Consider the following 57,671-nt stretch of genomic DNA (forward strand, 5'->3'; position numbering starts at 1 on the left):
TTCTTTTGAGTTAGGGATAAACCTTGCTAATCACCATTTATGGGGAGACCAACTCGAATACGGTTTTGATTGTGACAACTATCTTGGAAATATTTTACAGGTCAACACATGGCATCGAAAATGGGCCTGTTTTTTTGCAGAGCAACGCATTGGTTGGCAATTGCAGTTACTGCATGAAAAAGGCATTGCACTTGGTGATATAGATACCCTTGTAAAAAATACGAAACGTATTCTACATAACCATCAACCTAAACCAGCTTTGCTTCATGGGGACTTTTGGCACGGTAATATTGCTCTTAGTGTACAAGGCCCTATTAGTTACGATCCCGCGTCTTACTGGGGTGATCCGGAGTGTGATCTTGCAATGGCTAAGTTATTCGGTGGTTTTCAAGACAGCTTTTTTGAAGGTTATCAATCTATAATCCCTATTTCTGAAGGGTTTGAAATACGTCAGCATTTATATAGCCTTTATCATGTACTTAATCATTGCACCATGTTTGGTGGTGAATACATGTTTCATGCACAGCAGTTAATAGAACAATTAAAATTAAATCAAGAGTAAAGTATCAATAAGATAATGGGATGGAACTTACCATCTCATTTTTTATCAAATAAACAAAAAAACCTCGAAACTATCAATGTTTTCACTTAATTCACTACAAAAACCAACTCTTTTTTCTACTATGAATAAACAAAAGAGTCAGAGTTATGTTATTGACTCAGTAATTGCAGAACAATAATAAGGAGTTTGTTGTGAATAATTACATAAAGCAAAATATGCAATGCCCTAACTGTCACCATTCAATTAATATGGTTGTAGCCCAAAATCAACCTAGTCAGCAGATTTATGATGATTGTCCATCATGTCATCGTGCTATTGAAATGAAAATGGTGGTAAACCCACAGACTCAATCAGTTAACTTTTCGATTGATAGTAGTGAAGACGGACTTTTCTAGTTTACTCTATTTGTTCTTTATTTTGATTCGCTAACACTCGCTCTACGGTATCTACGATTGCTTGTGTTTGCGGATCAATTTCTAAATTAATTTTATCGCCAATATCACGACCACTTAAATTAGTTCTTTCCAGAGTTTCAGGGATCAAATTAACGTTAAAGCCTTTTTCATCAACATCACCAATGGTTAAACTAATACCATCAACGCCAATATAGCCTTTATGTAAAATATACTTTGTCCACTGCGGCGCAACATCAATCCAGATCTGACAGTTTTCTGTCGTTTTATTAATCTCTCGTACTGTCATAACATCGACAATATGACCAGACATTGAATGACCACCAATCTCATCACCAAAACGGGCTGCACGTTCAATATTAATGAATTGCCCTACTTCTAATAAACCAAGATTGGTTAAACGTAGGGTTTCTTCAATTAAATCAAAAGAAATAAGATGTCCATCGATTTTGGTTACGGTTAAACAGCACCCATTATGAGCAACAGACGCACCTATTTCTAATCCTTGATGATATGGTGCAAGTATTTCTATTACATGAGTCTGAAAATTCTCTTTCTTTGTAATTTCAATTACTTTTGCAGTTGTCGCAACGATCCCAGTAAACATCAGTTTCTCCAATCTATACAGCCGAATTAATTCAAGAGTTTTATCTTACTCTATCCATTTTAAAAAATATCCACGATACGTTGAATATTTCATTTTGTGAAGTGTAGCTTAATCTATATACTGTCCGATTCTGCTTACCTTTAACAGTTTCCTCTGTTTAAAGCACTCAATCAGACCTTTTTCCTTTGATTACGATAATCGTGATAAAGAACCGACAGTGATAGTCCTTAATTTACATATTTATAGATATGGTGACGCAGTGCACAGATACCAAAAAGAAATCGTTCGATTAATTAAACTCTCTACACCTGTATTAATTGCAAGTGTGGCACAAACCGGCATGGGCTTTGTTGATACCGTTATGGCTGGTGGAGTCAGTGCTACCGACATGGCAGCAGTAGCAATTGCAGCAAGTGTTTGGCTTCCATCTGTATTATTTGGTGTTGGCTTGCTAATGGCGCTTGTGCCTGTTGTTGCTCAATTGAACGGTTCAGGAAAATCTAAAAAAGTTCCATTTGAAATCCATCAAGGTATTTACTTAGCGTTAATCGTTTCTGTACCGATTATGCTTATCCTCTATAACGCTGGCTTTATTATTGCGGCTATGGATGTGGAACCTGAGTTATTTGAAAAGACTCAAGGGTATTTACATGCGGTGTTATGGGCTGCTCCTGCGTTTTTATTATTCCAAGCGCTACGTAGCTTCTGCGAAGGTTTATCTTTAACCACGCCAGCAATGATCATCGGTTTTATCGGTCTTGCCGCTAATATTCCTTTGAACTGGATGTTTGTCTATGGCGAAATGGGCGCACCAGCTCTTGGTGGTGTTGGCTGTGGTGTAGCAACGGCTATCGTTTATTGGCTGATGTTTGTGACCATGGTTATTTATACGTTTATCGCGCCGAAACTACGTCGTGTAAACTTGTATGAAAACTGGAATAAGCCACAAGCGAAAGAGATTTACCGTTTATTCAAATTAGGTTTACCTGTTGCTTTATCTATCTTCTTTGAAGTGACGTTATTTGCAGCGGTTGCACTATTAGTATCGCCATTGGGTTCAATCGTTGTCGCCGCTCACCAAGTCGCGATTAACTTCTCATCGTTGATCTTTATGGTACCGATGAGTATCGCGATTGCCGTTAGTATTCGCGTTGGTCATAAACTGGGTGAAAACGATCTAGAGGGCGCAAAGATTGCAAGCTTCTGTGGTCTGGCTTTTGGTTTGATGATGGCATGTTGCACCGCAGTATTGACCTTCATATTCCGTGAAAATATTGCGTATTTATACTCTGACAATAAAGAAGTGGTTGAGCTAGCTGTAAGCCTGATGCTTTTAGCGGTAATTTACCAATGTACTGATGCAGTTCAAGTTGTGGCTGCTGGCGCTTTACGTGGTTATAAAGACATGACAGCCATCTTTAAATGTACGTTTGTCTCTTATTGGATTGTAGGGCTACCAGCAGGTTATATCCTTGGTATGACAGATTGGATTATTGAACCTATGGGTGTATATGGCTTCTGGATTGGTTTCATTGGTGGTTTAACTACCGCAGCCATTTTACTTAGCCTTCGTCTACGTTGGCTACAGAAAAACCCATCTCAAATTGATATGGAAGTTGATGAATTACAAATAATGCATTAATTCAGATAATCATAAACAACAAAGCCCGAGGTACTAAATGCCTTGGGCTTTTTTATGCGATTAAAATTCTTCACGCAATTATTAAGTGATTCAACCAATAATAATTAGATAATTACTAGAATTGGTATTAATCATTTTTGTTTCTCTTTCAGTTGAGCAATCACATAGTCAGGGGCAACTTTGGCAAGCTCTTCTAAACATGCCTCCGCTTTGACATTTCCATAACGTACGTAAATGTCACATACCGCATAAAGTTGCTCAGGAGATCCTGAAATAAGATACGCCTGCTCAAACGATTCAGTCGCTATTTTTAAGTCAATATCTTCATGCAGAACGCCATTTAAATACCAGTAATAACTATTATTTTCTGCTAAATCAGCAGCAGCCTGTATTGATTGTGCTGCTTGTGTTTTATGACTTAAACGTACCTGAGTTAACGCTTTTGAGTAATATAGACTCGCCTCTTTTGGTAATTGAACAATCGCTTTATCTAATATTAATAGAGCCTGTTCATCTTGGTTCTGCGCTCGGTAGTTATCCGATAAGTTTAACCATATTTGCGAGTTATCAGGGTCTATTTTCACAAGCTCTTGATAAATTGCATCGGCATTACTCCACTCACCATGCCAACGATACACATCGGCTAATAGTAATTGAGAACCAGAGTCCTGTTGCTTTGATAAATATGCCGTTACTTCCTGATATGGCGCTTCAATTTGAGCTTGCTGAGCTGCAGACATCAGGCTGTACTCGCGAAGCAGATTTGCGGTCGCTGCCATACGAACGTTCAACTCGGAATCAGTTAATAAAGGCGATACTATCTGCCAGCGGTGTTTAAATTGGTATAAATCAGAGCCTACCACTGCCGCTTCGCGGATCATGGGTTCTGGATCTTTTAATCCTCTTGCTACGGCAACTAAACTGTTTTGATTAGGGTAACGAGCTAATTGACGTAACGCCTCTGCGCGCTTCTCTGTACTCTCATTTTTATTTTGTGCCGTATAAGCCAATTGTTGCTCTGGTGTCATGCTCTGCAATGAATCCGTCGCATATACTGGCGTAGCAATGGCAAATATACTAGCAAGCCCTAGTGCCGCGCATTTTTTCAGTAATGGTTTCATTCTCTCCCCCATTAAAACTTAGTTGGAAACGCAGAAGATTGCGCTTGCTGTCGAGCCGCATCACTAAATTTTCCATGTTGAACTGGATTACCTAGCATTCTTAAAATATACGCAATTGATTTATCCGCATGGGCAAAAAACTTCTTCCACCCAGCGCACAGGTAATTTAACCCCGGCTCGCCATCACGTGTTTTAATGAAGCGGTTTTTAGGACACTCGCCATGACAGGCAAATTTATAGTCACATTGTTGGCATTGGGTGGTTAATGTTTTCGCTTTAGCAAAACCAAACTCTTGTTGTTTTTTGCTATATGCCAATTCATCTAATTTTTGATGGTGAATGTTCCCAATCTTATATTCAGGATAGACATAATGGTCACAAGCAAACACATCGCCATTGTGTTCCATCGCTAGGCCTTGTTCCGCAAATTTCACCCAAGGTACACAATGGGTTCTTACGTCCCATCCAAGTTTCGACACTGGCTTCAAAATATTGGACGAATACTTTACCTAGATCATTTTGTGCCCATTCATCAAAAACGGCGATTAAGAAGTTACCCCAGGCTTCATCTGAAACACACCAAGGCTCCATTATTGATTCTTTGTTTCCCGGAATAAGGCGCTTATCACCTTGACGTAATTGCGCCGTCACTTGCTCTGTTTGCGGTGCTACTGTTCTAAAACTTTTTTGTTCTACAATCGGGATAAACTGCATTTGAGGCGATTTCACCACATCTCGTAAGAATCGATAGACTTCTAATGGATTTCGACTCGTTAAGTTATTAATACACGTTAAGGTAGCAAATTTCACCTGATGTTTATGAAGTAGATCAACCGCCTTCATTACTTGGTTAAATGTCCCTCGACCAGCTTTGTTAGTTCGATAGGCATTATGTAATAACTCAGGGCCATCAATACTTAAACCAACTAAAAAGTTATTTCCAGCAAGAAACTCACACCATTTATCCGTTAATAACGTACCGTTAGTTTGTAAATCGTTAGAAATTAAAATCCCTGCTGGTTGATATTTTTTTTGAAACTCTACAATTTTCTTAAAGTAATCTAAACCTAGTAATGTTGGCTCTCCACCTTGCCAAGAGAAGATGATTTCAGGGGTGTTTTGACCTTCAATGTATTGACGAATATACGTTTCTAACGTCTCATCATCCATTTGTGGAGAACAGTCTTTTTTATATTCAAGTAAGTCCTCTTTACTCAAATAATAGCAATATGTGCAATCAATATTACACACAGCACCAATTGGTTTTGCCATAACATGTAATCGCTTTGAAGCCTTACCCTGAAATTGAGGACCTTGAGTAATGATCATATTGATTCCTATTGATAATGAGTCTTTGATTTGAAAAAAGAACTTACCTAACAAGCCTATTAGCCACCCTTTATAGCCAGCTGTTAAGCAAGTTCTATCTCCATAATAAACAAAAAGAACATCGGTATTAGTTATACACGTTATTCCATTTTGGAAAGTGCTTTCACTGTATGATAATTACTCAATCATTACTGTTGAGAATGTCATGTTTAGAATCTCTTTTTTAACCAATTTTAAAACATTATTTACCGCCTTATTTCTTAGTTCAGTGCTAGCTGGATGTGCAACCGCACCACCACACCCTGTAACTCAAAAAATAGAAGAGACCATGGTCCATGTAGAGGGCGGTGAATATCTTATGGGTTCAGATTCTCCATATGCAAAGAAAGCAGAAAAGCCCGCTCACCTTGTTTCAGTAGATGATTTTTATATTTCAAAATTTGAAGTCACTCAGTCGTTATTTGAATCAGTAATGGGTTCCTCTCTCAGTTATTTCCAATCCCCTGATATCCCTGTAAATAACCTAAGTTGGCAGCAAGCCAATTACTTTATTGAAAAACTCAATGAACTGACAGGTGAAACGTACCGCCTTCCAACAGAAGCAGAATGGGAATATGCCGCTCGTGGAGGAAAACTAAGCCAAAATTACACTTATAGTGGATCGAACAACATTGATGATGTCGCATGGTTTGCCGATAACGCCAATAATCGAGCTCATGCCGTTGGAATGAAGCAACCCAATGAACTAGGCTTATATGATATGACAGGCAATGTTGGCGAGTTTGTTAGTGATGCGTATGACGATACTTTTTATCGATTTTCACCAACTGATAATCCAAACAATGCACGTGACGAAGCAAGTGGCTTAGCGCATAAATCAGTTCGAGGTAGCAGTTTTTCTTATAAGGCAAATGAATCAGAAAACTATCGTCGAGATTTCGCTAGCCAATCCATCATCATGGCAGATATGGGTTTGCGTTTAGTAAGAGATACAAAGTAATCAATAATTAAGATTACTCATAACTATTACTCTTTTGGCAAGGAATAAAAACATGAAGAACAACGTATTACATTGTCTCGCACTCGCAGGGGTAATCATGATCCCAGGGACCACCCTGGCGAATGATCATAACCCAAAATTAGTTTTACAGATCACTGTTGATGGCCTTCGTGGTGATTTGTTAGAGCGTTACCAAACGAACTTTGGCGAAAATGGCTTTCGCTATTTAATGGAGGATGGTGCTTACTATACCAATGCTCATTATCAGCACGGGAATACCGAAACGATTGTTGGACATGTCTCACTTGCTACAGGAGCTCCGCCAAGTGTACATGGCATGGTTGGTAATGTGTGGTATGACAGAAATGAAGAGCGCTTGGTCTATAACGTTGAAGATGGCAATTACAGTATGCTTACCTCGGGTGCTGGTGTAAATAAATCAACCGAGATCGACCCAACTCAAAAAGTCGCAACTCAAGATGGCCGCTCTCCAGAACCTATTTTATCCACCACCTTTAGCGACGAACTAGCGATAGCAAGCAATGGTGAATCAAAAATATTTTCAGTATCCGTGAAAGACCGTGGCGCTATTTCGTTAGGTGGCCATTCAGGAAAAGCGTTTTGGTTCTCTAAAGCACAATCAGAATTTGTGACCAGTAATTACTATTATAATGAGTATCCAGCATGGGTAACCGCGTGGAACGAGCAAAAAGTCCCTAATCAATACTCAGGAAAAAAATGGGCATTATCGCTACCTAAAGACCAATATACTTTAAAAGAAGGCAATCCAGATTACAAAGTTGACCTTGCAGGATTTAAACGTACCTTCCCTCACCCTTATGGCCCTGCAAGCTATAAATACTACAGCACAATGCTAACACTTAGCCCAGCAGGTGATGAGATCACAGGAGACTTTGCTGAAACACTGCTTAAAGAAGAAAACTTAGGCAAAGGAAAGTTTACCGATTATCTTGCAGTTAGTTTCTCATCAAATGACTATGTGGTTCATATGTATGGCCCATCAAGCCTAGAAACTGAAGACAACTTAATTCGATTAGATAAAACCATTGCAAACCTACTTAAAAAAGTCGATAAGCAAGTCGGATTAAAGAATACACTGATTGTTCTTTCTGCCGATCACGGTGTACCAGAAGCCCCAGCTACGGTTAATGCGTTAGGTGCAAATCAAGCCGCTTACTTCAATCAGAAAAGTTTAATCTCACCAACGTTGACCTCTCGTTTAAAAACAGAATTTGGCTTAGGTGAAGACGCGATTCGTTTATATGCTCAACCTTATGTATATTTAAATCATGAGGTAATCAAGAAGAAAGGCATAGCGTTAGATAAAGTACAAAAGGCAGTCGCTGAAGAATTATTAAAAGTGAAAGGTATTGCTTACGCGGTAACAAGCTCAGATATTGAGAAGAACCAAGTACCAAATACTCACACCATGCAATTAGTGAAAAACAACTATCATCCAATGCGATCAGGTGATGTTTATGTGGTTTATAACCCTAGAAACTACATTAATGATATGGATGGATTAACCATTGCATCCACTCATGGTTCACCTTGGCGTTATGATACTCATGTTCCGGTTATCTTTGCTGGATATAATATTGATGATGAGAAAATCAGCCGTGAAATTACCCCTTACGACATAGCCCCAACCTTATCGAATATTTTAGGTATTACGCAACCAAGTGGTACAACTGGTGAGGTATTAACTGAAGTAACGCAAGATTAAACGAAGAACAAAAAAAGCAGTGCTGAGAAATCAACACTGCTTTTTATAATCTATGTACTTATAAAAAAATAAATAGATTATGGGATGGCTACTTTATTCGCTACTTTTTGAATTTGTTGCCTTAACCAACGGTGTCCACTTTCAGCCGTTCTGCTTGGATGCCAGATAATACACAAATCATGTTGTTGACGATCAAAAGGTAAATCTAACGACTTTAAATTGTAATACGCACCTAAATCAGAAATTGCCGATTGTGGAAGCATCCCTATCATTTCTGTTGAACTAATAATTGGCATCATTTCGAATGCGCCAGCTGCTCTTATTACTATATTTCGAGCCTCAAGCTCTACTATATCATCTCCATTCAATAAACTGCTTCGGCTATGCCAGCGCGATGCCGCAACATGTTCTTCACTTAAGAATTCTTCTAGTGATATTTCATCACCGATTCGAGGATGATTTTGACTACAAACTACTTTTAATTTTTCAGTATAGATAACTTCTGATTTTAATAGCGTTCGCCCTCTTATCGCCATATCAATGACTAGATCATAACGTTGTAATCGTAGATCGGCTTCCAAGTCTTCAGTAAATTGAGGGTGCACTTCTAGCGAAACATTAGGAGCGCAAGCTCGAATTTGCTTTACTAATTTAGGAATAAGCGAATAACTAACCGTAGACACAACAGCGATCGAGAAAATACGATTTGAAGTTTTTGGATCAAATTCTCTCGATGCTGATAGTGTTGATGTGAAGTTTTTAAGGGCGGCAGACATCGCAGGATAAATGTCAGAAGAGAATACGGTTGGCTCTACTCCTGATGTATTACGATGAAATAAAGGATCATCGTAAATTTCACGTAGCCTTTTTAAGGCTTTACTTACTGCTGGTTGGCTGATGTTCATTCTTGCCGCGGCTTTAGAAAGATTTTTTTCTTCATAAATCGCGACAAAAATAGGTATTAAATTAAGCTCTGTACTTTTCATAACTACTGACACTGCTGATTGATCCCTACGCTCACTGTATATAACTCAAAACTCGACACAACCTTTACTCTTTCCTTTTGTGTTGATTCTCTTGGTTTTTTACATATTTTCTTCGTAACTGATTGAACTGAGGAAATACCGCTTTTGGCTTCCACATTAATAAAAGAGAAGATAATCCATTTATCGGAGAAGATATTCTTTTCCATAAACGAGAGGATAACTTTTTAGTGATGTCTCTTGTTTGAAACATAGACGCATCTTGTTGCCAATCACTGGTCGAATCGCAATGTTTTAACTCCAAGGTTTTATTCTTCATTCTCAACGTTCGATAAAGAAGCACCCTAACTGTACCCCACTCTTTTTTATTTACGGCTTTCGAATACATAAACCAAGCAGGCAATGGGTGGGTTTGATAATAACGAACCATTTTAATCACGGTAAACAAAGCAACAATGGCACTGATCATCAATATGACTAACCATTGCCAATATTGGTGCAACCAAGAACTCATCGTATGGGAGATAGAAAACGATTGACCATCAAGCGTAATGGTTTTTAATTCTTGGGCATCGGTATCCCACCAGGTTAAGTTAATGGCTGGGAACGCTACCTCACCCCCGTTTTGAAGTACATAGACAACGGACTCTTTTCGTTCTGACAAATAATCACCACGAGTCTGTGAATCATCTAATTGATTCGGTTGTGAGTACGTTTGATAATTCGCTGTCGATGTTTGCTTAATTAATTCAGGGATCAACATAGCTAATGTATCAGAACCCTTGATGGTGATGGTACGAGTAATCGCATCACCCGCTTTTAAGTCATCATTTGACTTATCCCACTCTTGTTCAACTGAAAAATCACGACCGGACACCCACTCAGAATCATCATTCAATAAACCTGATGGCATAATGGCGGTAAACCGTTGTGGTTCTGTATATAAAACACCAGAAACATTCCCCGAATTTTCTCGTGAAACTTGTACCTTAACAGCGGTTGGTGGGACTACAAAATGGCCTTCAACTTGTGGGTATAATGTCACCTCCCAACGTTGATGAGTCCAAGTGACTCCATTGCGCCTTTCTGTAAAATTCGTGGCTAATTGATTACGCTGTTTGGCTACTACATTCTGAATTTCTATAGGAGCGATCCGAGTACCTCCGGTAAACCACCTTGGCGTAACAACTTCTATATATAAAATGATTTGCTGATTTACGGCATAAGTTGGCGCTTTCTTACCCTTGTTTTCTTTAGCGTTATTTGGATCACTTAGCCACGTTTTTATCGTTACTTGATTGGATTTATCGAGTGTTTCAACTGTACTGGCTCTAGAACCAAAACTCATCACCATTAATATAACAGCGACAAAAATGCAAAAGTGTATGACTCGACGTTTATCGTTATTTTGAGACATTATTTACCTTCTCCACTATTCTCTGACCCAGAAACCGATGATTGAGAACCAGACGACTGGGCTCGGAGTTGAAGCTGAAATTTCGCGCGTAAGAAATACTTAGGGTCAGCCTCTACACGACGTAACCATTTATCAGCAAGTTCTTGGCTTCCTAAAATTTCATTCGCATTTAGTTTCTCTTCTTTCATTAATGCAGAATCAACCTTTTCATCAGCACCATCCCCCGTTTTAGGCTTATCATCTCCTAATTCAAAAGACTCTTCAGGCCCATCAGTACTGCCTTTCTGACTTTCACTCATTCGATTCACTTCATCTACAATGCCTTGCATGATCGATAAATTGTTTTCTACTTTTTCTTTCAATTCACTTTCAAGATCTCTTTCTAGCAATAACTGATAAACATCACGAGCAGCAAGATACTCTCTTTGTCTTGCCAACGAATTCGCCGCATTAAAAATACCTAGATTGGTTTTTACTTGTAGAAAAGCACTGTGAGCCAATTTATATTCGCCGGCATAATAATAAGCGATGCCTTTTTTTAATGGATCTTGATAATGTTTTGCCGCCATCAAATACTCGAATTTATCAAAATACCATTGCCCTTGTTGATCTGGCGTTAACCATAAATCCATCCACCATTGCGTCGTTCTATCCCATGCGGTCACTTCTTTTACTGGTTCATTCGTTTTGGCTTTTAGACTGACCGTTTCAGCATAAGTTGGAGTCGAATAAAAGCTAGGAAAAACAATCAATGCCACCAAACACCATTTTACTAACCAGCCTTTTCTAAACCATGACAACATTAAGAGAGATACGGGAAATAAAAGAAAATATCCCATGTCTTTCCACGGCATTGCCGATTCATTATTTAGCTGCATATGGCGTTCTATTTTACTGTTTAGCGTCTTAATATCACTATCATCAATCGTCACTTCGACCACACTACCATTACTTTTACTGGCTAATGATTTAAGCGATGAGAGATCCATCGGGTTGTCACTGGCTCTGTCACCATTGCCCGCCGCCAATACTAATAATTGATGTCGGCTTTTCTCAAAGTAACTCTTAAATGCATCAGTCGTTGCTGGGTTAACACCGTCAGTAATTAACAGTACTGTTCCCACACTTTCAGCACCCAATTGCGGTTCAATCAGAGGCAGCGCCGTTTCTGCATTTTTACCTTCTACAGGCATAATATCGGGTTGAATTGCAGCTAGAAATGGTGCGAATACCGAATCATCTTTAGTTAATGGCATGGCTAAATGTGCTGAGCCAGAAAAGACGACTAACCCTGTTTTACCACCTTGTCGTTGCTTGATTAAATCTCGTATTTTTTGCTTTGAACGCTCTAACCGGTTTGGCGCAAGATCTTTTTGTAACATCGATTCAGTGTTATCTAAAACGATCAATAACGCTGCTTTATCTTCACCAAATGGAGACGCTTCACGCTGCCAAGTTGGACCTGCACACACGATAATAGCGACAAACATAGAAACACCTAACAACTTTAATGGCAGCTGCTTTTTCCATCCCGCATCATTAATGGTTAACGCGCTACGTAAATGTTTTGGTAACTGTTCTTGCCACTCATTTTTTGAATCTTGCTTCCAACGCAAATAAATCACAATGCCGAACGGAATTAAGACCAGCAGCCATAAAGGTCGAATGAAGTGAAACTGATCAGCAATTTGCTGCAACATCAGAGAATCAAACATGCTTTTCCCCCGGTTTAACATGACGCTTAATCGTCGCAAAGCCAAAAGCAAATAAATACATCATGACGATCAACATTATTGGGTATTGATGAATTGACTGCTTTGGTCGATAAGTAGTGCTTTCATACAATTGAGGCTCTAATTCACCAATCGCTTCATAAGCTTGCTCTAATTCATCACGATTAATGGCTTGAAACGCTTTCCCACCAGAGGCTTCTGCAACTCGGTTGATCACATCCATATCTAATGCTTGTTCACCAACGGTTCTGGGATCACCCATTGCTATCATATGAATACGAACATTTTTAGCCGCTGCAACTTTAGCTGCATCAATCGGTTCGACATAGCTGCCAGTATCATTACCGTCCGTTAAAACAATGGCCACTTTCTCTCTTGGTTTTTCAACAGAGTCATTCTGTGAACTGTCTTTGTTTATCTCGTCTTCTGATGAACTTTGCTCAAAGACTTTAATTGCCAACCCTATTGCATCACCCAAATGGGTACTTTGTCCTGCCATTGCCACGTCAGTTTGATTCAATAGCTCTAACCACACTTTTTGATCTGCCGTAAATGGGGTTTGCACAAACGCAGCATCCCCAAACAGAATTAATCCTAAGCGGTCACCTTTTCGAGTTTTAACAAAATCGACCAACACTTCTTTTGTTGCTTCTAAACGAGATATCTTTTGAATAGATCCTTTGTCTGAAGAGGCTTTAGAGACAAAATCTTGCTCTGCCATCGAGCCAGATAAATCCACCACAACCATCACATCTCGCCCTAAGCTTTCACGAGTTTGAGGTTCTCCTAAAATAGTTGGTTTAGTCAGTGCAAAAATTAATAAACACCATGAAATAATCAAAAATGTTTTTTGCCAATAACTCGCACGTAATTGACTTGCTCCTTCAGATGGAGATTCATCTAATGCTTTTACTAACACATCAAAAAAAGGCACTTTAATTGCAGATTGACGTGTACGATAAGCCGGTATTAACCAGTAAATAATAATCGGTAATGGCAACATCCATAACCAATATGGATTCGCTAGTTCCAGTTGATTAAACTGCATGTGCGCCTCCAGTTTGCTCTAATGTCGGTACGACATGACTCGTTAACCATTGTTGACACAAAGTCATTAACTCATTGAGTTGTTGCTCTGACAACGCATATTGCTGCTGCATTAACGAACGTATCCATTGTTGCCCAAGCTCGCCATTAAAATCACAAACACTATTGGGTGAATAAGAATCTAATGCGATAAGAAAATCGTCTTTAAAGAGTGTCGCATTCTTTGCGTTAATATGCGTAAGTACCGCCTTCATGACTTCAAATATCTCATAACTTAACGATGGATTATTCACAGAACTCGACAGTAAATTTAATAAGGATCTTGCTTCTCGACGATAGCGATTTTCCCACCATTTTTTAGTCGACTTAGCGATATAATAAATAGCAAAAACAAAAAGAAGTATTGCGACAATTTTCCAACCTATCGTCTGAGGAAACCAACTCACATGATCGGGAACAGTCACTTCGCTCATTTTTCTAAGCATATAACTGCTTGGCGGCTCATGAATACTCATCGTCTGCCTCCTATCGCCCGTTTAAGTTGTTCGATATGATGCCCTGACGTATCCGCTTCAATAAGAGGAAGGCCCTTGGCTGCCATCAACTGAATTAATTGTTCTTTCTTTAAATCTTGATAGTCAGTTAACCCTTTATTAGCCAAATCAAATTTCTTTGCATCACTAAGGTTAATTTGAAATGCACCATCACCCACAACCCATGAGCTGCTTTGTGATGGAAAATTGGACTCGAAAGGATCAGAGATTAATACCCCTAATACATCATTGTGTTTTTGAAGGTGTTTTAAGTGAGTTATCTCATCAGAAGTAACGCCATGCCAATCACTTAGGATAACAATTGTTGCTTCTTTAAGCTTTAATCGACCTAATAGCGTCACAAACTGTGAAAAACCAACATCATCAACGTCTTTACTTTCGACGTCTAAAGACTGATTAATACTAGATAACAATTTTAATCGATGGAGTAAATCACCTTGAGATCGTTTTGGCGTTAACCAATGCATTTTCTCGCTTGAACTGATGACAAAACCAACACGATCACTGTCTTGCAAAATACGCCACGCAGTGAGTGCTGCCAATTCAGCGGCAACAACCGACTTCATTGTCTCTACCGATGAAAAATACATAGTGCTACGTTGATCAACACAGATAATAAAATTGCGGTCTTTTTCTTCAGTGTACGATCTAACATGAGGTTTACCCGTTCGCATCGTCACCTTCCAGTCAAGGTTGCGAATATCATCCCCGAGTTGGTAATGCCTTAACTCCTCAAAATTTAAACCTCGTCCACGAAAAATAGATGAATGACGACCAGACAGCGCGGTGCCTGATTTTAAATTCGGTAATAAACTGAACGATCTCGCTTGAGATTGCAGTTTTACTAATTGGCTATATTCACAATGAATACGTGTGTCGGTGCTTTTTTCGTTCATAAAAAGCCCTACCCAATAACAACATGATCCAACAATTCATTGATGACTTGCTCTTGCGTCACGCCATCAGCTAAAGCGTCATAACTCAACGTTATACGGTGCCCCAACACTGAATGTGCCATTGCTCGAATATCATCTGGTTCTACATAATCTCGACCTTGCAACCATGCATACGCACGTGCGCATTTATCAAGTGAAATGGATGCTCTAGGGCTCGATCCAATTTCTATCCAACGAGACAGGTTTGACTCAGAATAACGCTCAGGTTTACGTGTCGCCATAACCAAAGCAACGATATAACGCTCACTGATCTCAGACACTTCGATTTGAGATAATTCAGAACGCGCTTGCATCACTACAGAAGGATCAAGTTGAATAGTCGTTTCTATTTCAAGGTTATCTTCTGTCTGTTTTTGTGGTGACTCTTCTCCACGAACAAGACGAATAATATCTAATTCAGCATCATCATCTGGATAATCAACCGACACTTTCATGATAAATCGGTCCATTTGCGCTTCTGGTAACGGATAGGTTCCTTCTTGCTCTACTGGGTTTTGTGTTGCAAGCACCATAAATAATTCAGGCAGCGCATGAGTTTGATCGCCAACGGTTATCGTGCCTTCTGCCATCGCTTCTAATAATGCGGCTTGTACTTTAGCTGGCGCTCGGTTGATTTCATCCGCTAAAACGATACTGTTAAAAATGGGCCCCGGTTGAAAATGCAACTGCGGTTTGCCATTTTGCTCTTGGTATACTTCTGTACCCGTCACATCAGATGGCAATAGATCTGGCGTAAATTGAATACGCCCAAACGAGGTATGTAAATTATCAGCCAACGATTTAACCGAACGCGTTTTTGCGGTGCCTGGCAACCCCTCTAATAAAACATGCCCTTGAGTTAATAACCCAATAACCAGTGAACGCACGACATGGGATTGACCAATCACCGACTTCTCTACCTGAGAGATAAGCGATGTAATAGCCTGCTGAGTTTGATTCATGTTTTCTCCTTACGTTCACAAGTTAGACCAATAGATACTAAAATTTAGCTTTTACTATTCTAGTTAAGTCCATCATAACTATTGGTTATAGTGCTCATTAATAAAGCCGTTTTTTAAGTTCATTGATCACATTTTTAGGGGCATATTGTTCAAGTTGCGTAATACAGGATCGCGCTTGTAATGATTTCGCTTTTAACAGTTGATCACACTGTGCAAATAAATGCTGAGGGTTGCCACTTAAACTAAAAGCCCTTGCCAGAGCATCCGCTCCTTGGTTCAGGTTAATACCTTCAAGTGATAAACCATATACATACCAATATTGTGCATTTTGAGGTTCCACCACTGTCGCTTGTTCAAAGTAGTTTGATGCCTCTGTTTTTTTTCCTAAGCGTAATAATGCTAATCCTGCGCTGTAACGTAATGCACCAGATTTAGGTTGTGCTTTTATCCCTTGTTGCATCAAGGAAAGACCTTTCACTTCATCGCCTTGGGAACGGTATAAATCCGCAAGATTTACGTAGCTATTCACAAAATACGGTTCAATATTTATTGCATCTAGATACGCTTTTTCTGCTTTTTTAACATCACCTTGCGCTCGATAAACATTACCTAAATTGGTACGTCCAAATCCTCTATCGGCATTAAATAGTTGAATATTGATGTATTCATTTAATGCCGGTGTTAATTGCTCGCGTTGCAATGGATTCCATTCCGGCCAATACGCCGCTAATGCTCCAGCCGCTTCAGCACGAATACCCAACACACTATCTGTTAATAACGGCGATAATATTTGCCAACGATCATGAGATGAATACCCTGCTGAACCTTGAATTGCCCCTAAACGAATTAATTCATCATCATGTTTTACCGCTCGCCCTAATGCCACTAAGGTATTCTTACTTGGAAATGCGCTTAAACGCTGCAATGCAGACCCACGAATAATCCCAGATTGCTTCGCATCTTGCGCTGTATATGAAAGCGCATCACCTGCTCCACGATAATTAATGTCTGAGGCATAAAATGCGACAGCAAAATGCTGTTGATTTCGATAAGGGGAATCAGGGAACCATTCGCCGACTTTTTTATCTGCCCACACATCGTCCTTCTCTTCATGACATTGCGTACACACATTAGGAGTGCCGATATTTTTACTTAAATCAGGCCTTGGGATTTGCCAACTGTGATCTCGTCTTGCGTCTACACCCATGTACGTCGTTTCTGGCATATGGCAAGTGGTACATTGCGATGCTTCAGTATTGGCTTCATGAAAGGTGTGTTTTTCTGGTGTATATTCTGATGCAATATGGCATTGGCTACACACGGCTTGCTCTGGAATGTCTAATTTGGTTGAATGCGGGTTATGGCAATTAGTACAAGTTACGCCCTTTTCTGCCATTTTTGATTGCATAAAAGAACCGTATACATAATCTTCATCGTAGATCTGACCATCATTATGGTACAAATCAGAAGTAATCAAACTTGGTAAATAACTGTCTAAGAGCGAACCCTTTACGTGCGCTTGTTCTTCATTAATTTGAACTCGACGGCTATGACACTGCGCACACACCGCCACTTGATCTGTTGGCTCAATGTCTTTAGGTTGAAGCGTTGAATGGCCTTCTTTAAAAACCCACTCTTTGACTGACTTACTTAAATTACGCTCAAAACCATAGTGGGGATTTGTATTTTCTGTTTGGTCTTCACTCCAAGTAATATGCTCACTTGCTGGACCATGGCAGGCTTCACAACCAACATTAATTTCAAACCAACTGGTGTTATAGGTATCAGTCTTCGCGTCGTAATTCTTCTTTACATCCGTTGAGTGACAATCAGCACACATAAAGTTCCAATTTTGCCCTGAATTAGCCCAATAGAACTCGTCCGTTTTTTCCATCTCAGGATAAAGGTGATACCAACGTTGCCCCCCCTCTTTTTCACTACGCGAATCCCAAGCAAATGGAATTAGCTGAATGCGTCCATCTTCAAATTCGACCATGTATTGCTGCAATGGTTCGAACCCAAAAGTATAGCTAATTTTGTAATCATGGAACTTACCATCAGGTCCTTCAATATTGACCCAATATTCATCCCTTTTTTTAAAAAAACGGTTTGGTTTTCCTTTAAATTCAAAAATCGCATCATTGAAGTCACCAAACACGCTGTCTTTATCTGCGTGTTTCATTGCCATTTCATGATCAGATCCTTTCCAAGCTTCAGTTTCTTCTTTATGACAATCAATACATGCATCACTACCAACAAAGGCGGCAGAAAACACATTTGATGAAAATGTCATCATACTCATCCATACAACGAAAAATCCATAAACGATTTTTTTACTGCTCATATACATCCTTGTATTTATACATTTTTCATCTCTAATTCTAAAGATAACAATACAGTAGATATAGAGTATATTTACTGATTCTTCCATTAGGATTCATGAATATGTGAATACTATTAGAAATAAAAAAGGGCTCCGAAGAGCCCTAGTATTGTCTTTTTTCACTATTTATTGTGCGGTTGTTGTAGTTTTTCCATAACTTGATCCAAACTGAAACTTGCCGCTTTTTGTCGAGGAGGAAATTCTTCAAATGTAGCGAGGAAATTCCCTACGTATGCTTGAGCAGGTACAAACATATAGGCACGATCTAGTAACCAATCATAATAGGTGTTTGACGTTACATCAGCGACTTCGTATGGGTCCATACGTAGATTAAACAATTTAGGCAGGCGTAAGATAACTAGAGGTTCAGCCCAAATAGCTAAAGTACCTTTCGCTCGCTGCTCCATGAATACCGCTTTCCACTGGTTATAACGAAGCGCTGCTAAATCACCATCATCAGTAAAGTAGAAAATTTCTTCACGACGGCCTTTTTCTTCATCACCCGTTAAGTAAGGTAAAAAGTTGTAACCATCAAGATGATTTTTGAAACTCTTATTACCTAACTTAGTTCCTTTTTTAAGCTCATCTTTAATTTTGTCATTACCAGCTGCTGCTACAAATGTTGGCAACCAGTCCATGTGATGCATGATCTCATTGGATACGACACCCGGTTCAATTTTACCCGGCCAACGAACCATGGCAGGAACTCGATATGCCCCTTCCCAGTTAGTATTTTTCTCACTACGGAATGGGGTTGTACCGGCATCAGGCCATGTATTCAAGTGTGGCCCATTATCAGTAGAATAGAACACAATAGTATTGTCTTCGACGCCTAATTTATCAACAGCTTTCAATAGTTCGCCCACGTGATTATCGTGTTCAACCATACCATCAGCGTAGTTACTAATCCCTGTTGAACCTTGAAGTTCAGGCTTCACATGTGTTCTAAAGTGCATACGCGTTGCACTCCACCACACAAAGAATGGCTTGTCAGCTTTCACTGCTCGTCCCATGAAGTCAATCGCAGCAGACGCGGTTTCATCGTCCACCGTTTCCATGCGTTTACGAGTTAATGGGCCTGTATCTTCAATCTTGCCATCAGCATAAGAATGAATTACACCACGAGGGCCATATTTTTTAAGAAATTCAGGATCTTTAGGGTAATCAATATTTTCTGGTTCTTCTTCCGCATTAAGATGGTAAAGGTTACCGAAAAACTCATCAAAACCATGATTAGTTGGTAACATCTCATCTTTATCACCAAGATGATTTTTACCAAATTGACCTGTCATATAACCCATTGGTTTTAGCACTTCCGCAATGGTTGCATCTTCTGGCTGTAAACCAATGTCAGAACCAGGAAGCCCGACCTTACTTAGACCTGTACGAAGAACACTTTGTCCGGTAATAAATGTTGAACGACCAGCAGTACACGATTGCTCACCATAATAATCAGTAAACATCATCCCTTCTTTGGCAATAGAATCGATATTCGGTGTTTTATACCCCATCAGACCGAAAGTATAAGCACTGATATTTGATTGGCCGATATCATCGCCCCAAATAACCAAGATATTCGGTTTTTCTGCCGCAAGTGTATAACCTGAAGCTCCCATCAATACGGCACTAAGAATACTTAACCTGCGTTTTGTTCCTTGTTTCAACGTCATATAACCTCCTGTTTATGTATAAGCAGTTACGATTAAATATATAGTATATAAAACAACCACAATCTAATTTCATTTGTATTTTTTGTGCGCAGCAATGCCAATTGTTTCTATTCCTTTTAAGCTTACGATATCAAATATATATCGTATTTCTGATCAGCATCTCAATTCGCCACAGATAGGGTTAGAGTTATAGCGATTTAAATACAATAACTTACATAGAAAATAACCATTGGTTATAACCGCTATAAAGCGACGAATCAGTACTCCTCATTTAAAGTACAAGCAACTAATCGCAACTAATTGGAGTTCTTCATGGGACATAATTTAAGTAAAATTGCTGTTGGTGTTGGTCTACTTGCCACTTCTGGCACAGTGATGGCCGCATCTCAACCAAACATACTCGCTATTTTTGGCGATGATGTGGGTTACTGGAATATCAGCGCGTATAACCAAGGCATGATGGGTTACGAGACCCCAAACATTGACCGAATTGCAAACGAAGGTGCCCTTTTTACTGACCACTATGGCCAACAATCGTGTACTGCTGGTCGTGCAGCCTTCATTACAGGTCAAGAACCTTTCCGTACCGGTCTCTTAACCATTGGTATGCCGGGTTCTGATCATGGTATTCCAGATTGGGCTCCTACTATTACTGACCTTTTAAAAGAACAAGGCTACATGACCGCTCAATTTGGTAAAAACCACCTAGGCGATCAAGATAAACACCTGCCAACAGCTCATGGTTTTGATGAGTTTTTCGGAAATCTTTATCATTTAAACGCAGAAGAAGAGCCTGAAACGTATTACTACCCTAAAGATCCTGAATTCCGTAAAAACTACGGCCCTCGTGGTGTGATTAAGTCGTATGCCGATGGTAAGATCGAAGATACAGGCCCAATGACCCGTAAACGAATGGAACATGCCGATGAGGAGTTCTTAGATTCTTCATTAGCGTTTATGGAAAAAGCAGTTAAAGCGGATAAGCCTTTCTTTATCTGGCATAACACCACCCGTATGCACGTTTGGACTCGTCTACAAGAGAAATACCAAGGTGCATCAGGCATCAGTATTTATGCTGATGGTATGCTTGAACACGATGATCACGTAGGTATTTTACTGGATAAACTAGACGACTTAGGTGTAGCAGATAACACCATCGTTATCTACTCAACCGATAATGGCGCAGAAACAGCTACATGGCCAGATGGCGGTGCAACTCCGTTCTATGGTGAAAAAGGGACGACATGGGAAGGCGGTATGCGTGTTCCACAACTTGTACGCTGGCCTGGCACAATCAAGCCTGGAACTAAGATCAATGAAATGATGGCGCACCAAGATTGGCTGCCAACGCTACTTGATGCTGCAGGTGTTCCTAATGTGAAAGAAAAACTGGCTAAAGGCTATAAAGCCAATGGCAAAGAGTTCAAGGTTCATATTGATGGTTATGACTTCAAACCATTATTTGAAGGCAAAACAGATAAAGGGCCTCGTGAATCCCTGCTTTACTTCACTGCAAATGGTGAGTTAAACGCAGTTCGCTGGCAGGATTGGAAATTAAACTTTGCAGTGATGGAAGGTAATATTTCTAACGCGGTTCGTCTAGAACCAAACTGGCCTCAAATCATTCATTTACGTGCAGACCCATTTGAAAAAGCACCACACGAATCTGGTATGTATCTACGCTGGATGGCAGATAACATGTGGCTATTCGTACCGATGCAAGATGTATTAGGAGAGTTCTTTAACACTCTACCTGACTACCCAATGCAGTCTGGCCAATTAATGAACCCTGCAGCTATAAGCTCTCAATCTCTTCAAATGAAAGCAAAGATGCAGCAATTGGATAAACTCCAACAACAAATGAACAGCTTAAACGTGAAGTAATTTATTTTAAAGCTAATAAACCAAAAGCCCTCAATGTTGATCATTGAGGGCTTTTTCTATTCATACTATTTGTTAGAGCTAACGCCGAATACACGTAGTACAACCACTGCACGCTGAACGAGTATGGGGATCTAATCGCCCTCTTTGGATCTTACAATATGCATTTTTAATAGCACGACGAGCAGAAAACCAATCATCAGGTTTAGCAAGCAGTAAATAGCCATTACATCGTTTCATTAATGGCACTCGATATTCATCAATAAATTTACTGTCAAAGCCAATATCAAAATGCTCAAGAAGCTGCTCTACTGAAGTAAAACTAGCAATGATTTTTTGGATTTCAGCTTGGCTCATCGTAAATACTAATGCTTAAACGTATTCATTTCAGTGGCACTTGTTGCGGTAAGATCGCCAGCAGGGTTTAATAAATGCGGTAAGATCTTAGGTAAATTTAACGTAATGTCTTTATTTTCAACTGCATAAATAACTTCGTTATACCAACCTAATAACCCCATTGATGCATAGCCAATTGCATCATTGTCTTCACGGTGCTCAATGATGATTTGTAGAAAACGCAAAATCGCTTTGTCATTTGATCCAGCTTGCTCACGAGTCGAGTGAAAGATCTTAGTCGCTTCAACAACTAATCCTTCATATTCAGTTTCAACAGAAACTTGAAAAGAACCACCATCAACAGAAATTTTCATAAGATTTATTGCCAATTCATTATTCTAATAAAGACGCATAATATCGAATAAATATCACCTTGTCGTTAGTCGCAATACAAACCACTTGATCTAAGTGAAGAAAATACTCTTCATGATTAGTTTTTAATCTTTCTTACGCCAATTACTGGCATATGCCAAAAATAGTTATTGGCATATGCTATAAACTTACTTATACTTCTTTCATATTTAATGGAGAGTATTCATGGCTAGACCTAAAAAATGCCGCAGGATCTGTGGCAGAGCGCCCTACAGTTGCTTTAAGCCCAATGGTGTGCCAACGACTGAGTTACCACAAATAGAGCTACTTGCAGAAGAGTTAGAGGCATTACGCCTCGCCGACTTTGAAGGACTCAGCCAACAAGAAGGCGCAGATCAAATGATGATCTCTCGCCAAACCTTTGGAAACATTGTTAAGCAAGCAAGATTCAAAGTAACAAGTTGCTTAGTGCAAGGAAAAGCCTTAATGCTGCAAACGGAGAATAAAGAATGATATTTGCAATTCCCTACCAAAATGAACGTATTGCTGGACATTTTAGCAAAGCAGATACGTTTGTATTTACAGATAAACAACAGTCAACAACAAAAGAAAATCCAGCCCTAAACAGTAGTAATTGTGGAGGAAAAAAAGATCTGTTGGCACTATTAAAAAGCCAGAAAACAAATACTGTATTAGTACGTAATATTGGACAAAAAATGCTAGCGAAACTACTTAATGCTGATATTAGAGTTTTCCGTACAAGTAGTCGTATATCGTTAGATACTCTGCAATTATCTGAACTAACAGAATTGACCAATGCCTCTCAAGGACGTCCATGTAAAAATAGTAAACAACACTGCTGTAAAAAATACACAAGCATAAAGCCAACAGCATTAAAGCCACTACAAAAGATTAGTGAGAAATTTACAGTACTTGGAGTAAAACAATGAATACCCTATTCATTACTTTTGGCGTTTTTATACTTGTTATTTTATTAATGGCATTAGGGGTAATCTTTGGACGAAAAGAAATACAAGGCAGTTGTGGCGGGTTAAATACTGTAGGAGTCAATAAAGTGTGTAACTGTGAAACAACTTGTGATGATCACAAGCTTTACCAGATTTCTGAGCCTAATCAATCTTCCAACGAGAGCATGCTTAATAATTTATAATTTTTCTCAAAAACTACTTACCTCATCATTTTCAATTCATTAATTCATACGATGAGGTTAGTTTTTTTCAATTTCAGATTTAGTTCTTTTAATAAAAAAGTATTTCACTTACAAATAAGTTTGAAAACTCTTTTACTTCTCAAGGTATGCAGTACACTGACTTTTATATGACACAAGGACTGCATAACTATGCATCGGAAAAACCATCATAAATACGATAAATCACAAGAAAATAACTCATAATAATATATTACCTAACAGGACTAAGCTCTGGTTCTTCTTCCTGAACATTTTCTGCTAAACCTATCTCTCCAGCAAAGAATATAACATTACTTAATCCGGCAAGAGTTTCGTTCATATTTCTCTCAGGAAAATCACCTGCTGAGTTAACACTTTTAGATTCAATAACTTTATTACAAACGATACTAGAGCATCCTATCTCATTATCAGATATTTCCAAACTCTCTTCACTATGATAAGAATGTAAATCTACTTCTGCATTTGCTATAGACAAACTACTCCAACCACATATAAATAGTAACCAATACTTCATTATTCATCCTTTATTATGTTCTTTCCTAGACCTCAGAAAATAAGACTAAGATAATGACAAAACGTTCAATTAACTATCGCCACTTATTCGCTTCAGCTTTTGCATTAGCATGACGAGCAGCCGCAGCAACTTCTTTATCTACAATTGTCTGCCCAATAGGAGCAATTGAAATAGCCGCTAGTTTTAAATGCTGAATAGCAAATGGAATACCTATAATAGTAACAAAGCAAGCTACTGCCGACATGACATGTCCAATCGCTAACCACAATCCAGCAAAAATGAACCAAAGCACATTGCCAATAAAACCAAGACTTCCGGTCCCAACATCTTCAGATAGCGTTAGTTCATCACGAGCAATGGCTTCTTTACCAAATGGGAAAAAAGAAAACCCTGCAATCACAAAACACGCCCTTCCCCATGGAATACCAATGATACTAATAAAGGCCAATACGCCAAAAAAGCACCATGCTAGCCCCATGAATACGCCACCAAAAAGGAACCAAATTAAATTACCAATTGCACTCATTTCATTTCCTTACTTTACATTCGATTACTACAGTCATGACATCTCAAATAAGAACACAATAATTAGTCGTCAGCGCCACACTTTGCACAACTATCATAGGTTCTCTCACCCTCACTAATAACTGTGTATTTACCTACACAGTTTTCACACAGTGCGAGTACAGGATAGGCCTCTTTCTTCTTTTTGGAAGTACTATCGCCTTCGGTTGTGTAATATTTTCTCATTTCTATCTCTCAATTCGGACTAAGCTTCCGATTATAACAATATCCCATTGAATTCTAAAAATGATTATACATGAGAATGATTTTTACCAAACTTAGCTAAAATAGTCTGAGGAATAGGTATATCAGCACATTTAATAAAGAAAAGCAGAGCAATAACACTCAGAGAAAGACCAATAACAAGCTCAGGTACACCGGTAAGTATCTGAGATAGAAATTGACTTAGTGCTATAGCAGAAATCCCTACACCAATGCATGCTACCCATCGAATATGGCGATAAGGAAGATATTCCATCGACTGACTGACTTTATATAATAAAATCAAACGCAGTGCATAAGCGAGTGCAAGTATCCCTGCTGCCCCCCATAAACCAAACGTTGGCACCGCAATAAAATATCCACCCGCGGCAGTAATCGCACAAATACCTTGTATCCACATTTGAGAATAACTGGAATCTCCGCTATAACACCCTAAATTAAGATAATCCCCCGCGTTTTTAATCATACCTATCGCTAATAGTGCAACAACAATTGTTCCAGCCATTTGATAACTCTCAGGTAAAATTAGCCTCATTAGTCCTGGCACAATCAAGATCATCATTGTCCCAAAAATAATACCTAGGTTAACGCCAAGTAACCCTTTATCTGCACAATTTCTTTTACCGTTATGCTGTTGAAGAATAGAAATACGATTAGGAAACCACCACATAGCATAAGGTTGAAGGATAAGTCCTAATATTAAAGCAAACTTAGCACTAACCGCATATACCGCTAATTCTTCTACACCAACAAAACTGGCTAAAAACCATCTATCTAAACCTGTGATCATATAGATAGATGCGCCACCAACTAAAACAGGAATTCCAAATCTTAATAGCTGTTTAGAATGCATTAAGTGCCCAAACTTCCCCATCTCTTGCCATTGATAAGCAAGTAAACAGAGTAACAAACCCACACTAGATACCGCGCCTGAAATAAGCACTCCATCAATACCAAAACCACTTTCTAATAAAACAAACGTCATTAATGCTTGTAAGACTCCCTTGCCTACACTAAGTATACAAAAACGCTTCGCCATCGAATTCATACGTAACAATGTAAGTGGAATAGATATCACGCCATCTAACATGGTGGGAATAAGTAACAACAAGATTTGATAAGCTTTAAACTCCACAGGCAACACGGTAAGCAATGATGACAAACTTACCGCAATGACAACCCCTCCCAGCAAACAAACCAATACACTCAACGTAAAGCAATTGGAGATTAACTTTCGCTTCTCTTCACCTTCTGATGTACCAACATAGCGATACATCGCATCAACAATGCCAAAGCCAAATAGAATGGTCCCAATATCAGCCAATAAGATCAGCGCTTCTAAAGACCCATATTCTTCAAGGCTCATTTGATGAGTTATATAAGGAAGCATGACAAGAGAGATCCCCTTCATCATAACGATCCCTATCGCGTAATAGGCTGATTGCTTTAACAAATTCATACTCGCCTTCCTTAACTTGCTGAACGTAATACCAATCTAGATAAACAGTGAATCAAACATTATTTAGATAGATATAAAGCCTTACTGCAATCACCAAGCAAGCTACGTACTCTTCTTAGTTCAGGCACGAGAATTAATGATCGTAAACCAAATGCTATCGCCTGCTTATAATGCTGCAATCCACGATGATAATCGGCATAACCCTCTAGAACCCTAGCTCTAGCATTTTTAAATGATGAAGGAGAGAGATCCCAACGCTGACTTTCATTTTGATAACGATTTAAAATAAATTCGATACATTGAAGATTTCTAAGTCGTAAGCTGTCAGTTTGAGTGGTCGAGCTTTGACGCATTAAATAACCGACTTGAACTGAATTCAGTGCAGCCACGTCATACTCTTCACATATTCTCAACCACAGTTCCCAATCTTCTGCGTATTTAATATCAGCATCAAACATTCGTATTTTCGGTAAAATATCCGCATTAATCATTACCGTTGAAGTACCTATAATATTGTTTTTAATAATAAAATCTAAAGGATGTTCAAGGTGAATATAAGGACTGTTATCACCTTGAAATTGATTCCAATAAGCAAAACAATCCACTATCGATTGGTACTCTTCTGTCAGGTGGTCATAATTGGTAAAGCTCATTGCCACAGTAGGATTGGTTTCATGTAATTTAAGTTGTAGTGACAGTTTTTCTGGCAACCAAAAATCATCAGCATCCAAAAACGCAATATAATCACCACACGATTCTGCAATACCGAGGTTCCTTGCTTGCGAAGCACCAACACCACCAGTAGTAATCACTTTTACCCTTTCATCAGTAAGATTATTCAAATAATTTTCAGTATCGTCACTACTATTATCATTAATAATAATTAACTCAAAATCTTGATGGCTTTGCGAAAATACACTCTCAACAGCCTTTGGTAAAAAAGCTAAGCAGTTATACGTTGGAATGATAATAGATACTTTTTTCATAATGCGACCTCAGATATGTCCGTATAATAATGAACTCTCGCATGAAGCATGCCAAATGGTAACTAACTGATTTATAATAATTATTCATAAAGACTCTCAAAATGAATATGTCAGACTTAAAATTACTCAACCTATATTTCATATTGATTGTCATATTGAGAAAAATACTTTCAAATCCAAAATTAGCAAATTAAAGCCAAATAACATACTGATATTAAACAATATATTTTATGGCCTGCATTTTGCTCTGATCATTTAAAACATAACATTAAAGGGTTTTAATATGAAAAAAGTAGCATTCATCGCACCAACCTACCCTGTCCTTAGTGAGACGTTCATTCAAACAGAGGTCGATTCTATCAAGTCGTGCGGCCACGATGTCTGTGTTTTCGCTTTTGAAATTGAAGACAGTCAGTATGAGTTTGATTACAGCATTATTAAGATTGGCAAAAATATACAAGCAGGTATGTATAAAAACCTTCATTTTTCTGGTCTATTAGAAGCAATGAAATTTGTGCAACAACAGAAAAGTATGCCAAAAAAATCTCTCTTTCATTATGGGTTAAAATTAGCATTACAATTAGCTGAAAAGGAAATTAACCACGTTCATGCTTCATTTCGGTCAACACACCGCAGCTCACGCTATCGTCGCTGCAAAATTACTGAATATTACTTGCTCATTTGTCGCTCATGGACATGATGTATATGAAACTGCTTATGATATCGAAGAAAAAATTATAGCTAGTGATTTTGTTGTCGCTGTATGCAAAGACATGCAAAACGATTTTAATAATATGGCAAAAGGCAATATTAAACTCTTACATTGTGGTGTGAAAACAGAGCAATTTAGAATGGAAAATAAAACACCCTCAGATAGCCTACGACTTGTTTTTCTTGGTCGATTAGTTCAACAAAAAGGTATCCATCATTTAATTGACGCACTGGCGCCTGTCGCTCAACAACTCAATATTCATCTTGATATTGTAGGAACTGGAGATATGAAAGAGCAACTAGAGAGCCAAGTTGAACAGCAAGGTTTATCAGAGCGCGTTCAATTTTTAGGTTCAAAACCTCATGATTGGGTAAAGCAGAATTTATCGAAATATGACTGTTTACTCGCTCCATTTTGCTTCTCAGAAACTGGATGTGTCGATACTGGGCCTTTGGTATTAAAAGAAGCTATGGCGGTCGGAACTCCTGTCATTACTACCAATATTATGGGATGCAAAGAGATTGTCACTTGTGAAACGGGTTATCTGGTTAATGAAAAAAATGTAAGTGAATTAAGACAAAGTATCGAACAATTTGCAAAACTGACCTTTAAAGAAAGAACACAAATGGGACAAATGGCTAGAGAACGAGTGGTTACGCATTTTAATGCATTTACCCAAGCTAAACAGTTATCTCGTTGGATAGAGAATCCTGCCTAATGTTATTTCAAAAGAATACTTGTTTTAATGACTATTTCGCCCAATCGAGTAGGAGGAGGCCTCGCGGCCTCCGTCCTCTCACACCACCGTACAAGCGTGGGTCGCATACGGCGGTTCCGAATACATTTTCAGTGCCTTATACCCATCCAATAATGAGTATAATCCCATCTCCATCAGTTTTACGTTTGGAAGTGCATGATTCACTTGAGGTGTTCTTGAGAGTCTCCACCAACCTTTATCTGACATCGCTAATTTCCAAGCATTTCGCTCGCTTACACCCTCTTGGCGTAGCCACATCGCTATGCTGTATTTTCGCTTTCTCTGCTTCAGGCGGTAGCTCCGAAGTCGGCGTCTTATCCAACTGTCTAGAGTTCCCATTACACTCGGTTTTAAAGCCAATTTAAAGTAGTGTTGCCATCCTCTAAGATATTGAGTTAATTCTTTTATTATTGCCTTTAACTCTCTTCCTCGATTTCGTTTCGTTATCTCTCTGACCCGCTTTTTCATTCTTGCTTTCGCCTCTTTTGATAGACGGATCTGACCTGAGTAACTAAAACTGTGGCTTAGATAACTGCGCTCCGTTATTCTTGTCGCCGCACTTTTCTCTCGGTTAACCTTGAGTTTCAGTTTATGCTCTAAGAATACGGTGATCGAGTCTTTGACTCTCTCTGCAGCTTCCTGACTACTCACATAGATTTGGCAATCGTCTGCATATCGACAGAACTTATGCCCTCTACGTTCTAGCTCTTTATCTAGCTCATCTAATACTATATTAGATAGTAAAGGTGACAGAGGACCACCTTGTGGGGTTCCTCTTTGTCTACACTCTATTATCCCATTTCGCATCAGTCCACTTTGTAAATATGACCTAATTAACTTCAAAACTCGTTTATCTTCAATATCTTCTGCTAAACGATGCATCAATCTATCGTGATTAACGGTATCGAAATACTTTTCTAGATCTATATCTACAACGTATCCTCTTCCTTCTCTGATGTATTGACTCGCTGTCGCTAAGGCATTATGAGCGCTACGCATTGGCCTAAAACCAAAACTACTCTTCGAGAATTTTGGCTCATAAACTTCTGTTAACACTATCGTGATAGCTTGTTGAACTATTCGATCTAGAACCGTTGGTATTCCCAACTGCCTGACACCACCTTTAGCTTTCGGGATCTCAACACCCAAGACTGGTTGAGGTTGATAACTACCTTCTAATAAGGATTGACGCAATTGTTGTCCATTATCGCCTTGCTTGAGTTTATTAATGGTCGCTTCGATGCTGAGTCTATCAACTCCCGCACACCCTTTATTACTCTTCACTCGGCGTAATGCTGCGTTCAAATTAGTTGGAGCGCTAATGCGCTCTAGTAGTTGAGAGGTATTCACCAAGACTCGCCTTTCTTTCTACGCCAGATACGTTTGTTACGCTTTGTCACCGTCAGTGCTACTTGCGGTTTTACCAACTGGGACAGAGTGATGGGTTTCATCGTTGCTGTTACTCCACGTATTTGAGTGTTTAGCGGCTGCTTCTTGATATATTCGGTTCAGGCCTTCCTTTAAACTGTACTGGTTTAAAGTACTATGCCGTCGGCTGACTTCTTAACTTCCGTCGAGTGACATCACTGCCGCTCTAGTCTCTTTGAGACAAAGGCTAAGATCTCCCGAGGTAAGACGCTGTTCTTTCCCATGGTCATGCCTGATTTACTGCGACACACTTCTCGTCGAAACATAGGGTTATTCTATCTATAGCTAGGTTACCCAAGTTGTCACAGCCTACTATCAGATTTCTGTTCGTCACCACCATGTTTTGCCATTTGCTTCCTTCAGATTTCACCTCACGGTGAACACCCTTGCATAGGCTAACGGTTCTCGTTCGACTGAGCCCGTAGAGGACTTTCACCTCCTAGAACAACGCCATGCTCGGCGCACTAAAAAAACACTCGGTAGGATTACATACCGAGTGTTTTTTATTACATCAATTCAATAAACTTATCGTATTGCTTACCAGTTATCTGGGTATTTTCTTTTGTTCTTCTTACCCGTACCTTCTGGTTTTGCTACTGGTTTAATCGCTTCCAATAAAGCTTCTGTGATCTCTTCATCTACTTCAAAACCCTCTACTTGTTCACGCTCAAGTCGGATTTTATTTTTCTTTTCAATAATTTTAAAGTGATGATAATCTTCAAAATCAATTAATGATAGCGCTAGACCCACTTCACCAGCACGGCCACTTCGACCAATACGGTGCATGTAATCAGCAGGACTTCTTGGTAAATCAAAGTTAATCACAACAGGTAGCTTTTCAATATCTAAACCACGAGCGGCAATATCAGTTGCGATTAATACATCAATCTCACCCGCTTTAAAGCCTTCAAGCACACGACTACGTGCGCCCTGACCTTTATCACCATGAAATACTTCTGCAGTAATTCCACGTTTAGATAGCTTATCTGCTAAGTGATTACAGCTGTTTTTAGCATTAACGAAAATAAGTGCTTGGCGCCACTGTTGCAGATGGATCAAATGCGCTAATACTGCTGTTTTTTCACCTTTATTAACGGTGAATACGCGCTGCACTAACGTACTTGCATCTGCACTTTGTAATTGCAGTTCTACAGGATTATTAAGTAGCGCTTGGGTTAACGTCTCTACTTCTTCTGGGAACGTTGCTGAGAATAATAAGGTTTGTTTTTGCTTTGGCACTAAAGCGAGTAATTCATTAAGCTCATCAGTAAAACCAAGGCTTAACATTCTATCTGCTTCATCAAGCACTAAGGTTTTTACTTTATCAAGCTTAATCGCGTTACTTGAAATCAAGTCAATCAAACGACCTGGTGTTGCTACCAAAATATCAGTACCACCACGAAGTGCCAACATTTGAGTATTAGCAGATACACCACCAAATACAGCAACGGTTTTAATTGCACCATTAAAATGCACAGCATAAGATTTAATGCTATCAGCGACTTGTTTAGCAAGCTCACGCGTTGGAACCAAAATTAAACCAGTAACATAGTTACCTTTAGAATTTTGGGCTTTGCCTGATTGCTGAAGTTCAGCGATTTGCTGCAACATTGGTAATGCAAAAGTAGCTGTTTTACCTGAGCCAGTATTTGCCCCTGCAATTAAGTCACGTCCAGTTAATACACTTGGGATAGCTTGCGCTTGAATTGGCGTTGGCTGTTGATATTCCAGCTCAGTTAATCGTGCTAACAAAGGTGAAATAAGGCCAAGTTCCGTAAAGTTGGCTGGAGTTGTGATAGTGCTCATTAATATAAAGGGCTCAATGCTAGGATAATAGCCCGATATTTTAACTTATTTATGCAGCAGAAAGTTAATTAAATTGGCCTTTTTATTTCGACCAATTTCGACAGGGACTAAACTAAGACTTGGCGGGTATTTTTGATGAAATGATGTACTTGCTGCTCTACTTTTTCATTGACCATTTGCTCTGGTCGGCAGCCATTTGGACATGGCATTCGTGGTGTTGTACCAAACAAGCGACAAATCAACGGACGTTCTCCATATACATTGCAGCCCTTTTCACCTAAATGAACACAATTGAATTCATTTAATGCGGCTTCGTGCTCTGCATCCGTTTTTCTTGGTAAGCGCGACATTTCTTCTGACGATGTAGTAACAGGTCCACAGCAATCATGGCAACCCGGAGTGCATTCAAATGAAGGAATACGCTCCCGTAATATGGCAATGATTTCACGGTTATTTAGGGGATCGTTCTTACTCATAAGCACCTAGTCTCTGTAAATTCAAAATTATTATACCGTCATACGGTAGATAATAGAACAAATCACCTATCCTCTTCTACTAGTTAGTAAACTCTTTCAGTGCCTTTAGTGCTAAGTCTGCCTTGTCTTTTTGAATAAATACATGATCGTGATAGTAAGCCGCAATAACGTTAGCACTAATACCGTTAGCCGTTAATTTAGTTGCAATGGCTGCTGTAAGGCCTACCGCCTCAAGACTTGAATGAACCATTAATGTGATCTGTTTATAGATACCATCAAATTCAAAGCCCCCTAATTTCGCGTCATTCACAGGCAAGACAAGTGTTAAGCCTTCCTTTTCTTGAAACATGGCAATTGGATTATATTGAGCATAATCAGCCAATGTTCCAGACACAGTAATAAAAACAAACTCTCCGTCCATTAACTCTGGAGACATTGATGCTAATAATGTATTTAAATCACTAATCCCTGACATTTTGCACTCCTTAATTTATTTAAGAGTTTTATAACTTTGATTTAGTATTACACTTTCTTCACAAACTTAGCAGTCACCATCATTTCACCTGCCCCATCTACTTTGCAATCCAGTTGATGATCTTTTCCTTCTACTATTCTTTTAATCACGGCTTTTGTGCCAATTTTAAGTACTTGAGAACTGCCTTTAATTTTCAGATCTTTTGCTAGTGTTAATTTATCACCCTCACTTAGCGGTGTTCCATTCGCATCTTTCACGACAAAGATATTCTCAAGCGCTTCCGATGGGTCCCATTCATGCGCGCAGTCAGGGCAAATTAATAAATTTTGGTCTTGATAAACAAAATCAGACTGACAATTTTCACAAGGGGGTAATAACATTGGCGTATTCTTCTCAATAGTAAATTTGTGAATATAATAATGGTTATTCATCATGTTATCGAGCCTGATAACATTAGTTCATTAACTTATCTAATTACTATTCATCGTATTATAAAAAATAGATGCTAAAATAAATCACAAATAATTTAACGAGAATATTCAATGCCTGTTCAAAACCCTATCCTTGATGATGTATTTGTTGCTTTTCAAGTGATCCCACGATTAAAAGAAGGCAATAACTTTGAAGTTGTAGATAAAGCAATTGAAGTTGTTAAAGCCGCTGATGTTCCATATCAAGTTGGAGCAATGGAAACCACAATGAAAGGTGAGCTTAATTATTTATTAGAAGTCGTTAAGAAGGCACAACAAGCGTGTTATGACGCCGGTGCTGTAGAAGTGATTACCAATATAAAAATTCACAGTAAAACGGAAGCCGCAACAGATACGTTCTGCACTTATGACCGCGGCGTAACCAAAGCGAATCATATGTTTGTTTGATCGTAATATTTAGCTGTCAGTAAGATGCTGACGGCTAAAACTGAGTATTGGCCGTGTTATTCAGACTCTATACTTGATCCGAAAATTTAGAATACAGCTCTGGTTCTTTACTCAATAAATTAAGTACCTTACTTGCTAAGCCTGTCGGATTACGCCTACCTTGCTCCCAACTTTTCACAGTATCAACGCTGACATCAATTGCCATTGCCAACTCTTTTTGCGTTACGTGTGTAACTGCTCTCGGATGGCCTTTACGTCGGCAATTTCATAACGAGTAACATTACCGTCTAGATTTCCTTTTTTTATTTCAACCGCTTGCTCTAGTGATTTGATTATGTCATCAGCAATACTGCTCATGGTTGTACCTCATTTTTCAATATAGAAACTAGCTTCTTCATCTGATTCTTTTCAGCTTGGTTTAAAGAGTCCTTTTGCCCTTTCTTATACATTGTTATCAAATATACAATATCAGGTAGAACCAAAAGGTAGATAACTCTATCCTCCTTGATAGTGAAGCGAGGTACATAGTACCCCTTTAGTTGTGAGTATACATGATATTAAAAATAGAGTAATTTAGAGATTGTTATTCCATCCACTCCTTGGCAAATTGAGCATCTGATGATTTCGGTGAGGGTTCCGCTTTATCAATAGTAAACCGGATGGGTATATTAAATGCAGAGCCAAATGCTATAGCATCACCTCTTGGTAAACCGGAGATCTCACTAAGAATATGATCATTACCATTTTCAATAGCATGTCGTAATGATGTAATGTCTCGTTCATTTGTTAATCGTAAAGATATCCAATTCGAACACATAGCCAGGACCGTTGCGGAGAGCTCTGAAGGCCTTTGAGTACTAACAAGAAGTGAGCAATTAAATTTTCGCCCCTCTTTCGCTAACCTTTCATAAGCTTTTAACTGAGTTCCTTCTTCAGAAAAAGGATCTCGTAGGTAATGATGTGCTTCTTCAAGTAAAAGCATCGTTGGATAATTATTATCTTGACCTCTTTTAAAAAGTACATCAGCATACATTTCTAGCAAAGAACCTAAAATAATGGGTGCATGATCATCAGCTAAATCTTTTAAATTGATTATATGGACATCCCAATCTTGTTCTTCCCCACTCTTTTTACCAAAAAGATAATCAACTTCTTTTTCTATTTCGTTTTCCCACATCTCCTTTTGATTTGAAAGAGGTTGTCCTCCATTCAGATTAACAATATTAGTAAAACGATTATCATCTACTAACTGTTGTATTATTTTCACTAATGGAATCACATTACCATAGCTAAACGCGTCTCTTTTACTCCCTCCTTGAGGTGTAACTCCAACGCATCCAAACTCTGCAACAAGTTTACCCAAAGCTGAAAATGGAGGCCAACGGCTAAACCAATCAAGTTGATTTGTACGTAATAACATAAGCCACTGACTTAAATCATTCTGCCCTTCTTGTCGACAATCATCGACCAATTCAAATTGAGAAGGCGGGGATACATTTGTAGTATCTGTTTTCTGAACCCATACAGTATTACCACTTCCCTGAAAAACCATATGCAAAGACTTAAGTGCATTACGAAGAGCTGGAAGTTGCGTTTTATCGCTAGGACGTAATAATTTAATTAAGCCAGCATACCCAAAAGCTTGATACGGAATTCTATGCCTATATATTTGATTTCCTAAAAATACTTCCTCAACTTCCATACTTGGAGGTGGTGGCACATTACCCGCGCCAGAATTACCTAAAATTGTATGCTTAACTTTCTTATAACCTTCAAATGCTTGTGCATACTCACCATTAATATCAAAAATAACTAATCTTGATTTGTTAAATTTATTCCGTATACGTTGCGCTAATAAGGCATTAAAATTCGATTTTCCATAACCAGTACTACCTAAAACAGCTAGATGACGTGATAAAAGAGAATTAACCCCTGCCTTAATTTTAGTTGTTTTAGTCCTAGAATCCCTTCCTAATTCTATAGCTTGTTCTTTCTCATCTTCATTTACCCCATAGATCGTTTCTAAATAATCTGAAGATAAAGGAATGGCTTTAGCGCCAAGAGTTGGCAATTTCCAATTTTCTGAAACAAACTTCCTAGAGTTATCATCTTGATAAACATAACCAATCGAGTAAGCAATTAATTGTCTCAGTGGAATATCACTAACATTCATCGTTCCTACATTCAAAGAGTGAGCTTTATCTGGATCAGTAAAAGCCATATCGGTAACTCTCGCGATAATTAGACAACGCCCAGCGTCTAATCCAATTAAATCTCCCGGCTGCGATACTGAACTGACACCATGCCGATGGGATGCCAACTGCCCTTTATGTCCATCAAGTAAATTAACCCGTATCTTTGAGCCTTCTAAAGCAACAACATAACCTATAGATGAAATCGTCTCTAATGTCATAATTCTTTACTACTCTGAACTAAATCATTAATTGCATCGACCAAGTCACGCGCACTAGTATCTTTCGGAAATAGCACAGGCTTAGGAATATATTTCACAAAAGCATCAAAATATGCCTTTTCTCCTCCACCAACAATGGTTATTTGATTTAAAGACAGTGACTTAAGCTTTTTAATACATTTTTTAGCCTCACTCATCTCTTGATTTATTTCTGGAAGTGAATCTAATTCAGGGAAAAAAATTACGATATGAAGAGAAGGATTTAGCAATGCACCTAGAATTATACGGTTAATATGATAATCACCAAAGCCATAACCATTTACAAAAATTGCAGTTTGAGGTTTGGAAAGAAATTCACTGAATCGTCTGAACATTTCACCATAAACAAACCCAATTGTGTGGTGATATTTATTAGCTCCAGGATAAATTAAAAATTGCTTGTTAAATACTGAATCCCCGTTTAATAACGGTTCAATATATTTACTTTTCGCCAATGGTGAAGGTATTTCTATAATCTCATTTCCTTGCTCTTGAACCCAAGTTAAAGAGCCATGTAATTTAAATAAATACGCATGATAATGGCCGAACCTTGCTTCACCTTGTGCATTCACATTTCTAAAGCTTAAATCAAAATTTTGAGGCTGAAAGGTTCTTGTATGTAACCCAGAAAAACCATTAAATAGTTGAATGCCCACTTCTTCTGCTGACCATTCTAAAGAAAGATCATAATTAGTAGTAAACAACATAGGAGCAGCTTGTCCCGGTTGGCGGTTTGAGATTAATTTCTCTAATAGCGACCGATGAGAAGAGAATCTTTCTTCTCTACCTATATGAGATTTATCAAAACTGTCAACTCCTACCAACAAAGCAGCCTTTGTAACTGACTGATATAATGCTAGTAAGATTTTATTTAATCGGAGAGTTTCTTTTGTCTCTGTATCTAATGCTTTATATACAGATAAAAACTGAGTCACTTTATCTAATAGCAATTCCACATTGATAATATTCGAGTGTTCTTCAACTTCAGGGATTAATTTGAATGCTTTTAGTTCTGGGATAAGAAGTTCGTTATTAATTTTAAAATCTTCCCAAACTTGTTGCATTGTCATCCCACCGCAACCAGCAGACGCGCCCGCCCCTAAAAGAGCACCAACATTTTCAAGTTGGCATAACGATGTTAAGTGGTTTCTAAAATCCTCTTCAGAAATTGCATTACCACCTTGGTAAATAAAATCATTCATTACAAACCCAACTTATCTTTAATAACATACATGACCAACTCCATCTAAACTGCGACAACAAAAAAGATGACGGCAAACATTAGTGCAAATAAAACATGAAACATAATTTTTGATTTACTTTCAGTGTGTGGTGTTAGCAACGAATCCTCTGACAAATTATTCCATTCCGTAATTATCAAATCATACTCATTTTCAATATTTTCTTTTTGAATAAGATCAGCATTAATCTTTAATTGAAGAACTTCTATTGAACGAGCAAGATTTGCATATCTTGCACCAGATGATCGATGCATTTCAGCTCGCTCACCAAACCTTGCTTGAGTAACAATTCCTGATATTACTGCCGAAATACACCCCATAAGAACAACAATATGTTGCTCTGTTATCCCGAATAAAATTTCTTCTGGTTTATTCAATGAAAAGAAAGAAAATACGGTTACAAATACAGTCGAATAGATAAGCACATAACCTAAAAACTGAGAGCGATCAAATAAAACTTCCGCTCTTTTGTAATGTCCATCCCTAGCTTCTCTACAACGTTTTGCCCAAGAAGTAAGAACGCATATCAATTCAGGAGCTGCAAATTCATTATAATTGTTGTCTATTTTCATAATAATCTTTAACTAGCCTTTAGAAGATTGCATTCTATTAGAAGTTTTTAATCTTTAACATGATTAAAATCATATAGTTGAAATTACATCATAGTTAATGAGACCAATCGTTGGTTAATAGATCTAAGAATAATTGCCTTTCATCTATACCTTGCAGCCTCAGTTTCCTCCTCCCACCCACCAAAATTTGACCAAGATCTCCTATTTATCACTCTATCAATTAGAACTCTGCGTTTGATCACACTTAGTTACATTCTTAGGTGCAAAGTGCCAATTATTACTCTAAATTCACCATCGAAACGTTTACGCAAACGTTTCGATGAGCATTAAACAAGCAGTATGTGTTCATAATTAATTAACTAAAGGTATTCTCATGAAGAAAAATACACTACTAAACGCAGAATTATCGTATGTAATCGCCACTCTTGGCCATACTGATGAAGTCACCATTTGCGATGCTGGCCTGCCGATTTTTGAAGAATCACAACGCATCGATTTAGCGGTAGTTCAGGGAATACCAACCTTTATTGATACCGTAAAAGCAACATTGTCTGAGATGCAAATTGAAGGCGCTATCGTTGCTGAAGAATTCAAAACCGTTAGCCCACAACTGCATGATGAGCTGATGGCACTTATTGCAGCTGAAGAAGCACTATGTGGAAAATCAATTACCGTTTCTTATGTGTCTCACGAAGCATTCAAAGTGCACACACAACAAAGTAAAGCGGTCGTTCGTACTGGTGAATGTACTCCTTACGCTAACGTGATTTTCCAATCTGGCGTTGTATTTTAAATAGGACACGTTATGACTCAAGCTATCTTAGAATTAAACGGTATTGAGAAAGCCTTCCCCGGAGTAAAAGCTCTGGATGGTGCTTGTCTTAATGTCTATCCCGGTAAAGTTATGGCCTTAATGGGCGAAAATGGCGCGGGTAAATCAACCTTAATGAAGTCATTAACTGGCATCTACGCAATGGATGCAGGTGAAATTCGTTACGAAGGCAAAGCAGTTAACTTTAATGGCCCTAAGCACTCTCAAGAATCTGGTATCAGTATTATTCACCAAGAGCTGAACCTTATTCCTGAACTGACCATTGCAGAAAACATCTTTTTAGGCCGTGAGAAAACCAATGCATTTGGTGGTATCAAATGGGCTGAAATGTACAGCGATGCCGATGCCCTACTTAAACGTTTGAATGTAAAACACCACTCTCGCCAACTATTAGGGGAATTGAGTTTAGGTGAGCAACAAATGGTTGAGATTGCCAAAGCGTTGTCGTTCAAATCTAAAGTTATCATCATGGATGAGCCGACAGATGCCTTAACAGATACTGAAACTGAATCTCTATTTAAAGTCATTAATGAACTTCGTGATGAAGGTTGCGGCATTGTTTATATTTCGCACCGTCTAAAAGAAATCTTCGAGATCTGTGATGATATTACTATCCTTCGTGATGGTAAGTTCATTGGCGAACGTGTGGTTGCAGAGATTAATGAAGACATCCTAATTGAAATGATGGTTGGTCGCCGTTTAGATGAGCAATACCCTCGTATCGACGTTCAACACAACGAAAAATCATTAGAGCTATTCGATGTTTCTGGTCCTGGTGTTCATAATGTTAGCTTCTCATTAGATCGCGGCGAGATCCTTGGCGTGTCAGGTTTGATGGGCGCAGGTCGTACTGAGTTAATGAAAATTATCTACGGTGCAGCACCAATGACGTGTGGTGCGATTAAACTAAACGATAAGATGATTAACCCTATCTCTCCTCGTGATGGTTTAGCAAATGGCATCGCTTATATCTCTGAAGACCGTAAAGGTGATGGCTTAGTATTAGGCTTATCAGTGAAAGAGAACATGTCTCTATGCTCATTAGATCAGTTATCAAAAGGCATTCAGCTTGATCATTACGCTGAAGTCACAGCAGTAGAAGATTTTATTCGCTTATTTAATATCAAAACCCCTACTCGTGACCAAATAATTGGGAACTTGTCTGGTGGTAATCAACAAAAAGTAGCGATTGCTAAAGGCTTAATGACTCGCCCTAAAGTCTTGATTTTAGATGAGCCAACCCGTGGCGTTGATGTTGGTGCGAAAAAAGAGATCTACCAATTAATTAACCAATTTAAAGCGGAAGGCATGAGCATTATTTTAGTCTCATCAGAAATGCCTGAAGTATTAGGAATGAGTGACCGCATCTTGGTTATGCATGAAGGCCGTATCAGTGGCGAATTCATGGCAAAAGATGCCGATCAAGAAAAATTATTGGCTTGTGCAGTAGGAAAAACTGTTCAGCAAAACGTCGAGGTAACAGCATGAGCACTAAATCTATGACTTCATCTGAATCACAAAAAAAGAAAGGCGGCATTTTCTCTAAAGAATGGCTGATTGAACAAAAATCGTTAATCGCGCTATTGTTGTTAATTGTCGTGGTGTCATTTTTAAACGAAAACTTTTTTACTGTCGACAATATCTTAAACATTTTACGTCAAACCTCGGTTAACGCTATTATCGCAGTAGGTATGACACTGGTTATTTTAACTGCCGGTATTGATTTGAGTGTAGGCTCAGTACTCGCGCTTTGTGGTGCCTTTGCAGCAACCATGATTGGTCTTGAAATTCACCCTATCATTGCCGTTCCTACTGCGCTACTTGCGGGTGCTGCTCTGGGTGCAATTAGTGGTATTATTATCGCTAAAGGTAAGGTTCAAGCCTTTATTGCAACACTAGTAACCATGACGTTGCTTCGTGGTGTGACGATGGTTTATACAGAAGGCCGCCCTATCTCAACAGGCTTTACTGATGTTGCAGATAGCTTTTCATGGTTCGGTACAGGTTATGCACTTGGCATCCCAGTTCCAATCTGGTTAATGGTTATCGTATTTGCATCTGTATGGTATTTACTAAATCACACTCGCTTTGGTCGTTACGTTTACGCACTGGGTGGCAATGAATCAGCAACACGCTTATCTGGTATCAATGTAGATCGCGTTAAAATCGGTGTTTACGCTATCTGTGGTCTACTTGCTGCACTGGCAGGTTTAATCGTAACGTCTCGTCTTTCTTCAGCTCAACCAACTGCTGGTATGGGTTATGAGTTAGATGCTATCGCAGCGGTAGTGCTTGGCGGTACAAGCCTAGCGGGTGGTAAAGGTCGCATCATGGGCACATTAGTTGGTGCTCTGATTATCGGCTTCTTGAACAACGCACTGAACTTATTAGATGTTTCTTCTTACTACCAAATGATTGCCAAAGCTGTGGTTATCCTACTGGCAGTATTAGTGGACAACAAAAACAAGTAATACACATTATTTATAACACTCAATAACTATACGAATAAGAGTCACCCCTATAAATTCGTTTGCTATTTAAAACAAAAAATAGGCACAACCAGACGTACCATGTTTGATTTGTGCCGCCCTACACTCTACAAGGAATATAGAATGAAAAAGTTAGCAACCCTAATCTCTGCAGCCCTACTTTCTGCTTCTTTCACATCGACAGCTGCGGCTCAAGATACAATGGCAATGGTCGTGTCTACATTGAACAACCCATTTTTCGTGACCATGAAAGAAGGGGCTGAAGCAAAAGCAAAAGACCTAGGCTATAAACTGATTGTTCTGGATTCTCAAAACGATCCAAGTAAAGAGCTTTCAAATGTTGAAGACCTTACGGTTCGTGGCGTAAAAGCAATCCTAATTAACCCAACAGATTCTGATGCGGTATCAAATGCCATTCGTATGGCTAACCGTTCTGGTATCCCTGTCCTAACTCTTGACCGTGGTGCAAGCCGTGGTGATGTAGTGAGCCACATTGCTTCAGATAACGTTGCTGGTGGCGAAATGGCGGGTAAATACATCATGGAAAAAGTGGGCGAAAAGGCACGCGTTATCCAACTTGAAGGTATTGCTGGTACATCAGCTGCGCGTGAGCGTGGTGAAGGTTTCATGAAAACAGTAAACAGCGACGGTCTTGAACTACTAGGTAGCCAACCAGCTGATTTTGACCGTACAAAAGGTCTTAACGTAATGGAAAACATGATTGCAGCAAACCCTGATGTTCAAGCGGTATTTGCTCAAAATGATGAAATGGCGTTAGGTGCTCTACGTGCTGTTCAAGCTTCTGGTAAAGACGTTCTAATCGTTGGTTTTGATGGCACTGAAGATGGTATCGCTGCCGTTAACCGTGGCCTACTTGGTGCAACCATCGCACAACAACCTGACCTAATTGGTGCGCTTGGTGTTGAAACAGCCGTTAAAGTACTTAAAGGTGAAACAGTAGAAAAATACATTCCTGTTGACCTAAAAGTTATCGCTAAGTAATTGAATAAAAAGCTTAGTAAATAAAAATGGAGCATTGGTGCGCTCACAACTAAATTGCACCGATGCTCTACTCTTCTCAAAAATAGAAACACAGAAAACGTATCGTTAAATGAATGAAACTATAAATAAGTTAGTCACCCATTTACCTATATGTTTTAAGACCGATAACTTCAAGGTCATTTCCAGATAAGAAACAAAGGCACATTATGAATAAATTAGTTGTTTTAGGTAGCGTAAACGCAGACCACGTTCTTCAAGTTGCTTCTTTCCCACGTCCAGGCGAGACGTTACACGGTCACAGTTATTCCGTTATTCCTGGTGGCAAAGGTGCAAACCAAGCTGTTGCTGCGGCGCGTTTAGGTGCCGATATCGCGTTTATCGCAAGCGTAGGTGACGACAGCTTTGGTCACCAAATGATTGAAGCATTTAAGTTCGATGGTATAAATACTGAAGCTGTGATGATTGAAGAAAACACACCAACCGGCATCGCAATGATCCAAGTTGCTGCAACTGGTGAAAACAGCATCTGTATTTCTGCTGAAGCGAACGCACGATTAACGGCAGATCGCATTGCGCCTCATCACGGACTAATTGAAGCAGCTGATACCTTGCTAATGCAACTTGAAACACCGATTGAAACCATCGAAAAAGCAGCACAAATTGCAAAAGCAGCAGGCACTAAAGTCGTTCTAAACCCTGCCCCTGCTCACCAATTAAGTGATGACTTATTACAACTTGTTGATATGATTACCCCAAATGAAACAGAAGCTGAATTGCTAACGGGGATTGAAGTGACTGATATGGCAAGCGCTCAACAGGCTGCTGACGCACTTCATGCGAAAGGCATTGAAACGGTAATGATCACTTTAGGTAGCAAAGGCGTGTGGATTAGCCAAGATGGCAAAGGCCGTCAAGTTGAAGGCTTTAGAGTTCAAGCAACCGACACAACAGGCGCAGGTGATACCTTTAACGGTGCGTTTTTAACAGGCTTACAATCTGGTCGTAAATTAGATGATGCGATTAAATTTGCTCATGCTGCGGCAGCAATATCAGTAACTCGAATGGGTGCTCAAACCTCTATCCCTTCTATTACAGAAGTCGAGCGTTTTCTACTAGAGCACTAATACCGACTTTCGTGTCTTTATGAGCTAAACACCTTAGTGATTTACTCATAAAGACATAAACAAAGGATTGAATTTATGGCAACAATCAAAGATGTAGCCAAGCATGCGAGTGTCTCTACCTCTACGGTAAGTCATGTTCTAAACAAAACACGCTTTGTCAGTGATGATATTTCTGAGCGTGTAATGACTGCTGTATCTGAGCTGAATTATGCGCCCTCTGCGCTCGCTCGTAGCTTAAAAGTCAACCACACTAAAACCTTTGGTATGCTAGTCACCACCTCTACCAACCCTTTCTTTGGTGAAGTAGTAAAAGGCGTTGAACGACGCTGTTATGAAATGGGTTATAACCTGATTTTATGTAATACCGAAGGCGATGCACAACGTGTTCATTCAAGTTTAGATACCCTACTACAAAAGCGCGTTGATGGCTTATTGCTGATGTGTACTGAAATTGAAAATCAAGTGCTTGAGCTATTCTCTCGTTATCAAGCCGTTCCAACCGTTGTTATGGATTGGGGGTTAATTGATTTTCCAAGCGATAAGATCCAAGATAATTCCCACCACGGCGGTTACTTAGCAACAAAACATTTGATTGAACAAGGTCACAAAGAGATAGGCTGCCTCACTGGCCCTCTGAACAAACTGCAAGCGCAGCAACGTTTAAGTGGCTTTGTGCAAGCAATGGAAGAGTCAGGATTAGACATTAATAAACAGTGGATCGCCTCTGGTGATTTTGAATGCGAAGGTGGCGAAAGCGCATTTAATGAGCTTCATAGCAGGGGCAAATTACCAACCGCACTATTTGTTTGTAATGACATGATGGCAATGGGAATGATCAATTGCGCGAGCAAAAAAGGGATTTCTGTTCCCGATGATATTTCAATTGTTGGCTACGATGACATTAAAATGGCCAAATACATTACGCCATCGTTAACGACTATCCATCAGCCAAAACATCGTTTAGGACAACAAGCGGTTGATTCATTGTTGGAGAAAATTCAAACTAAATCAGAAACAAATCATGTGATACAGCTAGAACCAACCCTCATGGTTCGTGACAGTGTTAAAACTTTCACAGCCTAAGCTATTACTGTAAATAATAAGAAATAGAGTAGCGCTACTATAAGTACTCTATTTCTTTTAATACCCTTCACGAACAGCGAGATATCGCGCAAATTTTGGGATCCCATTATCAGTATATCCATTATAGCGATATGTTATCTGCGTGCCTATCTCTGGTGGATTTGCTCTTACTGCATCACTTAATCCACTACCGATTTTAAACTCTTTTCCATTAGGCATTCGTAATATAAATGCTCCGACCATTCCTTTATACTTACCTTTCCCATCGGTATATCCTACAATTATTGCTTCGTCGTCATCATGTTTTTTGACTTTAATTAAATCATCACTACGGCCAGAGCGATAAATCGTATCTAATTTTCGTAGCATCACACCTTCGCCGTTACGAGCAGAAATATCGTCCAATATATTAAAAAGTTGTTCTTCAGAGTTTACAGGATGATGAACCACAAGCTTTAAATGTGGTACTTTAAAAGATTTTTCCATTGCTGATAATTCATGATATCGTTTTGGGAACACTCCTACCGAGCCTGGTAAATCAAACATCATAAAACGAATATCACGCCACGCCTCTTCATCCGGTTTAAAATCCAACACAGTTCTCGCTACTTTTTGAAAGCCACCTCTTCCCGCCCATAATTCACCATCAATCGCATGCGCAGGCAGCGGATCAGTAAACCACTTTGGTGTATATATTTTATGTCCTTTTCGAGTAAGTAGCTCTGAGCCAGTCCAATAAGCTCGTATACCATCAAGTTTTTCACTTAGCCAATATAAATTAATATCTAATTCACGTTGATAGTTACTTGCCAAAGTTAGAGGAATTGAAGCAGTATTAGGTTCGTCAAATGCTGATGCTATTGGGGATAATAGTCCTATAGCGACCAATGTCGATAACGTAGAGTTTTTCATAGAAACCTAGCCTATTTATGATTAATCTCATTAGTTATCATTGCACGTTAAAATAATATTCTTTATCAATTCAGTCGTTACATTTTAGCTACTTCGATCCATCTCTAAATTCAATGTAATCTATTCAATTCAAAATTACTTAGCAAAAAAAATGGCGAATACGACTACTCAAGTAAGCATCGTATTCGCCATTTCTCATATTACTATTGCTACTATTACTTTAAGCCAAAGACAACTGTTTGATTTTTACCTTTATTTTTCGCATCGTTTAGCGCTTTTTCAGCTGTTGCTATCCACTGCTGATAACTTGACATCGCAGAGTTAAATTGACTAACAGATAGGCTGATAGTGTAATTCTTCTCTATATCATTGCAATTGATAGTTTTAGTTTCAATTCGCTTACGTAAACGTTCAGTAAAAAACATAGCTTGGTCAGCAGATGTTTCAGGTAAAATAGCCGCAAAAATTTCATTGCTGTAACGACCAGTAAAATCACTTCTACGAGCTGTTTTATGCAAGGTACTTGCTGTTAATTTAACAAACTCATCACCAATCAGTCGGCCATAATTTTCATTGATTTCTGACAGGCCATCAATGTCTAATAAAACCAATGTAGATACTTGATCAGAGGTGTTATTTTTATGAAATTCATCGCCCAGCATGTTGATAAGTTGGCTTTTGTTATATAAGCCTGTTAATTCATCAAATTGATTAAGCTTAGATAAATTATGACTAGTTTCACGTAAATGCAACTGGTTTTTTGCCATTTCTGAGACATCATGCACCATAATACAAATGTGGCTCACATCACCACGCTTATCTAACATAGGAGAAAATACTAGATTTTGGTACATGCTTGCTACACCATCAGACACAGGTGTAAAATTTTGAAATGGGAACACCATCGGGCGCTCTTCCCAGTTAGAAAAGCCATTACAATTTAGCTGACGAGTTAAATTGATTTTTGCTTCTAACCATGATCTTGGTGCCGTTGGAAAAAGTTCAAATAATGATTTTTTCATCGCTTGAGCAATATTAATACCACTATATGCTTGCATAAAATGGTTCCACGCACATATCTTATAATCTTTATCAAGAATAAGAACGCCTGCATCCATATTGTCAACGGTCTGCACCGCCCACTCATACTCTTCTTCGTTCAATGCTCGCTTCGTAATATAAGTCATTACACGTTCTCCAAGAAAGATTGAATGGTATTGACCGACTTTGAATCAAGTAAAAACAGTACCTCACATTCAAAATCCATAGTTTCAGCTAAAAAACTGTATTCTAAAGCAAACATATCTTGGATGTTTCGTGTATTACTGATATCGATTTCACGCTGAACTCGATCTACAATACTTGGCTGTCTTGTTGTAAACATCGCTCCAAGTTGATCGCTCAATGCTTGAAGATAAGAAGAAACCACAACACCAGAAATAGTTAATACAATCTCATTCGTTGAGATACTTTCATCTGTTAGACCCATATTACGACCAATGGTTTCTGCATCTTTTCCACGCATACATACCAAAGCTTCACCATGAATACCATGGCCACTAAAGCGTTGTGATATTGCCATTGCACCTTTATGGGAGAAAACATCTTGCAGGGTCATGTCAAGTTCACCGGCCACCATTGCCCAAGCATGTGGAACTGGGATCGTAATAAACTCACCTAAATATTCAGAGAGCAATGAAGCACCACGGCCTAAAGCTACATTAGTAAGCTCTTTTAGCTTTTTCATACCACTGACTTTGTTATCTTCAACATCAACAGACTCTGATTTAGAAAAGGTAAATACAACGCCTAAATCATGTTCATATTCAAGTAATTCGTCAGGTGAAATAGGCTTTTTAATAAAAGCAAATGCACCAAGATCCAAGCAGCGGTCAATAGCCGTTTGCTGGACATCACCAGAAATAACTACCACTTGAGTTGGGTAATCAATATTTGGCATTTCAGCCAATACTTCATAGCCATCCATTATAGGCATAGTTAAGTCTAAGAACATTACATCAATGTCAGTTTCCTGCATGACTTCAAGGGCATTTTTCCCATGCTCAGCAAAAATTACATGTTGATCATTCGTTTTTGCGATACAGCGAGCGATGGCTTTTCTTGCAAATGAGGAGTCATCACATATTAGAATATTCATTCTGGTTGTTCACTCTTAAAATAACATACAACCCACCGTACCATAAATAGACAGAACATCGAACTGTTTATGTTGGTTATATTATAAAATGATTAACCAGAAAGAAATGGATGCTTCAAATTGTCATTGTCGTTTTTTACACCACTTTGCATAATAACTGCATCATTATTGCAAAATGGTGACATCGTTACGCTAACATTACTAATCATATTATCATCAGGAGTCGATTTTAAATGTTCCCTTACCATACCCACAACATGAACTCGTAAAACAATCAGACTGATGATACCAAAAACAATATTCCCTAACGCCTGTCCATATAAAACACCAAGACCGCCATACCATTGCGCCCCAAAATAAACAAATGGAAGCGTTCCTACCGTTGCTTTACTGAGATTTAATGCTGTTGAGTAAAGCGGCTTACCTAAATTGTTAAATGATGTATTAGCAACAAACATCGTACCATTGAAAATAAAAGTGATGGTTATCACACTACAGAATGTAGCCATGATCAAAGCGGCATCTCCAACTAGATTAAACCACGCAATAATATAATCTTGAAGAACAAATAAAATCAATGACACCGCTATGCAATAAATCGCCATAAAAAATAGGGAGTTTCGCAAGGTTTCTCTTACCCTATCAATACGGTCTGCTCCATAATTTTGTCCAATGATCGGACCAATTGCTCCAGACATGGCAAAAATTACCGCAAAAGTTACTGGAATTAATCGTCCAATAACGGCAAAACCTGCAACAAAATCCTCGCCAAATGGTGCTAAGGTTGAAGTGACTATTGCATTTCCAATAGGTGTTGCAGTATTTGTAATAATGGCAGGAATGGCAATGGTAAAAATAGCAGACGAGTGAAATTTAATGTCTTTCCACTTGGGTAAAGAAATAAGTTTATGAGTAAAAATAAGAGGGTATAAAGAAAAAGCTAACACGGTGAGCCTAGAGATAACAGAAGCTATCGCAGCCCCTTCGACGTTCATATTAAAACCGAAGATAAAAATTGGATCTAAAACGGCATTAACGATTCCACCATACAATGTTGCTAGCATCGAACGTTTTGCATCACCAACAGCCCTAAGACCCGCACCTGCAGCCATAGCTATTGCAATTAATGGTGTACTTGGTAAAAGAATAGAAAGGTAAGCTTGAGCTCGCTCAGCAACGACTCCTTTTGCTCCAATCATTGCTAATAATTCAGGAATGAAATAAAACATCGTCATTGTCACAATACTATTAACAATAAACGCAATAAATAGAGTACTGCTGGCAAGTTGTTTAGCTTTTTCATTTTCTTTTGCACCGAGCGCTTTCGATACTAAGGCCCCCATCGCAATAGAAGAACCAATAGAAACAGAAGTAGAAAAGAAAATGATGGTACCTGCAAACCCAATGGCAGCTGCCAGCTCTATTTGCCCTAGTAAACTAATAAAAAACATGTCAAGTAAGTCAACGACAAACAAAGCCATTAGCCCTATTGAGGCTGTTCCCGACATAACTAATATATGACGTATTGTCGAACCTTGAACAAATTTAGCTGTTTGATTGCTCACCTGTCTCTCCATTCATAAAATTTCACAGTATGCTATATTCTTTACAATTAAACCTCAAGCTAAATGTGAATAATTCTCAACTAAAATTAAGTGTATAAAAAAAGCCACGGTATGAACTGACCCCCAATAATTGGACAACCAATTACTGAGGGTCTTTTTTATGTCCAAATATAGTCGTGAGCTAAAACTAATTATTGCTAAGCAGTGCTTAGTTAGTCGTACATCAATTCAATTATCTAAAGAATATTCGATATCTGCTCGTCAGATACGATATTGGACTCAAGTATTTTCTATCCATGGTAAAAACTCATTTTTACCAACTACACATGCCGATAATGCCAAAACAAAATTACAAGCATTGAAATTAATGTGGACTAACAGTTGGTCTCTCACTCACACTAGTGCAGTATTAAACTTATCCTCCCCTGGCACGCTATCAGTCTGGCTTAAAACATATAATGAAGCGGGGTTTAAGGGACTCAAGAATAGTAATATAGGAAGGCCTTCAATGAAATTATTATCCAATACTACACAAAAATCAGATGACGAAATGACCATTGAAGAGCTAAGAGAAGAGTTAAGTTATTTACGAACAGAGAATGCTGTTCTAAAAAAGTTCGAAGAGCTGAAACAGAAAAAACGCCAACAAACAAAGAAAAAGCGTTAATTGTTTTAGCTCTCAAAGCTAATTACCCTTTAAAATATTTACTTCGTATCACCAGTTTGGCAAAAAGTGTCTTCTATTATCAGGCTCAAATAAGTAGAAGGCCTGATACTTATGAGCATGAGTTAGAGATGATTGAGTCTATCTACCATGAACATAAAGGACGTTATGGCTATCGACGGATCCATTTAGCTATGCGAAGAAAAGGTGTAGAGCTGAATCATAAAACAGTACAAAGGCTGATGGCGCAACTAAACCTAAAATCTATAGTAAGACCCAAAAAATATCGTTCTTATCGAGGAGAGGTGGGTAAATCAGTCCCAAATGTACTTGAAAGGGATTTTAGTGCTACGAAACCAGATGAGAAATGGGTAACCGATGTAACAGAATTTAAAGTTAACGGACAAAAAGTTTACCTATCGCCAGTGGTTGATTTATTCAATCAAGAAGTTATCGCTTATAAAGTGACAAAGAATGCACGTTTACCGCTAGTCACGGATATGCTTAAAGAAGCAATAGGCAAACTAAGTAAGGGCTCGAAGCCAATTTTACACAGTGATCAAGGTTGGCAATATCGACATAAGACTTATCAACAGGAACTTGTAAAGCATAGGCTTCAACAAAGTATGTCTAGAAAAGGAAACTGCTTAGATAATGCAGTAGCTGAAAATTTCTTTGGTTTACTTAAAACTGAAATGTATCATGGATACATCTTCAAGGATGCAGATGAGTTAATAGAAAAGATCGAAGAATATATCGAGTATTACAATACGAAGCGGATTAAGGTAAAACTAAAAGGCCTGACTCCGATAGAATATCGAAACCAGGCCTTACAAGCCGCTTAACTAAAATGTCCAACTTAACGGGGTCACTTCAGTATGAACTACCATGGCTCTCATGTCATCACCCTTATTTAAGGAGAGAAAGCCCCCTTTAAAGGATAGTACTACATTCCTAAATCTTCACTTATGAGATCGATTTCTTTTATATCCATTTGCAATAATTGGAGTTCATCATTGTATTGATTTATCTGCTTCTGTGCTTCTTCTTGTTGCTTACATACATCAGATTTAACATCCCAACTTTTTCCTTCAAGATACACTTTACACTCTTTTTCTAGTTTGCTTTCTGTTGTGGTTACCGTGTCAATTTTCATTTCTAAATGGTTTGCCTCTTCTTTAAGTTGAAGTTGACGCTGAAATAATTGCTTTGAACGAGACAACATCGTAATTTGCAGATCCACTTGGTGTGTCAATTTATTAATCTGTTTATTTTGTTCTTCAACTTGCATTTCTAATGATGCGCCACGAGACTGTAAAGCCTCAACTTCGCTTATTAAGGAACTATGCTTTTTCGACTCCAGTAAAATAGCTTGGGCTTTTTCTTCATCTAAACTTTTCTTTTGAGCTTGTAATGCCTGCTGTTTCTCTTTTGCAATCAAAACATCAAGGTCAGCACTTTTAATTTCAGCTTGATTTAAATCGGTTTGATACTGCTTTGTTTTTACTTCCAACTGAGTATATGCGGCAGACCATTTACTATCAGATACGCTAGAGCCAACTAACCCACCCGCAATCGCACCAATAATCAGAGTAACTCCGGCAACCCAGTGACTCAATTTAGATTTTTCTTCGATAATAATAACGTCATCATCATGATCGTCCGTCATTCTGGTTTGATTTTCTACACTCACGCATTAACCTCTAAGCATTTATAGACAGGGTATCTAGTGTAAATAGTTATCTACACCTTTTGTTAATAATAAGACAACTTATCGGATAAGTTCTGAAATCATGATATACGCTACATAAATCACAACACCTGTAACAGATATATAAACAACCGACTTTTGTATTTTTTCATTCGCTCTGTATTTAAATAAAAGCGCAGAAAGAGCAAACAATAAAATAATGACAGCAATTCGTAACATAGTACACCTCACTTTTTATTTATTTTAGCACACTTTAATAAGGTAAATACTTGAGTTATCGTTGTTATTTTGAGCAAAGAAACCGATTTCGATCAATTTACCTTTAATTTATAAAGAAAGTACATGACAAAAAAATGTGACTTGTCTAACATACTTGGCTTAGCTACTTCGTAGCTTACAATTTGTTGATCCGATGAAGACTGCAGGAGAGCGGCAACGCCATTATTTGGCAACGCCCACCGAAGAAGTAAATCTTTCAGGTGCCTAATTCAAAACTATGAATAAGGTGAGGACTGTAGTTGGAGGAATCTCTGGAGAGAGCCGTTAAATCGGCCGCCGAAGGAGCAAGCCATTATCTGAAAAATGATAACGGTGAAACTCTCAGGCAAAAGGACAGAGGAGAAAGTGATCCGATTAATCTCGGCTCTATACTATTGCCTATTTTTTGGTTTTGGTACACCACTCTCTCTTCTCCTTTCTATATGTTTTATTAAGGGGAAACCATGAACACCTTTCACAATCTACTTGTTACTATCGATAATTTTATCTGGGGCCCACCACTATTAATTTTATTGGTTGGTACAGGTATCTACTTTACATTTAAATTACGTATTTTTCAGTTGCGTCACTTACCCACTGCGCTAAAAATGGTCTTCTCAAAAGAAGAAAATGAAAGCAAAGGAAAAGGAGATGTATCAAGCTTTGCTGCCTTATGTACCGCCCTATCTGCCACTATTGGTACGGGTAATATAGTAGGTGTAGCAACTGCGATTAAAATGGGAGGGCCAGGAGCTCTATTTTGGATGTGGCTTGCAGCTGTCTTTGGAATGGCAACCAAGTACGCAGAATGTTTATTGGCAGTAAAATACAGAAAAACCGACAGCAAAGGCCAAATGATCGGTGGGCCGATGTATTACATTGAATATGGCATGGGCAATAAATGGCTTGCTAAGCTATTTGCTTTCTTTGCTTTAGGTGTTGCTTGTTTTGGCATAGGAACTTTTCCTCAAATCAATGCGATTGTAGATTCAGCTCATCTGACAATGAATGCCCCTGCTTGGTTAACTGGTGGAATTTTAACGGTTCTTGTCGCGGTTGTTACTTTAGGTGGGATTAAATCTATTGCTAAAGTAGCAGAAAAAGTGGTTCCAACAATGGCTGTCGTTTATGTGGTTTCATGCCTTTCGGTATTAATCATGCAAGCTGAAGCTCTACCTTCTGCAATTCAACTGGTTGTAACATCTGCTTTCACTGGCACCGCAGCTACTGGTGGTTTTGTTGGTGCATCAATCATGTTAGCCATTCAATCTGGTGTTGCCCGTGGTGTATTCTCAAACGAATCAGGCCTTGGTAGTGCCCCTATCGCTGCCGCTGCCGCAAAAACAGACTCTTGTGTAAAACAAGGTTTAGTTTCTATGACTGGAACGTTTTTTGACACTGTTATTATTTGTACCATGACAGGTTTAACCTTAGTGGTTACCGGCGTTTGGCAAGGTGATGCTGCAGGTGCATTAATGACAACTCAAGCCTTCGCTATTGGTTTAGGTTCTAACCAACTTGGCCCTTATTTAGTCTCTATCGGTCTAATGTTCTTTGCTTTTACTACTATTCTTGGTTGGAACTATTACGGTGAGCGTTGTGTTACCTATTTATTTGGCTCTAAAGGGGTAATACCTTACAAAATTGTTTTTATCTCTTTAGTTGCTTCAGGCGCTTATATGCAACTAGATACCATTTGGGTTATTGCTGATATTGTCAACGGTTTGATGGCGATTCCAAATTTAATAGGATTAATTGCATTACGCCACATTATCATTGAAGAAACTCACCTTTTCTTTAAGAAACAAAAAGATAATGATAAAGGAATCGCTTTCAATCAAATATAAAACACTTTAAAAAGCAAATTAAAAGTGTATCGACACATATTGATACACTTTGTTAACTAAACTCCAGTAATGTAATTTATAAATTTGCTATACTAGTCTTGAACTAATTTACGAGGTGATATATGGAAATATTAACTTTGTTGTTTGGCTCAGTACTATTGGTAATGACAATTGGATTTTTTTGGTCCTTTTGCAAAGCACTAATTATTGAGTTTAAAAAACTTGATTAAAAAAAGCACTACCGTAATAAAAGCAGCTTTCGTGGCTGCTTTTTTATTTCGCTAACAAATTTTCTAAAAGTTCTCCTGCCACTTTCTCTTATTTTTCATTACAATAAAGTGATATCCACCTAATTCATACCACTGTTAGAGAGGCTCTATGCGTAATTTAATTTGGCTATTTCTTCTTTTCAGCTCGCTCTCTTTCGCTAATCAATCCCAAGACTTAGTGGAGTTAGGCAACATCAATAATGAGGTTACTCGTTTAAAACAAGAAGCCTCTTCATTTACAGGAAGCGATCTTGCTGTAATTCGCGTTCAACAAGTCGATAAAAATAATGAACTTCGCATTGTATTATCAAGATTAGTTAATCGCCACAATGAATCAACTTCTCAGTTATTAGTTAAAGAGGTAAAAGCTCAGATCATATATGCTGAGCGCTCTATCGCTTATTTAGATCGAGACATAAAAGATAAGCAAGAACTAATAGACAGCTCAGATATTGAACATAAACTCGTACTACAAAATACCTTAAAAGAATCTAAAGATTATTATTACCTCGCTCTAAATGATCAATTTGAAAACTATCAATGGTTAACTCAACTTGATAAGCCAGAGAAAACAAAAGCCCTCGCCTTTAAATTGCTAATTGATCAAAAAATCAAGTTTCTTTCTGCCTCTCTAAGCTTCGATACCAGCCGTGAACAACTGCTTTCAGATCAACTTCAACACTCTTCTGATTCGGAAAAATCATCTTTAACCTTAGATCATTTATTTTTCGAGAGAAAAGTACAAAACTCAACTAATGGACTTGAACTGTTAATTGCTATTGCCGACAATTTAGACATTGATACAACAGAATATAAACGCCAACTTTTCTCAACGACAGGTGATTTAACGGAAGATATTCTTAATTTCCCTGTTATTGCAGCTATTTTAAGTGACTGGTTCGCATCTGGCAGCGACTGGGTACTAAAGCATGCCCCTGATCAATTTTTAAAATTTCTTGTTTTCATTTTAATTCTTGTTGCAACACGTTTCATTGCCCGGCTTACAAGTAAAGTAGTACTAAAAGCTGTAGTTCAACCTCACTTACACATGAGTAAACTAATGCAAGACTTCTTTGTTTCGATGTCTAGTAAGCTCATCTTCTTCATCGGTATTCTTATTGCTTTTTCTAAAATTGGATTAGATCTTGCACCTGTTCTAACTGGTTTTGGGGTTGCTGGTATTATTATTGGTTTTGCATTGCAAGATACATTATCTAATTTTGCATCGGGTATGATGCTACTAATCTACCGTCCATTTGATGTCGGTGATTTTGTTGAGGCAGGAGGCGTGTCAGGTAAGGTAAGTCATATGAGTTTAGTAAATACCACGATTAAAACGTTTGATAATCAAATCATTATTCTACCTAACAGTAAGATTTGGGGAGATGTGATTAAAAATGTAACTCATGAGCGATTACGTCGTGTAGATATGGTTTTTAGTATTGGTTATAACGATAGCATTGAACATGCTGAAAATGTATTAGCTGAGATTATAGATGCTCACCCTGCTACCCTCAAAAAACCTGAACCAAGCATCAAGGTTCATACTCTTGGTGCCTCGTCCGTTGATTTTATTGTTCGCCCTTGGGTTAAAACTGACGATTACTGGGATGTCTATTGGGATGTTACTCGTGAAGTAAAGCTTCGCTTCGATCAAGAAGGTATTTCAATCCCGTTTGCACAGCAAGATGTACATGTACATTTCGCAAGAAAAGACAAAAAATTAGCTAACACACATAATGCTGATAATGATTAAAAATAGAGCACCCTTAGAGTAAAGCTTTACAAGGGTGCTATATAGATAATTTAATACTACGTAGATGTAGCATCTTTATGTATTCTTTTTAACTTTATTTAGAGACTAATAAATTAGCCCCTAATAAAATCAATACTCCGCCAGTCACTCTTTCAATGCGCTTTGTCATTTTCTCACTCGACATTAAATCTTGCGCCTTTTCAACTAATACTGCAATTCCACTCTGCCAACACATAGCGATAATAAAATGAATACTTGCCATTAAGAGTGATTGAATCAATGCACTGTATTCTGGATTAATAAACTGGGGTAATAAAGCCAAATAGAACACCGCAGTTTTAGGGTTTAAAATATTAGAAAGAAAGCCCTCTTTAAATGAAGAGACTAACGACTTATTTTCATTCGATGCCATTGTTGCAATGTTAACTTCTTGATGTTTATTAAAAGTACTCTTAATTGATTGAATACCTAACCATATTAAATACAACGCACCTATTACCTTCACTACTGTAAACAGCTCAGCTGAACTCACAAGTAGAACTGACAAACCAATAGCTGACATTGTGGCATGTACAAATAATCCACAACAAATACCGAAACTACAAGTTACACCTTCTTTCCAACCACCTCGAGAGGAGTTTCGTATCACTAGAGCGGTATCTAACCCAGGAGTAATAGTTAACAATACAATAGCAATAAAAAATGCCCAAAAGTCCATTATCATTAATAACTTCCATATATTTAGTAATTAATCAATATACCTTATTTATTATTGATTAACAGTTCATTTAAATTAATTTATAAATAATCCAGATGATTCTACATAAATTTACTTATTTAATATGATCCTATTGTTTATATAAAATTAGTCCATATATAGATCTTTCTGACCTCGATATGAAAGTTATTCGTAGCTAAGATCGTTAAAGTACATGCATTCATATCCGGGGGGAATTTATAATGAATCATGTTAAACTAGAATATCAAGTAATGGGTTTTGGCAATTGGATTACAGCGACAGTATCTACTGAAATCGCAAATAAGCTAGCAGAAGAGTATAAGTCTTATGGCTGGCCTGTAAAAATCAGCTAATATCATAGAGTTATAACACACCTTGTTAATTTAGCGAGGTGTGTTATTAGAAAAAAAACGGGGTATTATAAATAACATTTTGATTACAAATAGAGAGCTAATCCACACTTCTGCATCAATTCTGAGACATCACTTCATATAATCACTAGTTTATTCTATAATTTCTTGTAATATCATAAAAATTATAAATATAAAACTATGGCTAATAATCAATGGTACGGGTACTTGCTCGAACAAGTGCGTCAGCTTCCAAGGGCTTCATCCAAAGAACAAGTTCAATTTCAGCTCAACACGATTGCACTTGAAGCATCAAAAAACTCAGAAGAAATCCCTTCTGAGTTTGAGTTAATATTTCAAGCTTATCTTCTCTCACGTTCAGGCAGACTCATCGAATCAATCAGTCAGTTTTTTGATGCGATTAACTTTGCCCAACAAAGCAACCAAAAGTTTCTTATCTGTTTCT

56 protein-coding genes, 3 pseudogenes and 1 riboswitch (2 of these 60 running past the window's edge) are annotated in these 57,671 nt (G+C 38.4%); of the genes and pseudogenes, 23 read left to right on the forward strand and 36 right to left on the reverse strand.

Annotated elements, in window-relative coordinates; all coding sequences use genetic code 11:
- Both ACU5DF_RS12080 and ACU5DF_RS12085 read left to right on the forward strand, forming a co-directional pair.
- Window positions 1-562: the 3' portion of a fructosamine kinase family protein gene (locus ACU5DF_RS12080; protein WP_446713045.1), read on the forward strand. Its footprint begins 308 nt before the window's first position; the window shows 562 of its 870 coding nt (coding positions 309-870); its start codon lies off the left edge, out of view; it ends in the stop codon at window positions 560-562.
- Between the two features lie 191 nt (window positions 563-753).
- Window positions 754-957 (forward strand): zinc ribbon domain-containing protein, encoded by a 204-nt coding sequence (locus ACU5DF_RS12085; RefSeq protein ID WP_045101956.1) that lies wholly within the window; start codon window positions 754-756, stop codon window positions 955-957.
- Window position 958: 1 nt separating this feature from the next.
- Here ACU5DF_RS12085 and ACU5DF_RS12090 read toward each other — a convergent pair whose 3' ends face one another.
- Window positions 959-1,582: a riboflavin synthase subunit alpha gene (locus tag ACU5DF_RS12090; RefSeq protein WP_446713046.1), complete on the reverse strand. Its 624-nt coding sequence runs from the start codon at window positions 1,580-1,582 to the stop codon at window positions 959-961.
- 259 nt (window positions 1,583-1,841) lie between these two features.
- On the opposite strand from ACU5DF_RS12090, the gene ACU5DF_RS12095 reads away from it, so the two are divergent.
- Window positions 1,842-3,224 carry an MATE family efflux transporter gene (locus ACU5DF_RS12095; protein ID WP_045101954.1) on the forward strand — a complete coding sequence of 461 codons (1,383 nt, stop codon included), beginning with the start codon at window positions 1,842-1,844 and terminating at the stop codon, window positions 3,222-3,224.
- 131 nt (window positions 3,225-3,355) lie between these two features.
- Here the strand turns inward: ACU5DF_RS12095 and ACU5DF_RS12100 are convergent, their stop codons facing one another.
- Both ACU5DF_RS12100 and ACU5DF_RS12105 read right to left on the reverse strand, forming a co-directional pair.
- A complete protein-coding gene (locus tag ACU5DF_RS12100; protein ID WP_446713047.1) occupies window positions 3,356-4,345 on the reverse strand; it encodes a HEAT repeat domain-containing protein in 990 nt (329 codons plus the stop codon).
- A gap of 11 nt (window positions 4,346-4,356) precedes the next feature.
- Window positions 4,357-5,674: pseudogene (locus ACU5DF_RS12105) on the reverse strand (anaerobic sulfatase maturase).
- A gap of 214 nt (window positions 5,675-5,888) precedes the next feature.
- Between ACU5DF_RS12105 and ACU5DF_RS12110 the strand changes: the two are divergent.
- Together ACU5DF_RS12110 and ACU5DF_RS12115 are read left to right on the forward strand one after the other, a co-directional pair.
- On the forward strand, window positions 5,889-6,674 hold the full coding sequence (locus ACU5DF_RS12110; protein ID WP_446714230.1) for a formylglycine-generating enzyme family protein: 786 nt from the start codon (window positions 5,889-5,891) through the stop codon (window positions 6,672-6,674).
- A gap of 97 nt (window positions 6,675-6,771) precedes the next feature.
- Window positions 6,772-8,421, forward strand: coding sequence for an alkaline phosphatase family protein (locus tag ACU5DF_RS12115; protein WP_446714231.1), 1,650 nt, complete (start codon window positions 6,772-6,774; stop codon window positions 8,419-8,421).
- 77 nt (window positions 8,422-8,498) lie between these two features.
- On the opposite strand, the gene ACU5DF_RS12120 is transcribed toward ACU5DF_RS12115, so the two are convergent.
- The 9 genes from ACU5DF_RS12120 to ACU5DF_RS12160 all read right to left on the reverse strand — a co-directional run bounded on the left by ACU5DF_RS12120 (window position 8,499) and on the right by ACU5DF_RS12160 (window position 20,105).
- The gene (locus ACU5DF_RS12120) at window positions 8,499-9,407 is read right to left on the reverse strand and encodes a LysR family transcriptional regulator (protein WP_162922550.1); all 909 of its coding nucleotides are present in this window, start codon (window positions 9,405-9,407) and stop codon (window positions 8,499-8,501) included.
- Between the two features lie 64 nt (window positions 9,408-9,471).
- Window positions 9,472-10,821, reverse strand: coding sequence for a BatD family protein (locus tag ACU5DF_RS12125; RefSeq protein WP_446713048.1), 1,350 nt, complete (start codon window positions 10,819-10,821; stop codon window positions 9,472-9,474).
- Complete coding sequence (locus ACU5DF_RS12130) at window positions 10,821-12,536, reverse strand: VWA domain-containing protein (protein WP_446713049.1); 1,716 nt, start codon at window positions 12,534-12,536, stop codon at window positions 10,821-10,823. The genes ACU5DF_RS12125 and ACU5DF_RS12130 overlap by 1 nt, the downstream gene beginning before the upstream one ends.
- Window positions 12,529-13,602, reverse strand: a complete 1,074-nt coding sequence (locus ACU5DF_RS12135) for a vWA domain-containing protein (protein ID WP_446713050.1) — start codon at window positions 13,600-13,602, stop codon at window positions 12,529-12,531. Before ACU5DF_RS12135 ends, ACU5DF_RS12130 begins: the two co-directional genes overlap by 8 nt.
- Window positions 13,592-14,116, reverse strand: coding sequence for a DUF4381 domain-containing protein (locus ACU5DF_RS12140; protein ID WP_446713051.1), 525 nt, complete (start codon window positions 14,114-14,116; stop codon window positions 13,592-13,594). The genes ACU5DF_RS12135 and ACU5DF_RS12140 overlap by 11 nt, the downstream gene beginning before the upstream one ends.
- Window positions 14,113-15,051, reverse strand: a complete 939-nt coding sequence (locus tag ACU5DF_RS12145; protein ID WP_446713052.1) for a DUF58 domain-containing protein — start codon at window positions 15,049-15,051, stop codon at window positions 14,113-14,115. The genes ACU5DF_RS12140 and ACU5DF_RS12145 overlap by 4 nt, the downstream gene beginning before the upstream one ends.
- Window positions 15,052-15,059: 8 nt before the next feature.
- On the reverse strand, window positions 15,060-16,052 hold the full coding sequence (locus tag ACU5DF_RS12150) for an AAA family ATPase (RefSeq protein WP_446713053.1): 993 nt from the start codon (window positions 16,050-16,052) through the stop codon (window positions 15,060-15,062).
- A 97-nt stretch (window positions 16,053-16,149) separates the two neighbouring features.
- Window positions 16,150-18,396, reverse strand: coding sequence for a tetratricopeptide repeat protein (locus ACU5DF_RS12155; RefSeq protein WP_446713054.1), 2,247 nt, complete (start codon window positions 18,394-18,396; stop codon window positions 16,150-16,152).
- A 161-nt stretch (window positions 18,397-18,557) separates the two neighbouring features.
- Entirely contained in the window at window positions 18,558-20,105 is a 1,548-nt protein-coding gene (locus ACU5DF_RS12160; RefSeq protein WP_446713055.1) for an arylsulfatase, read from the reverse strand.
- A gap of 312 nt (window positions 20,106-20,417) precedes the next feature.
- On the opposite strand from ACU5DF_RS12160, the gene ACU5DF_RS12165 reads away from it, so the two are divergent.
- A complete protein-coding gene (locus ACU5DF_RS12165; RefSeq protein WP_446713056.1) occupies window positions 20,418-21,989 on the forward strand; it encodes an arylsulfatase in 1,572 nt (523 codons plus the stop codon).
- 78 nt (window positions 21,990-22,067) lie between these two features.
- Here ACU5DF_RS12165 and ACU5DF_RS12170 read toward each other — a convergent pair whose 3' ends face one another.
- Both ACU5DF_RS12170 and ACU5DF_RS12175 read right to left on the reverse strand, forming a co-directional pair.
- Window positions 22,068-22,343: a nitrogen fixation protein NifW gene (locus tag ACU5DF_RS12170; RefSeq protein WP_446713057.1), complete on the reverse strand. Its 276-nt coding sequence runs from the start codon at window positions 22,341-22,343 to the stop codon at window positions 22,068-22,070.
- An 8-nt stretch (window positions 22,344-22,351) separates the two neighbouring features.
- On the reverse strand, window positions 22,352-22,696 hold the full coding sequence (locus ACU5DF_RS12175) for a hypothetical protein (protein ID WP_446713058.1): 345 nt from the start codon (window positions 22,694-22,696) through the stop codon (window positions 22,352-22,354).
- A 223-nt stretch (window positions 22,697-22,919) separates the two neighbouring features.
- Here ACU5DF_RS12175 and ACU5DF_RS12180 point away from each other — a divergent pair, with 223 nt between their 5' ends.
- From ACU5DF_RS12180 to nqrM, 3 genes are read left to right on the forward strand one after another with little or no spacing between them, the layout of a single operon-like run.
- A complete protein-coding gene (locus tag ACU5DF_RS12180) occupies window positions 22,920-23,207 on the forward strand; it encodes a DUF134 domain-containing protein (RefSeq protein ID WP_446713059.1) in 288 nt (95 codons plus the stop codon).
- Window positions 23,204-23,644: a NifB/NifX family molybdenum-iron cluster-binding protein gene (locus ACU5DF_RS12185; protein ID WP_446713060.1), complete on the forward strand. Its 441-nt coding sequence runs from the start codon at window positions 23,204-23,206 to the stop codon at window positions 23,642-23,644. The genes ACU5DF_RS12180 and ACU5DF_RS12185 overlap by 4 nt, the downstream gene beginning before the upstream one ends.
- Entirely contained in the window at window positions 23,641-23,865 is a 225-nt protein-coding gene (nqrM, locus tag ACU5DF_RS12190) for a (Na+)-NQR maturation NqrM (protein WP_045101949.1), read from the forward strand. Before ACU5DF_RS12185 ends, nqrM begins: the two co-directional genes overlap by 4 nt.
- Window positions 23,866-24,115: 250 nt before the next feature.
- Here the strand turns inward: nqrM and ACU5DF_RS12195 are convergent, their stop codons facing one another.
- From ACU5DF_RS12195 to ACU5DF_RS12215, 5 genes are all read right to left on the reverse strand, one after another.
- Entirely contained in the window at window positions 24,116-24,418 is a 303-nt protein-coding gene (locus ACU5DF_RS12195) for a hypothetical protein (protein WP_045101948.1), read from the reverse strand.
- A 73-nt stretch (window positions 24,419-24,491) separates the two neighbouring features.
- Window positions 24,492-24,944, reverse strand: coding sequence for a YccF domain-containing protein (locus ACU5DF_RS12200; protein ID WP_045101947.1), 453 nt, complete (start codon window positions 24,942-24,944; stop codon window positions 24,492-24,494).
- 62 nt (window positions 24,945-25,006) lie between these two features.
- Window positions 25,007-25,168 (reverse strand): hypothetical protein, encoded by a 162-nt coding sequence (locus ACU5DF_RS12205; RefSeq protein WP_045101946.1) that lies wholly within the window; start codon window positions 25,166-25,168, stop codon window positions 25,007-25,009.
- A gap of 64 nt (window positions 25,169-25,232) precedes the next feature.
- Window positions 25,233-26,663, reverse strand: a complete 1,431-nt coding sequence (locus tag ACU5DF_RS12210) for a lipopolysaccharide biosynthesis protein (RefSeq protein ID WP_446713061.1) — start codon at window positions 26,661-26,663, stop codon at window positions 25,233-25,235.
- Between the two features lie 59 nt (window positions 26,664-26,722).
- Window positions 26,723-27,649, reverse strand: a complete 927-nt coding sequence (locus ACU5DF_RS12215) for a glycosyltransferase family 2 protein (protein WP_446713062.1) — start codon at window positions 27,647-27,649, stop codon at window positions 26,723-26,725.
- Between the two features lie 283 nt (window positions 27,650-27,932).
- Between ACU5DF_RS12215 and ACU5DF_RS12220 the strand changes: the two are divergent.
- A pseudogene (locus ACU5DF_RS12220) lies at window positions 27,933-29,079 on the forward strand (glycosyltransferase family 4 protein).
- 78 nt (window positions 29,080-29,157) lie between these two features.
- Here ACU5DF_RS12220 and ltrA read toward each other — a convergent pair.
- The 5 genes from ltrA to ACU5DF_RS12245 all read right to left on the reverse strand — a co-directional run bounded on the left by ltrA (window position 29,158) and on the right by ACU5DF_RS12245 (window position 33,683).
- Window positions 29,158-30,468, reverse strand: coding sequence for a group II intron reverse transcriptase/maturase (gene ltrA, locus ACU5DF_RS12225; RefSeq protein WP_446711496.1), 1,311 nt, complete (start codon window positions 30,466-30,468; stop codon window positions 29,158-29,160).
- Between the two features lie 615 nt (window positions 30,469-31,083).
- On the reverse strand, window positions 31,084-32,352 hold the full coding sequence (locus tag ACU5DF_RS12230) for a DEAD/DEAH box helicase (RefSeq protein ID WP_446713063.1): 1,269 nt from the start codon (window positions 32,350-32,352) through the stop codon (window positions 31,084-31,086).
- A 107-nt stretch (window positions 32,353-32,459) separates the two neighbouring features.
- Window positions 32,460-32,828, reverse strand: coding sequence for a YkgJ family cysteine cluster protein (locus ACU5DF_RS12235; RefSeq protein WP_045101941.1), 369 nt, complete (start codon window positions 32,826-32,828; stop codon window positions 32,460-32,462).
- A gap of 79 nt (window positions 32,829-32,907) precedes the next feature.
- A complete protein-coding gene (locus tag ACU5DF_RS12240; protein WP_045101940.1) occupies window positions 32,908-33,303 on the reverse strand; it encodes an ACT domain-containing protein in 396 nt (131 codons plus the stop codon).
- Between the two features lie 47 nt (window positions 33,304-33,350).
- Window positions 33,351-33,683 carry a zinc ribbon domain-containing protein YjdM gene (locus ACU5DF_RS12245; RefSeq protein WP_446714232.1) on the reverse strand — a complete coding sequence of 111 codons (333 nt, stop codon included), beginning with the start codon at window positions 33,681-33,683 and terminating at the stop codon, window positions 33,351-33,353.
- Window positions 33,684-33,845: 162 nt separating this feature from the next.
- On the opposite strand from ACU5DF_RS12245, the gene ACU5DF_RS12250 reads away from it, so the two are divergent.
- Entirely contained in the window at window positions 33,846-34,181 is a 336-nt protein-coding gene (locus ACU5DF_RS12250; RefSeq protein ID WP_446713064.1) for a thiamine-binding protein, read from the forward strand.
- Between the two features lie 67 nt (window positions 34,182-34,248).
- On the opposite strand, the gene ACU5DF_RS12255 is transcribed toward ACU5DF_RS12250, so the two are convergent.
- From ACU5DF_RS12255 to ACU5DF_RS12275, 5 genes are all read right to left on the reverse strand, one after another.
- Window positions 34,249-34,386, reverse strand: a complete 138-nt coding sequence (locus tag ACU5DF_RS12255) for a hypothetical protein (protein ID WP_446713065.1) — start codon at window positions 34,384-34,386, stop codon at window positions 34,249-34,251.
- Window positions 34,387-34,403: 17 nt separating this feature from the next.
- Window positions 34,404-34,538: a hypothetical protein gene (locus ACU5DF_RS12260; protein WP_446713066.1), complete on the reverse strand. Its 135-nt coding sequence runs from the start codon at window positions 34,536-34,538 to the stop codon at window positions 34,404-34,406.
- Between the two features lie 226 nt (window positions 34,539-34,764).
- On the reverse strand, window positions 34,765-36,594 hold the full coding sequence (gene herA, locus ACU5DF_RS12265; RefSeq protein WP_446713067.1) for an anti-phage-associated helicase HerA: 1,830 nt from the start codon (window positions 36,592-36,594) through the stop codon (window positions 34,765-34,767).
- Window positions 36,591-37,835: an SIR2 family anti-phage-associated protein gene (locus tag ACU5DF_RS12270; protein WP_446713068.1), complete on the reverse strand. Its 1,245-nt coding sequence runs from the start codon at window positions 37,833-37,835 to the stop codon at window positions 36,591-36,593. The genes herA and ACU5DF_RS12270 overlap by 4 nt, the downstream gene beginning before the upstream one ends.
- Window positions 37,836-37,879: 44 nt before the next feature.
- The gene (locus tag ACU5DF_RS12275; RefSeq protein ID WP_061028750.1) at window positions 37,880-38,446 is read right to left on the reverse strand and encodes an SLATT domain-containing protein; all 567 of its coding nucleotides are present in this window, start codon (window positions 38,444-38,446) and stop codon (window positions 37,880-37,882) included.
- Window positions 38,447-38,819: 373 nt separating this feature from the next.
- On the opposite strand from ACU5DF_RS12275, the gene rbsD reads away from it, so the two are divergent.
- The 6 genes from rbsD (at window position 38,820) to ACU5DF_RS12305 (ending at window position 44,976) form a co-directional block, all read left to right on the forward strand.
- Window positions 38,820-39,239, forward strand: a complete 420-nt coding sequence (gene rbsD, locus ACU5DF_RS12280; RefSeq protein WP_446713069.1) for a D-ribose pyranase — start codon at window positions 38,820-38,822, stop codon at window positions 39,237-39,239.
- A gap of 12 nt (window positions 39,240-39,251) precedes the next feature.
- Window positions 39,252-40,766, forward strand: a complete 1,515-nt coding sequence (gene rbsA, locus ACU5DF_RS12285; RefSeq protein ID WP_446713070.1) for a ribose ABC transporter ATP-binding protein RbsA — start codon at window positions 39,252-39,254, stop codon at window positions 40,764-40,766.
- On the forward strand, window positions 40,763-41,749 hold the full coding sequence (gene rbsC / locus ACU5DF_RS12290) for a ribose ABC transporter permease (protein WP_446713071.1): 987 nt from the start codon (window positions 40,763-40,765) through the stop codon (window positions 41,747-41,749). The genes rbsA and rbsC overlap by 4 nt, the downstream gene beginning before the upstream one ends.
- Before the next feature lie 141 nt (window positions 41,750-41,890).
- Complete coding sequence (gene rbsB, locus ACU5DF_RS12295; RefSeq protein WP_446713072.1) at window positions 41,891-42,769, forward strand: ribose ABC transporter substrate-binding protein RbsB; 879 nt, start codon at window positions 41,891-41,893, stop codon at window positions 42,767-42,769.
- A gap of 206 nt (window positions 42,770-42,975) precedes the next feature.
- On the forward strand, window positions 42,976-43,893 hold the full coding sequence (rbsK, locus tag ACU5DF_RS12300; RefSeq protein ID WP_446713073.1) for a ribokinase: 918 nt from the start codon (window positions 42,976-42,978) through the stop codon (window positions 43,891-43,893).
- Window positions 43,894-43,968: 75 nt separating this feature from the next.
- On the forward strand, window positions 43,969-44,976 hold the full coding sequence (locus tag ACU5DF_RS12305) for a substrate-binding domain-containing protein (protein WP_446713074.1): 1,008 nt from the start codon (window positions 43,969-43,971) through the stop codon (window positions 44,974-44,976).
- A gap of 57 nt (window positions 44,977-45,033) precedes the next feature.
- On the opposite strand, the gene ACU5DF_RS12310 is transcribed toward ACU5DF_RS12305, so the two are convergent.
- From ACU5DF_RS12310 to ACU5DF_RS12325, 4 genes are all read right to left on the reverse strand, one after another.
- The gene (locus ACU5DF_RS12310) at window positions 45,034-45,888 is read right to left on the reverse strand and encodes a DNA ligase (RefSeq protein ID WP_446713075.1); all 855 of its coding nucleotides are present in this window, start codon (window positions 45,886-45,888) and stop codon (window positions 45,034-45,036) included.
- Between the two features lie 215 nt (window positions 45,889-46,103).
- Window positions 46,104-47,075, reverse strand: a complete 972-nt coding sequence (locus ACU5DF_RS12315; protein ID WP_446713076.1) for a sensor domain-containing diguanylate cyclase — start codon at window positions 47,073-47,075, stop codon at window positions 46,104-46,106.
- Complete coding sequence (locus ACU5DF_RS12320) at window positions 47,075-48,046, reverse strand: response regulator (protein ID WP_446713077.1); 972 nt, start codon at window positions 48,044-48,046, stop codon at window positions 47,075-47,077. The genes ACU5DF_RS12315 and ACU5DF_RS12320 overlap by 1 nt, the downstream gene beginning before the upstream one ends.
- A 92-nt stretch (window positions 48,047-48,138) precedes the next feature.
- Window positions 48,139-49,611 carry an MATE family efflux transporter gene (locus ACU5DF_RS12325; RefSeq protein WP_446713078.1) on the reverse strand — a complete coding sequence of 491 codons (1,473 nt, stop codon included), beginning with the start codon at window positions 49,609-49,611 and terminating at the stop codon, window positions 48,139-48,141.
- A gap of 160 nt (window positions 49,612-49,771) precedes the next feature.
- Between ACU5DF_RS12325 and ACU5DF_RS12330 the strand changes: the two genes are divergently transcribed.
- Window positions 49,772-50,278, forward strand: coding sequence for a helix-turn-helix domain-containing protein (locus ACU5DF_RS12330; protein ID WP_446711479.1), 507 nt, complete (start codon window positions 49,772-49,774; stop codon window positions 50,276-50,278).
- A pseudogene (locus tag ACU5DF_RS12335) lies at window positions 50,242-51,120 on the forward strand (IS3 family transposase); the annotation flags it as partial. The gene ACU5DF_RS12330 and the pseudogene ACU5DF_RS12335, both read left to right, overlap by 37 nt.
- A 101-nt stretch (window positions 51,121-51,221) precedes the next feature.
- On the opposite strand, the gene ACU5DF_RS12340 reads toward ACU5DF_RS12335, so the two are convergent.
- Window positions 51,222-51,968: a hypothetical protein gene (locus ACU5DF_RS12340; protein ID WP_446713079.1), complete on the reverse strand. Its 747-nt coding sequence runs from the start codon at window positions 51,966-51,968 to the stop codon at window positions 51,222-51,224.
- A gap of 78 nt (window positions 51,969-52,046) precedes the next feature.
- Window positions 52,047-52,205: a hypothetical protein gene (locus tag ACU5DF_RS12345; protein WP_446713080.1), complete on the reverse strand. Its 159-nt coding sequence runs from the start codon at window positions 52,203-52,205 to the stop codon at window positions 52,047-52,049.
- Window positions 52,206-52,506: 301 nt separating this feature from the next.
- A riboswitch (glycine riboswitch) is annotated at window positions 52,507-52,612 on the forward strand.
- Window positions 52,613-52,708: 96 nt separating this feature from the next.
- Between ACU5DF_RS12345 and ACU5DF_RS12350 the strand changes: the two genes are divergently transcribed.
- Together ACU5DF_RS12350 and ACU5DF_RS12355 are read left to right on the forward strand one after the other, a co-directional pair.
- The gene (locus ACU5DF_RS12350) at window positions 52,709-54,091 is read left to right on the forward strand and encodes an alanine/glycine:cation symporter family protein (RefSeq protein WP_446713081.1); all 1,383 of its coding nucleotides are present in this window, start codon (window positions 52,709-52,711) and stop codon (window positions 54,089-54,091) included.
- Between the two features lie 378 nt (window positions 54,092-54,469).
- Window positions 54,470-56,116, forward strand: a complete 1,647-nt coding sequence (locus tag ACU5DF_RS12355) for a mechanosensitive ion channel family protein (RefSeq protein WP_446713082.1) — start codon at window positions 54,470-54,472, stop codon at window positions 56,114-56,116.
- 94 nt (window positions 56,117-56,210) lie between these two features.
- Here ACU5DF_RS12355 and ACU5DF_RS12360 read toward each other — a convergent pair whose 3' ends face one another.
- Window positions 56,211-56,840, reverse strand: a complete 630-nt coding sequence (locus ACU5DF_RS12360) for a LysE family translocator (protein WP_446713083.1) — start codon at window positions 56,838-56,840, stop codon at window positions 56,211-56,213.
- Window positions 56,841-57,076: 236 nt separating this feature from the next.
- On the opposite strand from ACU5DF_RS12360, the gene ACU5DF_RS12365 reads away from it, so the two are divergent.
- The gene (locus tag ACU5DF_RS12365; protein WP_099047720.1) at window positions 57,077-57,208 is read left to right on the forward strand and encodes a hypothetical protein; all 132 of its coding nucleotides are present in this window, start codon (window positions 57,077-57,079) and stop codon (window positions 57,206-57,208) included.
- 198 nt (window positions 57,209-57,406) lie between these two features.
- On the forward strand, window positions 57,407-57,671 hold the beginning of the coding sequence (locus ACU5DF_RS12370; RefSeq protein ID WP_446713084.1) for a sensor domain-containing diguanylate cyclase. The gene runs 1,604 nt beyond the window's last position; only the first 265 of its 1,869 coding nucleotides appear in the window; the start codon lies at window positions 57,407-57,409; its stop codon lies beyond the right edge, outside the window.

The sequence above is a fragment of the Aliivibrio wodanis genome (assembly GCF_052920805.1).

What these genes read in the sequence shown, in the direction of transcription:
- ACU5DF_RS12090 (WP_446713046.1), bottom strand. Translation starts at nt 1,582, where the DNA reads ATGTTTACTGGGATCGTTGCGACAACTGCAAAAGTAATTGAAATTACA.
- ACU5DF_RS12100 (WP_446713047.1), bottom strand. Translation starts at nt 4,345, where the DNA reads ATGAAACCATTACTGAAAAAATGCGCGGCACTAGGGCTTGCTAGTATA.
- ACU5DF_RS12115 (WP_446714231.1), top strand. Translation starts at nt 6,772, where the DNA reads ATGATCCCAGGGACCACCCTGGCGAATGATCATAACCCAAAATTAGTT.
- ACU5DF_RS12120 (WP_162922550.1), bottom strand. Translation starts at nt 9,407, where the DNA reads ATGAAAAGTACAGAGCTTAATTTAATACCTATTTTTGTCGCGATTTAT.
- ACU5DF_RS12125 (WP_446713048.1), bottom strand. Translation starts at nt 10,821, where the DNA reads ATGTCTCAAAATAACGATAAACGTCGAGTCATACACTTTTGCATTTTT.
- ACU5DF_RS12130 (WP_446713049.1), bottom strand. Translation starts at nt 12,536, where the DNA reads ATGTTTGATTCTCTGATGTTGCAGCAAATTGCTGATCAGTTTCACTTC.
- ACU5DF_RS12135 (WP_446713050.1), bottom strand. Translation starts at nt 13,602, where the DNA reads ATGCAGTTTAATCAACTGGAACTAGCGAATCCATATTGGTTATGGATG.
- ACU5DF_RS12140 (WP_446713051.1), bottom strand. Translation starts at nt 14,116, where the DNA reads ATGAGTATTCATGAGCCGCCAAGCAGTTATATGCTTAGAAAAATGAGC.
- ACU5DF_RS12145 (WP_446713052.1), bottom strand. Translation starts at nt 15,051, where the DNA reads ATGAACGAAAAAAGCACCGACACACGTATTCATTGTGAATATAGCCAA.
- ACU5DF_RS12150 (WP_446713053.1), bottom strand. Translation starts at nt 16,052, where the DNA reads ATGAATCAAACTCAGCAGGCTATTACATCGCTTATCTCTCAGGTAGAG.
- ACU5DF_RS12155 (WP_446713054.1), bottom strand. Translation starts at nt 18,396, where the DNA reads ATGAGCAGTAAAAAAATCGTTTATGGATTTTTCGTTGTATGGATGAGT.
- ACU5DF_RS12160 (WP_446713055.1), bottom strand. Translation starts at nt 20,105, where the DNA reads ATGACGTTGAAACAAGGAACAAAACGCAGGTTAAGTATTCTTAGTGCC.
- ACU5DF_RS12165 (WP_446713056.1), top strand. Translation starts at nt 20,418, where the DNA reads ATGGGACATAATTTAAGTAAAATTGCTGTTGGTGTTGGTCTACTTGCC.
- ACU5DF_RS12170 (WP_446713057.1), bottom strand. Translation starts at nt 22,343, where the DNA reads ATGAGCCAAGCTGAAATCCAAAAAATCATTGCTAGTTTTACTTCAGTA.
- ACU5DF_RS12175 (WP_446713058.1), bottom strand. Translation starts at nt 22,696, where the DNA reads ATGAAAATTTCTGTTGATGGTGGTTCTTTTCAAGTTTCTGTTGAAACT.
- ACU5DF_RS12180 (WP_446713059.1), top strand. Translation starts at nt 22,920, where the DNA reads ATGGCTAGACCTAAAAAATGCCGCAGGATCTGTGGCAGAGCGCCCTAC.
- ACU5DF_RS12185 (WP_446713060.1), top strand. Translation starts at nt 23,204, where the DNA reads ATGATATTTGCAATTCCCTACCAAAATGAACGTATTGCTGGACATTTT.
- nqrM (WP_045101949.1), top strand. Translation starts at nt 23,641, where the DNA reads ATGAATACCCTATTCATTACTTTTGGCGTTTTTATACTTGTTATTTTA.
- ACU5DF_RS12195 (WP_045101948.1), bottom strand. Translation starts at nt 24,418, where the DNA reads ATGAAGTATTGGTTACTATTTATATGTGGTTGGAGTAGTTTGTCTATA.
- ACU5DF_RS12200 (WP_045101947.1), bottom strand. Translation starts at nt 24,944, where the DNA reads ATGAGTGCAATTGGTAATTTAATTTGGTTCCTTTTTGGTGGCGTATTC.
- ACU5DF_RS12205 (WP_045101946.1), bottom strand. Translation starts at nt 25,168, where the DNA reads ATGAGAAAATATTACACAACCGAAGGCGATAGTACTTCCAAAAAGAAG.
- ACU5DF_RS12210 (WP_446713061.1), bottom strand. Translation starts at nt 26,663, where the DNA reads ATGAATTTGTTAAAGCAATCAGCCTATTACGCGATAGGGATCGTTATG.
- ACU5DF_RS12215 (WP_446713062.1), bottom strand. Translation starts at nt 27,649, where the DNA reads ATGAAAAAAGTATCTATTATCATTCCAACGTATAACTGCTTAGCTTTT.
- ACU5DF_RS12230 (WP_446713063.1), bottom strand. Translation starts at nt 32,352, where the DNA reads ATGAGCACTATCACAACTCCAGCCAACTTTACGGAACTTGGCCTTATT.
- ACU5DF_RS12235 (WP_045101941.1), bottom strand. Translation starts at nt 32,828, where the DNA reads ATGAGTAAGAACGATCCCCTAAATAACCGTGAAATCATTGCCATATTA.
- ACU5DF_RS12240 (WP_045101940.1), bottom strand. Translation starts at nt 33,303, where the DNA reads ATGTCAGGGATTAGTGATTTAAATACATTATTAGCATCAATGTCTCCA.
- ACU5DF_RS12245 (WP_446714232.1), bottom strand. Translation starts at nt 33,683, where the DNA reads ATGTTATTACCCCCTTGTGAAAATTGTCAGTCTGATTTTGTTTATCAA.
- ACU5DF_RS12250 (WP_446713064.1), top strand. Translation starts at nt 33,846, where the DNA reads ATGCCTGTTCAAAACCCTATCCTTGATGATGTATTTGTTGCTTTTCAA.
- ACU5DF_RS12255 (WP_446713065.1), bottom strand. Translation starts at nt 34,386, where the DNA reads ATGGCAATTGATGTCAGCGTTGATACTGTGAAAAGTTGGGAGCAAGGT.
- ACU5DF_RS12260 (WP_446713066.1), bottom strand. Translation starts at nt 34,538, where the DNA reads ATGAGCAGTATTGCTGATGACATAATCAAATCACTAGAGCAAGCGGTT.
- herA (WP_446713067.1), bottom strand. Translation starts at nt 36,594, where the DNA reads ATGACATTAGAGACGATTTCATCTATAGGTTATGTTGTTGCTTTAGAA.
- ACU5DF_RS12270 (WP_446713068.1), bottom strand. Translation starts at nt 37,835, where the DNA reads ATGAATGATTTTATTTACCAAGGTGGTAATGCAATTTCTGAAGAGGAT.
- ACU5DF_RS12275 (WP_061028750.1), bottom strand. Translation starts at nt 38,446, where the DNA reads ATGAAAATAGACAACAATTATAATGAATTTGCAGCTCCTGAATTGATA.
- rbsD (WP_446713069.1), top strand. Translation starts at nt 38,820, where the DNA reads ATGAAGAAAAATACACTACTAAACGCAGAATTATCGTATGTAATCGCC.
- rbsA (WP_446713070.1), top strand. Translation starts at nt 39,252, where the DNA reads ATGACTCAAGCTATCTTAGAATTAAACGGTATTGAGAAAGCCTTCCCC.
- rbsC (WP_446713071.1), top strand. Translation starts at nt 40,763, where the DNA reads ATGAGCACTAAATCTATGACTTCATCTGAATCACAAAAAAAGAAAGGC.
- rbsB (WP_446713072.1), top strand. Translation starts at nt 41,891, where the DNA reads ATGAAAAAGTTAGCAACCCTAATCTCTGCAGCCCTACTTTCTGCTTCT.
- rbsK (WP_446713073.1), top strand. Translation starts at nt 42,976, where the DNA reads ATGAATAAATTAGTTGTTTTAGGTAGCGTAAACGCAGACCACGTTCTT.
- ACU5DF_RS12305 (WP_446713074.1), top strand. Translation starts at nt 43,969, where the DNA reads ATGGCAACAATCAAAGATGTAGCCAAGCATGCGAGTGTCTCTACCTCT.
- ACU5DF_RS12310 (WP_446713075.1), bottom strand. Translation starts at nt 45,888, where the DNA reads ATGAAAAACTCTACGTTATCGACATTGGTCGCTATAGGACTATTATCC.
- ACU5DF_RS12315 (WP_446713076.1), bottom strand. Translation starts at nt 47,075, where the DNA reads ATGACTTATATTACGAAGCGAGCATTGAACGAAGAAGAGTATGAGTGG.
- ACU5DF_RS12320 (WP_446713077.1), bottom strand. Translation starts at nt 48,046, where the DNA reads ATGAATATTCTAATATGTGATGACTCCTCATTTGCAAGAAAAGCCATC.
- ACU5DF_RS12330 (WP_446711479.1), top strand. Translation starts at nt 49,772, where the DNA reads ATGTCCAAATATAGTCGTGAGCTAAAACTAATTATTGCTAAGCAGTGC.
- ACU5DF_RS12345 (WP_446713080.1), bottom strand. Translation starts at nt 52,205, where the DNA reads ATGTTACGAATTGCTGTCATTATTTTATTGTTTGCTCTTTCTGCGCTT.
- ACU5DF_RS12350 (WP_446713081.1), top strand. Translation starts at nt 52,709, where the DNA reads ATGAACACCTTTCACAATCTACTTGTTACTATCGATAATTTTATCTGG.
- ACU5DF_RS12355 (WP_446713082.1), top strand. Translation starts at nt 54,470, where the DNA reads ATGCGTAATTTAATTTGGCTATTTCTTCTTTTCAGCTCGCTCTCTTTC.
- ACU5DF_RS12360 (WP_446713083.1), bottom strand. Translation starts at nt 56,840, where the DNA reads ATGATAATGGACTTTTGGGCATTTTTTATTGCTATTGTATTGTTAACT.
- ACU5DF_RS12365 (WP_099047720.1), top strand. Translation starts at nt 57,077, where the DNA reads ATGAATCATGTTAAACTAGAATATCAAGTAATGGGTTTTGGCAATTGG.